Here is a 54,069-nt window from a genome sequence, read left to right on the forward strand (position 1 = left end):
CCACACAGTTTGCTTGATAAATTGTTAAAGAGCGTGACCTTGTTCAGGTCAGGGAGATAAACTATACGCCTCCCTTTTAATTCGTCAAGCTGAAATGAAATTCTTTCTGCTTGTGACCGTGGGCGTATTGCTCCGTGTCAGTGGATGCGCATTATAGGGAGCCGCTGATTTTGCGCAAGGGATTTTTTGATAAAAACGGGCGCTTGGCGACCAACAGCTTAAAAACACAGCAAAAATACACCTTAATCACAGCTTTACCCACAAATGACGTGACTGTTTATGCTATCCGATTAAAAAAACGTTCTTGCATAACCACTGCTACTGTTAGCCTTTCCTTCTTCATATTACCTATACCGATGACCTGCTACAGACTCTGCCTTAATGACTGTAACCGGCTGACGCCCAAGCGCGACTAGCTGGTAACTACTGATCTTACCGCTGGTTAATTTACGCGCATTCAATCCAAAGGTGTCTTGTACTTGGAACAGGATAAAATGTAGTATCTACCCATTATCCGTCCCCATAGTTAAATGGATATAACAAGGTCCTCCTAAGACTTAGTTGCAGGTTCGATTCCTGCTGGGGACGCCAGTATTTCTATTATTACCCCGCGCACAGCGCCATCCAGCCCTTAGCCTCAACATCGGCATTGATGTTCAGATCCCAAAATTAAAACTTAAGTCATTGATTAAAAATGATTTAATGCCACAAGAAAAACATCACCCAAGTGACCGTTCCTGATTCAAGCCCAATGGGTGTCATGACCAGTTTTTTCCTTCTTGTAGCCAACCCGACAACGGGCAAAGTGAGTCTTTCGTAACTCAGGAGCCATTAATGTCCAAAAGCATTCTGATCACCGGTTGCTCTTCCGGTATCGGCCACACGGCAGCCCATTTTCTCAAGGAAAAAGGCTTCCGGGTCATTGCCTCTGCCCGACAATCCAATGATGTTATCTCATTAAAACAACAAGGACTGGATGCGGTTCAGCTGGATCTGGCTGATGAGGCCAGTATCGAGGCCGCGGTAGAGCAGACATTACAACTGACCGGCGGCGGTCTTTATGGCCTGTTCAACAACGGCGCCTATGGTCAGCCCGGCGCCCTCGAAGACCTCCCCACCGCCGCGCTGCGCGAACAGTTCAACACCAACCTGTTCGGCACCCATCACCTCACCCGATTGATCTTGCCTGCCATGCTCGCGGCCGGCGAAGGCCGCATTATTCAGAACAGTTCGGTACTGGGACTGGTAGCCATGCAGTACAGAGGTGCCTATAACGCCTCCAAGTTTGCGCTGGAAGGCTATACCGATACCCTGCGCCTGGAGCTGACCGGCAGCGGAGTACATATCAGTCTGCTGGAGCCCGGCCCTATCGAGACTCGCTTTCGAGCCAATGCCGAAGCCTCCTTTTTACGTCACATTACTGTCGGACAAAGTCGTCACCGGCAAGCTTACCGGCAAACCCTTGCCAGACTGCAACAACCCGGCCCGAGCTCACGTTTCAGCCTGGAGCCGGATGCCTGCATGGCCCCGCTGCTGCATGCGCTGACCAGCACTCGTCCCAAAATACGCTATCCGGTTACCCGGCCCACTGTGATGATGGGCTGGCTACGCCGTTTGCTCAGTGCCCGGGCGCTGGACAGGCTGTTACTCAAGGCCGGGGGTTAAGCCGTTAACCAAAGTGGCTGCCATTTTCGTAATATTGGCGGCCTTCAAGCTTGGTGAAGATGACACAAATGTCCTGTTCGGCGCCGACCCGCGCCCGCAGTGTCGCCGTAATTTCGGCCGCTACCTTGTCCTGGACTTCCAGTGGGCGCTCAAACCAGAGTATTTCCACTATGGGATAACCACTCACTACCTGCCCCCTGGCCATAAATTCGGCGGGAATAAACTCCAGGGTAAAATGATCCAGCGGACTGCCAATCAAAGGCGACAACGTATCGACCAGCGGTTTACTGATCTGTTTGACGGCTTCTCGAGACAGACCACGAAAACGTAAATGGGGCATCACAGATTCCTTATTCTAGAGTGAATAGATACTCCTGCATCATAAGCAAAGCCGGAGCACAAAACAGCGAGGGAAAATGAAAATATTATCTTTGCTACTGGTATGGTTCTGGTGTGGCCACAGCCTGGCGGCACCCGCCCTGTGGTCGGCCATCAAAGGCGAACAGCAGCTATGGCTGTTCGGCTCCATTCATATAGCCGATGAACGTCTGACAGTGCTGCCGGCACCACTGCTGAGAAGCCTTCAACAAAGCGATCGATTGTTTCTGGAAGTGAACCCAGCCGCCATCACGCCGGCCGAACTGGCTCCGTTTTTGACCATGTCAGTCGACGACAGCTGGCATCGCCGTCTGGGTACCTCGCTGGCAAATCAGCTCGAACAACATCTCGATGAACTGGCATTATCTCCCCTGAAATCGCTTCCACCCTGGTTTGCCGCCCTGCAGCTAACCCAGGCCCGGACAAAAGCCCTTGGTTTTACCAGTGCACAAGGCGTCGAAATGCAGGTGATGAGCCTCGCCCAACGGCGACAGCTGCCGATTTCGGGGCTGGAGTCGCCCACCCTGGTATTCAGCCTGCTGGCCTCTCTGCCCGAACGACAACTGGAGGCGGACTTTGTACGCCATACCCTGAATGAACTGGGGCAGATACAAGAACACCTTGAGCAGTTGCTGGGCACCTGGCAAAACGGAGACGAGCAGGCCTTGCTCGCACTGCTGCGTAACGAACAATCCCCGGCACTCGGTCAATTCATCGAGCAGGAACTGCTGCTGTCGCGTAACCGCCTGTGGCTGGATCACCTTGAAAACCAGGCCCCGAAAAAATCCCTGCTGGTAGTTGGCGCTCTGCATCTGTACGGTGAGCATGGCCTGCTCCGGTTACTGGAACAGGACGGTTATGCTCTTAAAAGGGTTGTGGAGTAAACGTTTTATTGATCAGGATCAGCATGGCAACGGACCGTCTCGCTAAGATGCCTCTATAGCGCATACCAAAGGAGACGAACCATGACATTCTGGCTTGATTTGATGTTCGGCAGCGACGTCGGCTTGATGTCCATGCTGGTGATAATCGCAACGGCCTTACTCATCAGTTTTTATGCAGGCTACTTTATCTACAAAGTCAGCAAAGCCGGCCCCAACGAGTAATAGAACGACATCGGATTTCCGTTTGGCATACCTCTTTTAATAACGGCAGGCCCTCACCTCCTCCTCCCCGGGGCCTGTCGTTTCCTCTTGTTGTTCAACTTGCTTATACTGCGGCTATTCAGAACCTGACGCCGTCGGAACCGCTGGTTTGCCATTCCCTTTTTTTCAGCTTGCCACCGGCCCTGTTGCGCCATTCATTCAAGGAAGCTCCCATGTCTTATACCTTTCTGAGCCAGCATTTCGAACAACGCTATCATCTGCAACATCTTGGCGCCATTTGTGGCTGGGATCAGTCTACCATGATGCCGCCCGGCGGCAGCGAAGCCCGGGCCGAGGCGATGAGCACCCTGGCGGTATTGTGCCATCAGCAACTGCAGGATCCTCGGCTGGCCGACTGGTTTGCCGCCGCCGAACAGGAGCCGCTGGCGCCGCAACACACTGTCAGCCTGGCCGAGATGCGCCGCCAGTGGCACGATGCCACCTTGCTGCCGGAAGAACTGGTACGCGCCATGTCACTGGCCGGTTCACGCTGTGAGCATGCCTGGCGCAGTCTGCGTCCGGCGAACGATTGGGCCGGATATCTGCCGTTGTTCGAAGAAGTACTCAACCTGTCCCGCCAGGCAGCCTCCGCCCGCGCCGAGGCGCTGGGTTTGTCCCAATACGACAGCCTGCTGGAACAATACGAGCCGGGCATGCGCAGCGAGCGGCTCGATACCCTGTTTGGCGATATCAAAAGCTGGCTGCCGGGGCTGATCACCCAGGTGCAGGACAAGCAGCGCGACGAAACCCTGCTGCAACCCAAGGGCCCTTTTGCCATAGAGCAACAGCGGGCACTGGGGCTGGAGGTGATGGCGCTGCTCGGCTTCGACTTTGATCATGGCCGGCTCGATGTCAGTGTTCATCCCTTCTGCGGCGGCGTCAGCGAGGATGTCCGACTTACCACCCGCTATAACGAGCAGGATGTGACCCAGGCTCTGATGGGCATCATTCACGAAACCGGACATGCCCGCTATGAACAGGGTCTGCCCGCCCACTGGCGCCGGTTGCCGGTGGGTCAGGCCAGATCCATGGGGATACATGAATCCCAGAGCCTGTTCTTCGAAATGCAGCTGGCCCGCCACCCTGCCTTTATCGCCCGGCTGGCCCCCCTGCTGGAACGTCACTTCGGTGCCCAGCCGGCTTTTTCCCCGGACAACATGGCCAGACTTTATACCCGGGTTACTCCCGGCCTTATCCGGGTTGATGCGGACGAAGTCACCTATCCGGCCCACATCATGCTGCGTTACGAAATAGAGCGGGATCTGATTGAAGGCAAAATGGAAGCCAGAGATCTGCCCGAGCGTTGGGATCAGTTGATGCAGAGCTATCTGGGCCTTGGCACCAAGGGTAATTACAGGGACGGCTGCCTGCAGGACATTCACTGGACCGACGGCAGCTTCGGCTACTTTCCCAGTTACACCCTGGGCGCTATCTATGCGGCCCAACAGGCCGCAGCCATACAGCAGCTCACTCCCCTGGAGCAGCTGATCGAAAACCGGCTGACATCCGTCTTTTCATGGTTGCAAAAGAATATCTGGCAACAGGCCAGCCTGCTGGATACCGACCGACTTATTGAGCAGGCCTGTGGCCAGCCGCTGGATGCCACCGCCTTCCGGCAGCATTTGCAAACGCGTTACCTAGGCTGAGGACGTCTATGCTTAAATCAGGCCCCATGGACGGGGTCCTCATGTCAGGGAGGCATGGTGATGCATAGAAAAAAAAGCTACCACAAGCTGGTGGTGTTTTACGATGGTAGCTGTGAAGGCTGTATCAAGGACAGAGCCCGCTACGAGCACTGGGCGGGAACCGGGGGCCACGATATTTACTGGTTTGATATCACCGGCCGGGAAGAGGTGCTGTTAAGCCTCGGCATCAACCCCTACAAGGCATTGCGAGAATTGCACGTGCAGACGGCCGAAGGTGAAGTTTTTTCCGAGCTCGACGCCTATATTCTGCTGATGCAACGGGTGCCCCGACTCAAGCCGCTGGCCTGGTTGATTGGATTACCGCTGATCCGGCCTTGTCTGTCCTGGCTTTATCGCACCTGGGTTCAGCTACGGCTGGAGCGTCAGGGACGAGGTTGACTCCGTTATTCCGCAGACGGCACCGAATACCAAGGCTGCCGATGTTGCCTGACCATGACTCTTTGAGGTCGCCAAGACAGCATCGGCAGCATTCACCTTAAATTGAAAACAGGGCTTACCATGCGCTATGCCAATATTACCGGTTGGGGGAAATGCCTACCCCCCGCCGCCCTGAGTAACGATGATCTCAGCACTTTTATCGAAACTTCCGACGACTGGATTCATAGCCGTACCGGCATTCGATCGCGCCGAATATCCCATGTTAGTACCTCTGCCCTGGCCGTGGTAGCGGCCCGCCACGCCCTGGCCGCCGCCGGCATGGAAGCGAACCGGCTCGACTGTATCATCATGGCCACCGCCAGTCCGGACAGCATGGTGCCCAGCGCCGCCTCGGCAGTACAACAATCATTGGGCGCGGGCCGTGCAGCGGTATTCGACATCAATGCCGCCTGCACCGGCTTTATTTATGGGCTGAGCGTGGGCAGCGCCCTAATCAAGGCCGGCAGCATGCAACGGGTACTGGTGATTGGCGCCGAGCGTCTGACCCACTATCTGGACTGGACCAAGCGGGATACCGCCGTGCTGTTCGGAGATGGCGCCGGTGCCGTGGTGCTGGAAGCCAACGACCAGCCTCTGGGGCTGCTTGCCGACAAGCTCGGCTGCGACGCCGAGGCCCGAGACATTCTTGCGGTACCTAACTCGGGCACCGACCGCCGCCGCTTCGAGCATGTCGACGGCCTGTTCGAGGTCAACTTCGAGGGCAAGGAGATCTTCAAGCGCGCGGTCAGGGGCATGGGCGATGCGGCTGTTCATGTGCTGGATCAGGCTGGTATCACCGAGCAGGATATCGACTTGCTGCTGCCCCATCAGGCCAATATTCGCATTATCGAAACACTGGCCAAGAAGATGGCCCTGCCGCCGGAAAAGGTAATGGTGAATATAGAGCAATACGGCAATACCTCAGCCGCCACCGTGCCCATCGCCCTGTGCGAGGCGCTGGAGCAAGGCCGAGTCAGACCCGGCTCCCTGCTGCTGACCGCCGCCTTCGGTGCCGGCCTGACCTGGGGCGCCGGCGTGATCCGCTGGGGAGATAGAGTCACTCCGCTGAGCCGATCCGACGCCACGCTCGCGCCCTGCGAGCACAGCGCACTGGAACTGTTGGCACCGGCCATTGCAGGTTGTCGACAGGCACACAACGACTGATATTCTGGTGAGGGCTGAGGCTGATAACGTCAGGCCGTGACCTTGAGCGTGTTCAACACCTCCAGCATACGCTCGGGCTGTACCGGCAGCCCGACACCCAGCTCACCCGACAGACGAGCCAGGATGCGCGGGTTCAGGTTACCAGTCACTTCCGCCGGCAATCGCTCATTGCTGACCCGTAATGGCTCTGCCCGCATCGCCAGTAACAGGCGCAAGCTGTCTTGCTGCAGATCACCGGCCAGGGCCGATAGCTGCGGCGCCCTGATATCGTCCTGAGGATCGGCATAGAGCGGATCTTGTGCCGGCAAGTCGAAGAATGCTCGCCAGTCCGTCTGCCCTTGTTCACTTTTGGGCTCCTCGATGCGCGGCAAGTCTCGCGCATCCTCGGAAATCAACGCCAGCAGCAAACCAAAATCGCTACGACGGCCATCGATGACCGCCCGATTAAGGTGGTCTCCGAGTTGGCTGTCGTTGACGAGCAGGTTAGCGTTAAATTCTGGCAGCATAAAAAGTGCAAATATTAGGCATTTGAATGGTTATCGGCAGCAAGTCCGGTTTTTTTAGCAAAAAATTATCCTTCGGGGGTTCACAAGCGCCATCTTTTTGGTAGTATGCGCCCCACAAAGTGTGGAGGGGTTCCCGAGTGGCCAAAGGGATCAGACTGTAAATCTGACGGCTCAGCCTTCGCTGGTTCGAATCCAGCTCCCTCCACCATCTATTGTTGATTAATGCCTAAGGCATTGATGTAAAAAATAAAATTTAAAACTGTTTAACGTATTTCAGTAAACAGGAACAAGTTAACTCGTGGAGGGGTTCCCGAGTGGCCAAAGGGATCAGACTGTAAATCTGACGGCTCAGCCTTCGCTGGTTCGAATCCAGCTCCCTCCACCATCTTTTGAAAGCCGGTGCTCAGCACCGGCTTTTTTTATGCCTACTGAAAACACAACTGGAAGCGGTAAGCCAGAAGCTGGAAGAAAGACACCAAAAAATACCGAGCTCACAGGCTCGGTATTTTTTCAATTTCGTGCGTCAAGCTTCCCGCTTTCTATCCTTCAGGCTTTTCCTTCAGCGCCTTCGCCAGCAATCGTTGCTGATGCTCCGGCGACTGGGTGTGCCGCGCTATCAAGCGGTACATGGCCGGCACGATAAACAGTGTCAGCAGGGTCGCCAGCGCCACGCCGGCAAACACCACTATGCCCACAGCCTGTCGGCTTTCGGCCCCGGCGCCGCTGGCCAGGATCAGCGGAATAGCCCCCGCCACAGTGGTAAAGGCGGTCATAAGAATCGGCCGCAGACGGCGCACCGAAGCCTCAGCCAGCGCCTCGTCGAAAGCATGGCCTCGATCGCGCAACTGGTTGGCAAATTCCACGATCAGGATACCGTTCTTGGTGACCAGTCCTATCAGCATCACCATGGCTATCTGGCTGTAGGCATTGAGAGTCATCCCCGTCAGATAGAGCCCCAGCAAGCCACCGAGCAGGCCCAGCGGTACCGTCAGCAAAACGATAAAGGGATGCACAAAGCTCTCGAACTGGGCCGCCAGGATCAAAAACACCACCACCAGTGCCAGCCCGAACACAAAGGCCACGTCACCCTGGTTGCTCTTGTACTCCAGCGACTCGCCCTTGTAATCGACGATGGCATAGTCGGGCAGCTGGTCGCGTACCAGACCGTCCAGGTAGTCCAGCGCCTCGCCCAGGCTGTAGTTGCCGACCAGGTTGGCACTGAGGGTAATGGCCTTCTTGCGGTTGTAATGATTCAGCGAGGGCGAGGCCCCCTGCTCGGTCAAGGTGACCAGGTTATCCAGCGACACCAGCTCGCCACCGCCGGTGCGCAGATAGATGCCGCCCAGATCGCTGAGCTGCCTGAAGGCATCCTGCTGCCCCTTGAGATAAACATCGTACTCTTCCCCCTGACGCGCATAGGTGGTGATGGCCTGACCACCGAGCATAACGTTGAGGCTGTCGGCCACTTCTGCCACCGAAATCCCCAGCTTGGCCGCCCGTTGCTGATCCACATCGACCAACAGCTCGGGCTTGGTCTGGGCATAATCCAGATCCAGATCACTCAGGCCCGGGTTGTCTCGCGCCAGCCGCCGCAGCTGCTCGGCCCAGCCATAGAGTTCGTCGTAATCGGCTCCACCCAGCACAAATTCCACCGGCGAACTGGAACCGCCACGAATGGACGAAGGCAGTATCGGGATCACCAGCACATCGGCCACGTCCCGGGTCAAGCCGCGAATACGCCCGACAATGGTCTCGGCCGACAGCTCCCGTTGATCCCAGGTTTCCAGGCTGGCAATAACCATACCGCTGTTCACCCCGCCACCAAAACCCGGGGTACGTACCGTCAGGCTGGTGATGCTGCCGTCTTGCTGCAGGGGCGCCAGTCGCGCTTCTACCTCACCCATAGCCCGGCTCATCCGTTCGAAGCTAGCCCCTTCGGCCCCGCGCACCATCACGAAAATAACGCCTCGGTCCTCTTTCGGGGTCAGGCTCTGAGGCACTTCCCGAAACAGCAGGGTAATGAGGCCCAGCGCCAGCACCATCACCACCGGTGCCCACCAGCGGTGACTCAGTTCACTGCCAAGCAGGCGCCGATAGCCTTGTTCCAGCCGGGAAAAACCCGCATCGAAGCGGCTTGCCAGCCAGCCGGGCGCCTGCCTGGATTTAAGGATCTTGCTGGCCATCACCGGAGTCAGGGTCAGTGCCACCAGCGACGAAAAGACCACGGCCCCGGCCAGCAACACCGCAAATTCGGTAAAGATACGGCCTATGATGCCGCCCATGAACACGATGGGCAAAAACACCGACACCAGGGTCAGGGTGGTAGCTATCACCGCAAAACCCACCTCGCGCGTACCATGATAGGCGGCGGCCAGCGGTGAGCGACCCCGCTCCAGATGATGATGAATATTCTCCAGCACTACTATGGCGTCGTCCACCACCAGGCCGATGGCCATGATCAGCGCCATCAGGGTGATCAGGTTGACCGAGTAACCCAGGGCATAGGCCAATATAAAGGCGCTGATCAGCGATACCGGTACCGTCACCGCCGGGATCAGGGTAGCTCGAACCTGTCCCAGAAAGATATAAATCACCAGTACCACCAGACCCACCGTGATCATCAGTGTCTGGTAGACCTCACTGATGGCGCTGTCGATAAACACCGAGCTGTCGTAAGTCCAGGTCAGCTCGGCCCCTTCGGGCAGAAAAGGCTGCTGGGCAATGATTGCCTGCTTGACCTCGTCCACCACCTCCAGGGTGTTGGCCTGGGTCTGCTTGACGATACCCAGCCCGACCACATTCTGACCGTTGGAGCGAAACAGGGTGTCTTCCGGCTTCTCCCCTTCCCATATCTCGGCCACGTCGCCCAGATAGACCCGAGCACCCGAGTCGATACGGCGAATGCTCAGGGTATTGAAGTTCACCGCCTGATCGTAGCCACGTTGAATACGGGCGGCGAAGTTCTGCTGGCTGTTTTCCAGGGTGCCGGCCGGCAGCTCCACGTTCTGGGCGCGCAGGGCGGCACGGATGTCGGCTACCGTGACGCCACGCGAGGCCATGGCCACCGGATCCAGCCGTACATTCATCACCCGCTCTTTGCGCCCGCCCACCCAAACCGAGCTGACGCCATCGAGCAGGCTGAAGCGATCAGCCAGCACATTCTGGGCGTAGTCACCCAGAGCCAGCGGCGACATGCCGGTAGAGCGCAGCGTTACCCAGAGGATGACATCGTTGCGCCCGGTGTCCTTGGTGACCACGGGGGCATCGGCGTCGTCGGGCAGGCTGCGGGAAGCCCGGGCCACCGCCTCGCGCACATCACTGACGGCATTGTCCAGATCCCGCGCCGGATCGAATTCGATGGTAATACTGGAACGGCCGTCGCTGGTGCTGGAGCTGATGAACTTGACCCCGCTGATACCCGACAGCTCGTCTTCCAGCCGCTTGGTGACCTGCGCCTCCAGCACCCCGGCGCTGGCACCGGTATAGTCGGTGCGTACCGTCACCACCGGCGAGGTGGTGTCGGGCATTTCCCGCAATGGCAACTCGAGAAAGGAAATCAACCCGAACACACAGAGCATCAGGCTTAGTACCGTGGCCAGTACCGGGCGGGAAATGGACAGATCAGAGAGCTTCACTCTGCACCTCCACCCGCATGCCGTCCCGTACCTTGACCGTGCCTTCGCTGACCACCCGCTCTCCGGCCACCAGTCCGTCGGCAATGGTGACCCGCTCGCCCAGATTACGGCCTATGCTCACGTTGCGCCGACTGACATTGCCTTCGTCATCCACCACAAACACGTAACGCTGCTGGCCCGCATACAAGAGGCTCTGGCTCGGGATCACCGTCTGGGTGCCGTTGGCCACGCTCAACTGCACCCGCATCAGCATGCCCGGCACCAGCAGCCCCTCATCGTTGTCAAACAGCAGCCGCACCCGGGCATTGAGGGTATCCTCATCCACGCTGGGGGCAATCACCGCCAGTTCGCCGGTGAACGTCTGCTCACCATAGGCCTTGGTGCGGGCACTCAACTGCTCGCCCACCTTTAGCAGGCGGAAATATTTTTCCGGTACCGCCAAATCCAGCTTGAGGCTGCTCACGTCAAACAGATTCGCCACCGGTTCGTTGGCGCCGAGCAATGTGCCCGGCGCCACATCGCTGAGCCCGATTACACCGGCAAAGGGGGCCTTCAGGGTCAGATAATCCGCCTGCACCCTAGCGGCCTGCAGCTTGGCCTCAGCCATGGCCACCGCCGCCTGCTGGCCATCGAGCTCGGTCTGGGTCACCGCCTTGCGCCGAAACAGAGTCTGAAAATTGTTGAACACCCGGCGGGCGTCCATCAACGCCGCCTCGGCTTCACGCACCGCCGCCTGGGCCGCTCTGTCATCCAGGCTGAGCAACACCTGATCTTTAGTGATCACCTGCCCGGGCACAAAATGTACCCTGGCAACCCGTGCACTGACCTGAGGCGCTATGGCCACCTGCCGGCTGGCCTTGAGAGTACCGATCAACTCGATGCCGGCTGCAACCGACTGCTCCGTGACCCGCACCGTGGACACCACAGGACCGCTCTGGGCCTGTGCCGTCGTCGACACCAGGGCCAAACAGGCGAACCAGCAGCCCAACAGCAGCCCCGAGTAATTTTTCTTATTAAACATGGTATTATTTATTCCTTATCTGACGCTCGCCCCAGTTTACCTCTTTCGCCCTGCCAGACTATGTCAGCACACGCCAAAGATGTAACAAAGTGTGGCGAAATCACACTACGCTTAATCGAAGACATCATGCATTGGGATGATGTGGCCAGGGAGGCGGTATGAGCCAGGGAAAAATTCTGATCACAGGGGTGGCTCGGGGCCTGGGACTGGGCATGAGCCGCTACTTTCTGCAACACGACTACCAGGTACTGGGAGTCGACATCGACAAAAATGCCCTCACCCGACTGGAGGAAACCGGGTTGCCCGGTTTGCAGTTGGTGCACCTTGATGTGAGTGAAGAACCCTCGGTACAGGCGCTGAGTCGCCTTATCGAGCGTCAGTTCGGGCAACTGGACGGCATCATCAACAACGCCGCCATCGGCCAGCCCTGCAACGAGCCCCTATCTCAACTGCCGCTGTCTCACTGGCAGCGGGTACTGGCAGTCAATCTCACCGGCCCCATGCTTATCAGCAAGCACATGGCCCCCCTGCTCACACCGGGAGCCGCCATCATCAATATTGCCTCGACCCGGGCTCATCAATCCGAACCCGACAACGAGGCCTATGTCGCCGCCAAGGGGGGCCTGATTGCCCTGACCCACGCCATGGCGGTCAGCCTGGGCCCGGCAGTACGGGTCAATGTCATCAGCCCGGGCTGGATTGATGTCAGCCGGCTGCAAACGGTGCCAAACAACGAGGCACCCGACGAGCATGATCACCGCCAACACCCGGCCGGACGCGTCGGCAAGGTCGAAGATGTGGCGGCGCTGGCACGCTTCCTGTTATCCGGCGAAGCCGGTTTTATCACCGGTCAGGAGTACGTTATCGACGGCGGCATGAGCAAACGGATGATCTATCCGGAAGGACCGGCTGCCGACTGACTCCGGTTTCTGCTAGCATGGTACCCCCTTTTTAGATCAGGCGCCGTTATGAAAGTTGTTTCCTTCAATATCAATGGGCTCAGGGCGCGTTTGCATCAACTGCAGGCGCTTATCGACAAACACCAGCCGGACATCATAGGTCTGCAGGAAATCAAGGTTCACGACGATGCCTTTCCGCTGGCCGATGTGGAAGCCATGGGGTATCACGTGCACTTTCATGGCCAGAAAGCCCATTACGGCGTGGCCATGCTGAGCAAGCAGGCACCGCTTTCGATCCAGAAGGGCTTTCCCGGTGACGAAGAAGATGCCCAGCGGCGCATGATCATGGGCCACTTCGCCCGCCCCGATGGCACCGAACTGACCGTGCTCAACGGTTATTTTCCTCAGGGAGAAAACCGTAGCCACGAAACCAAGTTTCCGGCCAAGACCCGCTTTTACGCGGATCTTCAGCGCTATCTGACCGAACATCATCGGCCGGACGAGGCGGTTATCGTGATGGGAGACGTGAATATTTCCCATACGGATCTGGATATCGGCATCGGTGAGCCCAATCGCAAGCGCTGGCTGCGCGAGGGGAAATGTTCCTTCCTGCCGGAAGAACGGGAGTGGATGGACCAGCTGATGAGCTGGGGACTGGCCGACACCTGGCGGCTGCAAAACCCCGAAGAAAACGAGCGTTATTCCTGGTTCGACTATCGCAGCAAGGGCTTCAACGACAATCGCGGTCTGCGCATCGACCTGATCCTCGCCACCCAGCCGCTGGTCGGCCAATTACTCGAGACCGGCATTGACTACGAACTACGCGGCATCGAAAAGCCCTCGGATCACGCCCCCATCTGGGCTACCTTTGGCTGAGCTAGATACTACACCGGTTATCAGCAGAAACCCCATCCCTCCCCTTGCACCCCGCTGTTGTTCTGACACATTCGAGGTTAAGGGGAGAGAGCAATTCGACTAAGCGTCCCTACCGCCAGGCTTTGATCTGCGCCAATAACCCATTGGTTGCGCTGTCGTGTCCTGTGGTAACACCATCATCCGCCAAATCATCAATCAATCGGGCGGCGAGTTTTTTACCCAACTCCACGCCCCATTGGTCGAAGCTGTTGATATTCCACAGTACGCCCTGCACAAAGGTCTTGTGCTCATACATGGCAATAAGGGCGCCCAGGTTATGGGGGGTAAACTCGTCGCACAAAATGGTGGTACTGGGACGATTGCCGTCCATCACCTTGTAGGGCGCCAATTTGGCGATGGCCTCTGCACTCAATCCCTCGGTCGCCAGCTCGGCTTCTACCTGCTGCTGGTCTTTACCGAAGGCCAGCGCCTGGGCCTGGGCCAGCATGTTGGCCAACAGCTTTCGATGATGCTCCGGGTAGTCATAACAGGAGCGGACAAAACCGATAAATTCGGCCGGTACTACCTGGCTGCCCTGATGCAACAGCTGAAAAAATGCATGCTGACCATTGGTGCCCACCTCGCCCCATACCACGGGGCCGGTATTATGCGTAATCTTCTCGCCGGCGTTGTTCACACCCTTGCCGTTGGACTCCATGTTCAGCTGTTGCAAATAGGCCGGAAAACGCTTCAGATGATGACTGTAGGGAAAAACGCCTTCGCTCTGCAGCTCCAACACATTGATATTCCAGATGCAGAGCAGCGCCAGCAATACCGGAATGTTTTGTTCAAACGGTGTATGGCGCAGGTGCTTATCCGTCTCGTGGGCGCCCGCCAGCAGTTGCTCGAAGCGCTCGAACCCCAGCGCCAGGGCGATGGGCAGGCCAATGGCAGACCACAACGAAAAGCGCCCCCCCACCCAGTCCCAGAACTCGAACATATGCTCGGGATCGATACCGAACGCCTGCACCGCAGCGGCATTGGTCGACACCGCCACAAAATGCTTTTTAACCTCGGCTTCATCGCCACAGGCCGCCAACAACCAGGCACGGGCGGCGCGGGCGTTGGTCATGGTTTCGTCGGTGGTAAAGGTTTTGGAAGAAATCACAAACAAGGTGCGCCCCGGATCTACAGCCGCCAACACAGAGGCCAACTGGGCACCGTCCATATTCGACACAAAATGCGCCCGAATGCCCTTGTCCTGATACGGCGCCAGCGCCTCGACCACCATGGCCGGCCCCAGATCGGATCCGCCGATGCCGATGTTGACCACATCCGTAATGGACTGGCCGCCAAAGCCGCGCCATTCGCCGGTATGCACCCGCTCGCAAAAGGCCCGTAGCCGTGCCAGCTCCTCATGTACCCGGGGCACCACGTTCACCCCAGCCAGCATCACACTGGCACCTACCGGCATGCGCAACGCCGTGTGCAGCGCCGACCGGCCCTCAGTATGGTTAAACAGGTTATCGCCAAACAACGCCGCTATGGCCGCATCCAGCTTCATGTCTCGCGCCAGTTCACACAAGATGGCCAGCACTTCGGCAGACAAATGCTGCCGAGACAAGTCCACTCGCATGTGACTGCCAAAGGCAAAACAAAAACGCGAAAACCGCTCGGGATCCTCGGCAAAACGCTGGCTCAGACTCATCGCCTGCTCTCGCGGTTTCAACTCCTGCAACGCCACAAACCGTGGCTGCTGATATAAAGACGTCATCCCAATCCCGTTATTTATTATTAAAATTCAATCCGTGCCCGGCCCCGTGAGGCATGAAGCGGCATACAGACCCCTCCTCTTTGACACCGTACTATCAGGATACCTGTAGGTGCAACGCAAGGGATCAGTGAGGGGTTACTGCTACGAAGGAGCTGCCAGCTCAAGCGGCAGTTACGAGCATACGTCACCCCTCACCCGCTATCACTACATCTGTCCCCGGCAACAACTCCTTCAACCAGGCCTGCAACGCCGCCTTGGCCTCGGCCTCCCCGGGTGTCAACCATATCTGCCCGGGTAGCAACGTAATACCGACGGCAAAGTTTATCAGATCCTGTTGCCCGCCATGAGCCGAATATCCGCTTACCTGATGTACCTGGGCGCGAATGGTGAAGCGCTCGCGGTCAAGCGTAACCCCGCCCTCTTGCGGCCCGAGCTCCAGAATATCTCGCCTTGGTTTGCCCTCGGCCTGATAGCCCACGAACAACACATCGTTGCGGGCTTCTCCCAGCATCGCCTTCAGGTAATTAACCACCCGGCCGCCGGTACACATGCCCGAGCCCGCCAATACCACGTAGGGCTTGTGATATCGGGCCAAATAGTTCACCGCATTCAGGTGATCCCGGTGGCTATTCACCACCGTTAGCAGCTCGAACGACAGCGGATGCCGCCCCTCGCTCAGCCGATCTTTCGCCTCATCATTCCAGAACGGATTGAGCTTGCGGTAGAGGCCAGTAAATTTGGCCGCCAGCGGCAAGTCGACCATCACTTACAGCTCGTTCCAGAGCAGGCCGGGGCGGCCGCTGGTTATAAGGCAAGGGCACCAACCGAGACTTGAACATTTTCAGCACTCGGCTAATCAGCTTTTTATCCCGGGTAAAACCAATTTTAAATGCATCTTCCAACATGGCCGGCAACAATAGGGCCGTGGGCTTGCGAGAAAATGATAGGCCCCTTGAAACCCGCCCCTAGCAAATAGGGAGTGCACCCTACATGATCGATATGCACATGAGTGACTACTAGCGCCTTGATATGACTGATATCAAAATCAATGTCCAGATCGTCCCGCTGCTCGGTGCCGTAAAACAGGGCGTAGTCGATCAAAATGCCGGCTCCATTCAGCCGCAGCTCGTGACAAGAGCCGGTCTCCCCCCTTCACCGCCCAGTGATGTAACACCTCCACCTTGCCGCTATTCATGTCACCCCAGCCAAAACAAAATTCATATGAAGCCAACTCTAGTCTGCCGAATACAAAAAGCCCGGTGGAGGTGGAAGCCTCTTGTCGGATCCATTTCAATGGATCAGCCAACGAACACGCAACACCACAGGTCGAATACTCTTGCCTAAGATAAGTCGACCCTACGGAAAACGGCTCCCGTAGTTGGCCATTTATGCGGCGCAAACCGGCAGGCAAACCCAGATTTTCAGTTCGCCAGGAAATCGGATCATGGAAGAAGCAGATAGTTCCCTGATTTAGGAAAAAACGCCTCACCAATGTGTCGTCTGAAGATTATGGTGAAGGCAGCTTTACCAAGGGGTTTTATGTGTCGATTCCGTTCGACTTGCTGACGGTTAACCCCAGCACCAGCAGTGCCACCATCAGTTGGGTCCCCCTTACCCGCGACGGCGGCCAGATGCTGGGCCGACGCTACGGTTTATACGGGTTAACCGATGCTCGTTCGCCTTATTTTGGGTTGTAAATAAGCGCCGAGCCTTAAGCGCCGAGCGTCAAGTAAAACCAAACCCCGAGCCTGCAGGCCCGGGGTTTTTCTTTGCTGTTATGTAGGGCTTGCTGTTTCGTCATAGCGGTGCTGAATCAAGCTCGGTATGACGGACCCGGTATCTTTCTGCAGACAACGCGAGATCCTGGCTTTGGTCAGGATGACCGCCTGATCTTTTTTACATCTGCGTCACTATGTCTTCGGCAAATTCGGAGCAACTGCGCAGGGTGGCACCTTCCATCTGCCGCTCGAAGTCGTAGGTGACTGTCTTGTTGGCAATAGCCCCTTCCACGCCCTTGACGATGAGGTCTGCCGCCTCGGTCCAGCCCAGGTGGCGTAGCATCATCTCGGCGGAGAGGATAAGCGACCCCGGGTTGACCTTGTCTTGCCCCGCGTACTTGGGCGCCGTGCCGTGGGTGGCCTCGAACAGTGCCACACCGTCGCCGATGTTGGCACCGGGGGCAATGCCGATGCCACCCACCTGGGCCGCCAGGGCATCGGAGATGTAGTCGCCATTCAGGTTCATGCAGGCAATCACGTCGTATTCGGCCGGACGCAGCAGTATCTGTTGCAGAAAGGCATCGGCAATCACGTCCTTGACGATGATCTCCTTGCCGGTATTGGGATTCCTGAACGAACACCAGGGGCCGCCGTCGATCAATTCGGCACCGAACTCCTCCCGCGCCAGCTCGTAGCCCCAGTCTTTGAAGGCACCTTCGGTGAACTTCATGATGTTGCCCTTGTGCACCAGGGTCAGGGAATCACGGTCGTTGTCGAGCACATATTGCAGCGCGGCGCGCACCAGGCGCCGGGTACCCTGCCGAGAGGTCGGCTTGATGCCGATGCCGCAGTCTTCGGGGAAGCGGATTTTCTGCACCCCCATGTCGTTGCGCAGAAAGTCGATGACCTTCTGCGCCTCGGCGCTGCCCGCCTGCCATTCGATGCCCGCATAGATGTCTTCGCTGTTCTCGCGAAAGATCACCATATCGGTCAACTCCGGCTGTTTCACCGGACTGGGCACTCCCTGGTAATAGCGCACCGGACGCAGGCACACATACAGATCCAGCTGCTGGCGCAGGGCCACATTAAGCGAACGAATACCGCCGCCCACCGGGGTAGTGAGCGGGCCCTTGATGGCCACGTGATAATCGCGGATAAGCTCCAGGGTTTCTTCCGGCAGCCAGGTGTTTTCACCGTAAACCCGTGTCGATTTTTCTCCGGTGTAGATTTCCATCCAGCTGATCTGTCGCTGTCCCCGATAGGCCTTGGCCACGGCGGCATCCACCACCAGCTTCATTGCCGGGGTCACGTCCACGCCGATGCCATCGCCTTCGATAAAGGGAATAATGGGGTGATTCGGTACCTTCAGTTTGCCGGTGTCGTCCAGGGTGATTTTTTGTCCTTCTGCCGGCACCCTTACCTGTGAAGTCATCGCGTTCTCCTGCTTGCTGTTATTGATGTCCCTACTCTGCGTTTATCGCTCCGCTCCCAGCGTCAACCAGCAGCATAGGACAAAAAATGCACGTTAGATATTGAGCCGGTCAAAGTTCGGTGGTCATGCGGCATTAGGCGTGAACCGAAGATTTTGCTATTCTGAAGTCCCTGTTTATCAAGACTTTTCACTATGAAAGCCAGAAAACCAAGGCCCGCCGCCAGACCAGGTTCCAAACCGGCCAGAGTCAGGTCCACACCGACACCCGCCGGACCGCCGACCACGCTGCTGTTTAACAAGCCTTATATGGTGCTGTGCCAGTTTACCGATGGCGACGGCCGCCAGACTCTGGCCAATTTTGTGAAGGTACCCGGCGTCTATGCCGCCGGACGCCTGGATCGGGACAGCGAAGGCCTGCTTCTGCTGACCAACGACGGCGCCCTCAATGCCCGCCTGACCCAACCCGGGCGAAAAACCACCAAAACCTACTGGGTGCAGGTAGAAGGCGCGCCCACCGAGGCGGACCTGGAGCCTTTGCGCCGGGGCGTGGCGCTGAAAGATGGCCCTACCTTGCCCGCACAGGTACGGCTGATGGACGCGCCGGATGTCTGGCCACGCACGCCGCCCATTCGCGAGCGCCAGAATATTCCAGCCAGCTGGCTGGAAATCAAAATCATCGAGGGGCGCAACCGCCAGGTGCGGCGCATGACCGCCCATATCGGCTTCCCTACCCTGCGGCTGATCCGCTATGCCATCGGTGACTGGACCCTCGATGACCTGCCCTCTGGTCAATGGAGACAAATATGAGCCATCATCCCTTCGCGGTCACCCTGGCTGTCGTCGTCCGTGCCGGTGAACGTTTTTTGATGGTGGAAGAATGGCAGCAGGGCCGGGTGATGTTCAATCAACCCGCCGGCCATCTTGAACCGGGCGAAACCCTGCTAGACGGTGCTCGCCGCGAACTACGGGAAGAAACCGGTCTGACCCTGCCGCTGGAGCAGGCGGTGGCCATCTACCAATATGAAGCGCCGGACAACGGCACCCATTTTGTGCGCTTCACCTTCTGCGCCGAGGTACCCGAGCCACTGACCACCAACCCGCAGGATCCGGACGGCGACATCATCCGTTGCCACTGGCTGACTCTGTCCGAGATTGAAGCCCTGGGCGACCAGTTGCGCAGCCCGTTGATCATGGCCTCGTTTCGCGATTATCAGGCCGGCCTGCGTTTTCCTCTGAGTGCGTTGAAGCAACAGCGGTAGGCGCCCATTTATGCAACGCAAACCTACGGATGGGTAGGGAGGCCTGCCAACTGAGGTGGCATCTACAAAACCTCCATCGGGCCGACTCGCAGAGCCATTTTGGCGAACCACTCCAACGGCTTCCCGCTTATGGCCTTCTTTCCCTCCCGCTGGCGGCTTTTGTCTGGTAAAATGCTGGCCGTTTTACATACAGGTAACGGCGAGTGATGAGCGATAACAGTCAGCTAAAAGTGATTGTCGGCATGTCCGGCGGTGTGGATTCTTCGGTTTCGGCCTATTTGCTGCAACAGCAGGGCTATCAGGTTGAAGGCCTGTTCATGAAAAACTGGGAAGAAGACGACACCGATGAGTTCTGCTCCGCCACCGAGGATCTGCGGGACGCCCAGGCGGTGTGCGACAAGCTCGGCATAACGCTGCACACCATCAACTTTGCCGCCGAATACTGGGACAACGTGTTCGAGCATTTTCTGGCGGAATACAAGGCCGGGCGCACGCCTAACCCCGATATCCTGTGTAACAAGGAAATCAAGTTCAAGGCTTTCCTCGAGTTTGCCGCCGAAGATCTGGGCGCCGACTACATCGCCACCGGCCACTACGTGCGCCGCAGCTTCGACGACCAGCCCCGCATGCTGCGCGGCCTGGATGGCAACAAGGATCAGAGTTACTTCCTCTATACCCTGAGTTCGCAACAGGTCGCCAAAAGCCTGTTCCCGGTGGGTGAGCTGGAAAAACCCGAGGTGCGCCGCATCGCCGAGCAGTTGGAGCTGGTGACCGCCAAGAAAAAAGACTCCACCGGCATCTGTTTTATCGGTGAGCGCAAGTTCACGGATTTTCTGGCCCGCTACCTGCCCGCCCAGCCCGGCAGGATTGAAACCGTGGATGGCGTGGTCATCGGCGAGCACCAGGGACTTATGTATCACACCCTGGGACAGCGCAAGGGCCTCGGCATCGGCGGTCTGAAAAACGCCACCGACGAGCCTTGGTACGTGGTCGACAAAGAGCTGGATCGCAACGTGCTGGTGGTGGCTCAGGGCGATCACCCGCGGCTGTATTCCAACGGACTGATTGCCCGCCAGCTGCACTGGGTGGATCGTTCGCCCATGACGGACGCCTTTCGCTGTACCATCAAGACCCGTTATCGTCAGACCGATGTGCCCTGCCTGGTCGAACCGCTGGATGACGAAACCATCAAGGTCACCTTCGACCAGCCGCAGGCGGCGGTTACGCCGGGCCAGTCCGCCGTCTTCTACCATGGCGATATCTGCCTCGGCGGCGGTATCATCGAAACCCGTTTCAGTCAGGAGCAAGCGTGAGTCACAGCCTCGAAAACCAAACTCTGGCCTTTGCCGGCATCTGCCAGGCCGCCAGTCTGGTACAGCAGGTCGCCCGCGATGGCACCATAGACGATAAAACCCTGCTCTCGTCCACCCTCAACAGCATTCTGGTGACCGACGCCGAGCAGTCGGCGGATATTTACGGTGGCCACGACAAGCTTGGCCTGGGCTATCAGACGCTGATCGATCAGCTCGGCAACAACAGTAACCGCAAAAATGCCGAACTGACCCGCTACCTCGTCGGTATCGTCGCCCTGGAACGCAAGCTGGCCAAACGGCGCGACCTGATGGCCATGCTGGGCGAGCGCATCAACCAGGTACAACGCCAGTTGCACCACTTCGAGCTGCTCGACGAGCAGGTGCTGGCCAATCTGGCCGGTGTTTACAGCGACATCGTCAGCCCCATAGGGCCGCGTATCCAGGTAGCGGGTAACCCGACTTACCTGCAGCAGCCGCTGGTGCAGCACCAGATTAGGGCGCTGTTGCTGGCGGGTATTCGCAGCGCCGTGCTCTGGCGCCAGCTCGGCGGCAAGCGCCGTCATATTCTGTTTTCTCGCAAGCGGTTGGTGGCTCAGGCCCAGGCGGCATTGCGGTATTAACCATCCTATGGTTACCCAGATAAATTGTTACCCCCCAACGTTCAGGAGTCCTTGTTCATGGAATTGTCAGCATTAACGGCTATTTCTCCGGTTGATGGCCGTTACGGCACCAAAACCCAGGAGCTGCGCGCCATTTTTTCCGAATTTGGTTTATTGCGCTTTCGTGTAGAAGTCGAAGTACGCTGGCTACAGGCGCTGGCCGCCCATGCTGAAATTACCGAGGTGCCTACCCTGTCTGCCGAGGCCAACGCCCTGCTGGACGCCATTGTCGCCAACTTCAACGAAGCCGATGGCCAGCGCATCAAGGATATCGAGCGCACCACCAACCACGACGTGAAAGCGGTGGAATACTTCCTGAAGGAAAAGGTCGAAGTGCTGCCCGAGCTGGCGGCCGTCAGCGAGTTCATCCACTTCGCCTGCACCAGCGAAGACATCAACAACAACGCTCATGCGCTGATGCTGAAAGCCGGCCGGGACCAAGTCGTAGTACCTTACTGCCAGCAGTTGGTCGACGAAATCAAACGCCTCGCCGCCTTGTATCGCGACGTGCCCATGCTGAGCCGTACCCATGGTCAGCCTGCCTCGCCTACTACCCTGGGCAAGGAAATGGCCAACGTGGCCTACCGTCTTGAGCGCCAGCTCAAACAAATCAAGTCGGTAGACATGCTGGCCAAGATCAACGGCGCCGTAGGCAACTACAACGCACACCTGTCTGCCTATCCGGAAGTAGAGTGGGCCGGCTTTGCCGAGCGCTTCGTCACCGGTCTGGGACTGACCTTCAACCCCTATACTACCCAGATTGAACCGCACGACTACATTGCCGAGCTGTTCGACGCCATCGCCCGTTTCAACACCATACTGCTCGACTTCGATCGGGACGTGTGGGGCTACATCTCGGTCGGTTACTTCAAGCAGAGAACCGTGGCCGGCGAAATCGGCTCCAGCACCATGCCGCACAAGGTCAACCCGATCGACTTCGAAAACTCCGAAGGCAACCTGGGCCTGGCCAACGCCATCTTCAACCACCTGGCCGCCAAGCTGCCGGTGTCTCGCTGGCAGCGCGATCTGACCGACAGCACGGTACTGCGCAACCTGGGCGTGGCCGTGGGCTACTCGCTGATCGCCTATCAGGCGACCCTGAAGGGCATCAGCAAGCTGGAAGCCAACCCGCAAGCCCTGGCTGCCGATCTGGACCAGAACTGGGAAGTGCTGGCCGAGCCGGTACAGACGGTCATGCGCCGTTACGGCATCGAGAAGCCCTACGAGAAGCTGAAAGAGCTGACCCGTGGCAAGCGCGTGGATGCCGAAGGCATGCGCACCTTCATCGACGGCCTGGAACTGCCCGAATCGGTAAAGGACCAGCTGAAGCTGCTGACCCCGGCCAACTACATAGGCCACGCCATACAGCTGACCGACGAGCTGTAAACCCGGCTCGAAGCGTTAAGCGCCAGTCTGGACGCTTAAGACAAAACACCGGGCCGGTTGGCTCGGTGTTTTTGTTTGGGGGGAGTTGTTTGCCCCTCCTCCTTGGCAACGGCCTCACATACATAACAGCGGGGCTTCGCCAGGGGGAGGCTGGGCGGGGTCACCATCGGCCTCCGTACAGAACCCTCCCCTTACCTTGCACCCCGCTGCCACCCTGCTAATCACGAGTTCAGAGGAGGGAGCAGATCGACGCCATGCCCATTCCCTATTCCCCGTTTACCCCTTACCGCCGACAGCTTGAAATCTATCATTCTCCACGGCGGCTAGGCATAATAGCCCGCTATTCTTAACGCATCAGCCCCATCATTACAGGTCCCCATGCACAGTGCACTGAAACTGGATATCGACGACTTCCTGGCCAGCTACTGGCAACGCAAGCCCCTGCTTATCAAGGCCGGTTTTCCCGGCTTCGAAGATCCGCTCAGCCCGGACGAACTGGCCGGCCTGGCGCTGGAGCCGCACATCGAATCGCGCCGGGTCTGGCGTGCAGACGACCGCTGGAACGCGGAAACCGGCCCCTTCGAGAACTACGATCATCTGGGCGAAGCCGACTGGACCCTGCTGGTGCAGGCCGTCAACCAGTGGCACCCGGCGGTACAGGATGTGGCGGAGGCGTTTCGCTTTATTCCCGGCTGGCGCTTCGATGATGTGATGGTCAGCTTCTCTACCCCGGGTGGTGGCGTGGGCCCTCATATCGATCAGTACGGGGTCTTTATCATTCAGGGCGAAGGTCGCCGTCGCTGGCGTGTGGGCCTACCCCAAACCCTGAGGCAGTTTGCCGCCCACGGTGCCCTGCGCCACTGCGAGGCCTTCGAGGCGGAAATAGACGAAGTGCTGGAGTCCGGCGATGTGCTCTACATTCCGCCCGGTTGCCCGCACGAAGGCTATGCCGAGACGCCGGCGCTCAACTATTCCATCGGCTTTCGGGCACCGGATGCGCGGGATCTGATTTCCGGCTTTGCCGATCACATGCTGGCCCACGAGTCGGATACCCGCCGCTTCGACGATGCCGCCATGGCGCCCTGTACGGCCCATGGTCGCATCGACCACCAGGCGATGATTCAGGTCAAAGCTCTGATGACCGAGCTGCTGGACGACCCGGTACGGCTGGCCGACTGGTTTGGCGAGATGATCTCGGAAGCCAAGCACGATCTGGATCTGGAGCCGGCCGAGCCGCTGTATAGCCTGGAAGAACTGGTGCTGCGCATGGACCACGGTGACCACCTGTATCGACTGGGCGGCGCCCGCTGTTTCTATATGGAAGGCAGCGAAGATGTGTTCTATCTGGACGGCGACCGCTATCAGCTGGCAGAGCCGGATGCCGACGCCATCGCCCTGTTATGCGATCAGGCCCGTATCTGCGGCCCGGAAGTCGCCTGCCTGAAACAGCCCCAGGCGCTGCTGGAAGTGCTGCTGCCGCTGGTGAATCTGGGCTACTGGTACTTCGAAGAAGACGAATAAGCAGCAAGCAGACAAAAAACGGCGCCGTCTGGTACAGCGCCGTTTTTTTGTCTCGACCCTACGTCAGGTTATCAAATGCCGGATGGTAGCTTATCAGGCCTCTGGGGGCAGGTTGCTTGAGTGCCAGTGCCATGAAGGCATCACCGGCGTCGGGATAGGCGCATTCCAGGCCCAGCTCGCTGGCGGGCCGAAAACCGAAGCGACGATAAAAGTCCGGCTCCCCCAGCACCACGACACCGGACCAGTCCAGCTCGTTGGCGCTGTCCAACGCTTCCCGGATCATGGCCGAGGCCACCCCCTGCCGCTGACACTCGGGCCAGACACTGACCGGGGCCAACCCCAGCCAGCCGATATCCTCTCCGTTTACCAATACCGGGCTCATGACCAGGTGACCCATGATGGCACCTTCGTATTCGGCAACCTGGCTCAGGCTGATGGCACCCTGCTCGCGCAAGGCCCACACCAGATCCGCTTCGTCGTCTCGCTCGAAGGCGGCATATACCACCTCGTCGATGTCGTCACCGTCACCGGGACGCTCGGTTCTGCATATCAGCATGATGACGCGCCCTATGGCGCCAGCCGATCGATGGTCCAGCCACCGTCGCCGCGCTGATACAGAAAACGGTCGTGCAGACGGTTGGCACCCCCTTGCCAGAATTCGACGGTCTCGAACTTGACCCTAAAGCCTCCCCAAAAGCTCGGCAGCGGCACCTCGCCATTGGCAAACTTCTGTTTCATTTCCAGAAATTTGGCTTCCAGCAGGCCACGGGCAGAAATACGCGACGACTGCTGCGAGACCCAGGCGCCGATCTGGCTGTCTTTGGGACGACTGTTGAAGTATTTCATCACCTCCAGCGTCGACAATCGCTCTACCTGACCGGTGACGTGCACCTGACGTTCCAGCGTATGCCAGGGAAACAGCAGGCTGATGCGCGGATTGCCGGCCAGCTGGCCGGCCTTGCGGCTGCCCATGTTGGTATAGAACACGAAGCCGCGCTCATCGGTATGTTTGAGCAGCACAATGCGCTGATACGGCTGACCGCGCTCATCCACTGTGCCCACCACCATGGCGGTGGGATCGGCCAGATTGGCGGCAATCGCCTGCTGCATCCAGGTATCAAACAGAGACAAAGGGTTATCCGGCAAATCTTTGCGGCGCAGGCCGCCTTGCAGATATTCCCGCCGGTAGTCGGCCAGTTCCATAGACAGGTCTCTCATCATTCGGGGAGGCTCTATTGTGCGGGGCGCGCCGGGGATTGGCAAGACGGCTGCCGCCAAGCGGGATCACGAAACCTGAGAATACCCGGAAGTGATGGTATGATCCGGCCCCGAACCCTTTTTTGTTTGTCCGTTAACACGAGTATTTTATGGCCCTGCTGATCACAGAGAAATGCATTAATTGCGACATGTAAGAGCTTGCAAAATAATCATATAAAAATCAAAAGTATAAAACAGCGTGTTACCAATAGTGTTGTGTTCGATTGTTTGTGAATTTGTTGTGTTGCACGTCATTGCAACACAAACCGCACACTCCCTGATCCCTCATCTCTCCCCGCTTAATTATCCGTTTTTCCCCGTTGTAACCCGATGTTATTTGTCCTCTGTTTTTCAGTCTCCGCCCCAGTGCTGGCAAGGATCGCGAAGGGATCGCAGATCTCGTTATTTTCATCGGATAAAGCGCGCAGGCGTGGCGGGGTCTCAACGGCGCGCGCTGGGTGTTGAATGCCCTCGCAAACGGTCAGGGCGAGCCGCACAGCGAAAGCAAACGATAAGCGGTTACTTGATGTGGGTTTAACCGTAGCTGCCATGAAGGCGTGATGTGGCGTTCTGGTGGCGTGATCGTTCAGGCAAAAAAAAGACCGGCGCTTTGGCCGGTCTGGTTGCTTGGGGTTTTGGTCAGCTGCCCGGCGCGGGTGTCGCCGCCAGGGTGTAGGGCTTGAACCGAATGATGTCTTCACCGGCCCAGTCGTTGATGGTAGCGAAGGTGGCGCGCAGGCTTTCCATCTCGTTGCAGTCGAATACCTGGGCGGCTTTCTCCGCATCGCCGAAACCACCGACGTTGCCGGGCATCACGCCCATCAGTTGAGGCGGCACTCGATGCGCGGCCAGTTGGTCGTCGCGGCTCACGTTCTTCACTGACAGAAACTCGTCCTTGGCCGCGACTTCGGCCACCGGGATCAGGTTGATACCGTCCTTCTTTCCGCCCGGGGCATACAGCAACAGGTTGCGGAAGTTGCCCGGGCCCTTGCTGTCTTTCAATGCCTTGCGCAGCTTGTTGATGTCGTCTTCTTTCTGCAGCGTGTCGGTCAGGTACATGATGAACCCGGCATGACTGCCATTCTCGTAGTACCGGCGCCGGAACAGGGTGGCCGACTCGTTGAGCAGCGAACTGTTCATGCTGGCCACATAATCGGGAATGCCGTAAATCTCCTGGCTGACATCCGACTCCATCACCTGGAACACGCTGCCCGCTGCAAACTCGGTGGAGGTGTTCCAGTTCGGAATCCACCAGAACTGGCCAGGTTCAACACCACGGCGGCAGAACTTGGCCGGGGTGCGCCGGTACGTCATCGCCCGGCCCAGGCGGTTGTCGATACGCTCCACATAGCAGTTACCGAAAATCAGGTAATCCAGTGCCAGGGCACTGAATTCGGCCAGGCTCAGTTTAGGATGAGGAATGAAGCAGGCCCGCAGAATATTGCGCTTAACCTGAATCGCCGAACCATGATGCACCGCCGCCCGATACACTCGGGCCAGGCCATCCAGTGACAGCGGCGGCTCGTACCACTTGCCGTTGTCCATCGCCTCCAGGTAATCGAAAATCTCGCGCTGATTCAGCACCGGCATGGGATCGCCGAAGGTAAACGCTTCGATGCCGGGTTCGGTGGCGGGCCGCTCGGCGATAGCCGGTTCGTTGCTCATCAATAAATCTCCATAATGCTGGAGCTGGTAGCGCTTACGCCGTCCAGCGGTTCATTTTGTAATGCGTGCATGGTGGCCCAGGCGATATCGGCATGGCTGATTTCGTCCGAACGGCTGGCCTCATAGGTAGGCGACCGGCCACTGGCGGTGATGGTCTTGCGGATGGCCATGAAAGATTGCGCCATGTCGTTCCAGCCGGCATCAAACTCCAGCCGGCCTTTGCTGATCACGTCGTAGGCCTTCATCACCAGCCGGCTCTTGACCAGTGGGGAATATTGGAAGGTGGTCACCTGGGGGAAAAACTTCTTCACCAGCTGATACACCCCCTCGCCGATGCCGGTGATGTCGATGCCGATATAGGTGACGTTGTAGCGCTGGGTCATTTTTTCGATGGCGTTGGCCTGGGCTTCAAAGTCCATGCCCTTCCATTGGTGCTTTTCGATGATGCGGTGCTTGCCGCCCTCAACCAATGACGGCACCACCACCACACAACCGGCACTATCACCCTGGCCACCTTTGGCCGGGTCATAGCCGATCCAGACCTCGCGGTTACCCACCGGGCGCGGGGCAAAAGGTCGGTAGTCGTCCCACACCTCCCAGCTGTCCACCATGCATTTCTGCATCATGGCCATCGGGAAAATAGACGCAGTGTCATCGATAAATTCGCACATCAGCAGGTTCTGATATTCGTGGTCGCTGTACTCCCGGCGCAGTTGGTCCAGGTCGAACAGGTTACAGCCACCGCGCACCGCATCTTCTACAGTCACAATTTGCCGCCACTGACCATCGCCCCCTTCATGGCCGTTCACCAGCAGGCCGTGGGATAAATCCAGCTCGATGCGGTCAGCCTTGCGGCGGCCTCGGTTATACAGGGCGCCCGACCAATACGGGTATGCATCGTGGGTCAGGCTGGAAGGGGTGGAAATATAGGTCTGCCGCCACTTCTTGTGCATGGCCATGCCCGATGCCACCTTGCGCAACTGCTGAAAGCCATGCACCCAGAAATATTCATCGAAATACAGGTTGCCGTGGTAACTCTGGGCCGTGCGGGCGTTGGTACCCAAAAAGTACAGGTGCGCCCCGTTCGGCAACACTATCGGGTCGCCGCGTAACTCAAGGTCGGCAGTGTCTTTGGCGAACTGAATGATGTACTGCTTGAACACATGCGCCTGGGCCTTGGAGGCCGACAGAAAAATCTGATTGCGGCCGGTAACCACCGCATCCACAAAAGCCTCGCGGGCAAAGTAGTAGGTCGCCCCTATCTGGCGGCTCTTAAGAATATTGCGGATTCGGTGGGTAAGCCCGGCCTGATACCAGCCCATCTGGTAATCAAACAACTCGTTGTTGAAGCCATCCACCAGCAGCGACTGCTGCTCTTCGCTGATGGCGTTTTTCTCTACCGGTTTTTTCGGCCCCTTGTTGCGATTGGCCACATTCGGATTCAGGTCACCTTCATGGCCGCCGTTGCTGTATTTGTTAATGCGGGCAATGCGTTCCAGCTGCCGCCCGAGCAGGTCAATCTCCTTGAAGTCTTTGCCATCCTTCGCGTCTTTGTTGATGAGCTGGATCATGCGTGCTTCAAGAGTCGAATCAACTCTGTCTATCGGGCGGGCCTTGTCCCACTGCTCGGTTTTCTTCCAGGTGCCCAGGGTAGACTCGGGCACCTCCAGAATCTCGGATATACGACGCAGCCGAAAACCCTGCCAATACAGGGTGCGGGCGCGAATTTTGGGGTCAATATCAGTCTCTATCATCATGCGGCCAGTTTACGGAGCTGCCCGCCCCCTCTCGCCCTCTTTGCCTTCTCCCACCGCTGCCAGAGTGCCCACGCGTTGACCGGTTGCGCCCAGCTCTTGACCATTGGCCTGTAATTATTCCGACTTCAACAGGAGCCAGCCAGATGGCCAAAAAGAGCAAGTTTTTTCGTGTTGCCACCCAGGGTGATACCACCGACGGCCGCGTCATCGAACGCAGCTGGATAGAGCAGGCCGCCAAAAACTTTAACCAGAAAACCTACGGTGCCCGCGTGTGGCTGGAACACATTCGCGGCCTGTATGCCGACAGCGACTTCAAGGCCTACGGTGACGTAACCGGCCTCAAAGCCGAAGAAGTGGAAGACGGCAAACTGGCCCTGTTCGCCCAGATCGACCCCACCGGTGATCTGGTAAAAATGAACAAAGACCGCCAGAAGATTTACACCTCCATCGAAATCGATCCCAACTTTGCCAAAACCGGCGAGGCCTACATGGTCGGCCTGGCGGTGACCGACTCCCCGGCCAGCCTGGGTACCGAAATGCTGGCGTTTTCTGCCGGCGCCAAACAAAACCCGCTGGCAGACCGCAAGCAACGACCGGAAAACCTGTTTACCGCCGCCATAGAAACCCAGCTCGAATGGGAAGAAGACGACCAGCTAGAAGGCCCCACCCTGTTCAGCCGGGTGAAAGATCTGCTGGGCAAAGCCAAAGAAAAGAACAAGGCCGACTTCTCCGATGTCAACGAAGCGGTGGTAGCTATTGCCGAGCAAACCGCCGACAACGCCGAACAGGTAGGCCAGTTCAACGGCAAGTTGGGCGATATGGAACAAACCATCAAAGACCTGCAAACCAAGCAACAGCAGGCAGAAGCCAAGTTCAACGAACTGGAAACCCAGCTGAGCAAACAGCCGCAAGGCCAGACCCGCCAGCCCGCCACCGGCGGCAACAACGAATCAATCGACTGCCTGTAAGGAACCGACATGCGCAACGAAACCCGTAAAAAATACAACAGCTTCACCCAGCAGGTAGCCACCCTGAACGGCGTGGATGACGCCGCCGCAAAATTCAACGTAGAACCCAGCGTGCAGCAAAAGCTGGAAACCAGAACCCAGGACAGCTCTACCTTTCTGAGCATGATCAACATGGTCGGCGTAGAGGAACAAAGTGGTGAAAAGCTGGGCCTGGGCATCAACTCCACCATTGCCGGTCGCACCGACACCACCACCAAAGACCGTCAGGCCACCGACCCTACTGCGTTTCAAAAAGCGCGCTACGAGTGCAAGCAAACCAACTTCGATACCGCGCTGCGTTATTCCAAGCTGGATATGTGGGCCAAGTTCCCCGACTTTGCCACCCGCGTGCGCGATGCCGTACTAAGCCGCCAGGCGCTGGACCGCATCATGATCGGTTGGAACGGCACCAGTGCCGCCGCCGACACTGACCGCGTTGCCAATCCGCTGCTGCAGGATGTGAATATCGGTTGGATCCAGAAAGTACGCACCGACGCCCCCGAACAGGTACTGAGCGAGGGTGAACTCGCTTCCGGTAAAATCTACATCAGCAAGACCAGTGGCGACTTCGGCAACCTGGACGCTTTGGTCGCCAGCATGGTCGCTGAGCAGTTGCCGCCCTGGTACCAGGACGACACCGAACTGGTGGTGATCATGGGCCGCGACCTGCTCAACGATAAATACCTGCCGATGATTGAAGAGCACGCAGAAAAACCGAGCGAATCCGCTGCGCTGGACGTCATCAAGGCCCGCAAGATGGTCGGTGGCCTGCCGGCCATTCGTGTGCCCTACTTCCCGGCCGGGGCCCTGATGATCACCCGCCTGGATAACCTGTCCATCTACTGGCAGGAAGGCGCCCGCCGCCGTGCCGTTATCGATAACCCCAAGCGCGATCAGGTCGAGAACTACGAGTCCAGCAACGACGCCTACGTGATCGAAGACTACGAAGGTGTGGCCCTGGCCGAAAACATCGTGTTCGAAGACAAGCCTGCCGCGCCGTAAGGGGTAATCAATGACCAACCTGATCCGACAACATCGCCAGCGCGTACTGGCGGCTAAACAAGGGGAAGAGCAAAGCAGCTTCGACCCCAAGGCCGCCAACCTTTACGAACTGATGCTGATGCAACTGGCCGAGCATCGCCGCCGTCTCAAGCAAGTACAAAGCTTGGAGCTAAAGGCTGAAGTTAAAAGGAAGTTTCTGCCCGAATACCAGGCCTATATCGACGGCGTGCTGCAGGGTGACGCCGGACGTCAGGACGACGTGCTGATGACGGTGCTGCTGTGGCAAATCGACGTAGGCAACATGACCGAGGCGCTGCGCCTGGCCGAATACGCCATTGGCCACAATCTGCAAACGCCCGACCGCTACGAGCGCACCACCGCCACCCTGATTGCCGAAGAAGTGGCCGAAGTGGCCATGCGCCGTGCCGGTACCGACCAGCCTATGGCTGCCGAACTCATCCTGAAAACCCACGAGCTCACCCGGGATCAGGACATGTACGACCAGGTGCGCGCCAAGCTGCATAAAGCCATTGGCATGGCCATGGAAACCGCCGACCGGCTGCCCGAAGCCATAGAACACTACGGCCGAGCACTGGAGCTGGACGAGCGCATCGGCGTGAAAAAGCTGATCGAAAAAGCCGAACGAGCCATCAAGAACAACCCCGAGCAGGCCAAGCCTGCCGGTTAACCGAGCGTGACCCGCAACCCTGGGCGGCTCGGGCAAGGCTGCATTTATGCTCCGCCGACACCCGACCACCGCCCACCCATTCAGGAGCCAGAACGTGACCTTTTTTCCTGACAACCCAGAACAACAGCCGGGACAGGACATCACCAGTCACCCGTTCTGGCCCACCATCAATACCGCCGCCGTGCGCGACGTGATGCGCATCGATGGCGATGTTACCGAGCCGCGGCTACAGCATGCGGTGATCACCGCCATCGCCCAGGTGAATCAAGACCTGCTCGGCTATCGGCAGGAACAGGCCGAAACCGCGTTGGCCACCGTGCCCGCCGAACAGATCGGCGGCGAGAGCCAGCTGGTGCATCACTATCTCCGCGCCGTGTACTGCCTGACCCGGGCCAACCTCATTGAGCGGCTGCGCGACTACGACACCACCAAAGATGGCGAAGGCCGGGCCGAATCACTGGAACAAACGGTCACCGACCTGCGCCGGGATGCCCGCTTTGCCGTGCGCGCCATTATCGGCACCACCCACACCACGGTAGAGCTGATATGAAAGTCCGCGCCATGCAGGGCGACACCATCGACGCCATTTGCCAGCGTCACTACGGGCGAACGGCAGCAGTCACCGAGGCCGTGTTACTGGCCAACCCCGGTCTGGCCGAACTGGGCCCGGTGCTGCCTATGGGCACTCTGTTGGAGCTGCCGGACGTCGCCCCACCACCACAACAAAACAACATGATACAGCTATGGGATTAACCGCATGAGCGAACCGACCGGCGCAACCGTCGCCACCCTCACTACCACCGGAGCCGCCATGGCCGCCCCGGTGTTTGGCATAGACCCGCTGCTGGTCATCGGGGCCATTACCGGCGCCGGTATTTTTGTGCTGAGTCACGAAGAACAAAGCGCCCTCAAAAAGCTGGCCCTGTTTGTGGGCTCGGTGGCGTGCGGCTTTCTCGGTGCCCGCCTGGCCGGCGACGTGGCCAGCGTAATGATGCCGGGTGCCATCAAAATCAACGACGGCGTGGGAGCCATTATCGCCAGCTCGGTGTCGGTGCGCATTCTGCAGCGGATCATCCGGATGATAGACAGCCCCGTCCCACTCGCCGACATCCTTAAAGGTAAGCGGCCATGATGATTCTTGCCCTGCACATCACCTGCCTGCTGTTGCTGGCCTTTCGCATCATGCTGTTTGGCGGTCGCGGCCGCCGCCGCCCCGTTATTGCCTCGCTGGCCTACGCACTGATGGTGGCGGCATTTGCCGAGGCCATACAGGCCGGCTTTGGCATGACGCAGCCGCCCGGTTGGACTGGGTTGCTTCTCGAGCTGGCATTTACCCTGGCCGTGTATTGCCACCAGGGCAACGTAGCTGAACTGTTCAAACCCAGAGACCGCGGATCCCGGCTGAGCAGATTGCTCTGCTGGAGCCCGATGAGCAGCTATCAGACGAGCCGGCAGCCCGGGCCAATACCGCCCCCACCATCACCACCAACACCGCCGCAGCCAAGGCAGCGCAACCGCCGCAAATCAGACCGCCAACACAACAACAAGGTGACATCATGAGAATCGGAGACAAGGGCGAACAGGTTCGCCTGCTGCAGCACAAGCTGAATGCCGCCGGTGCCAAGCCCGCACTGGAAACAGACGCCGACTTTGGCAGTAAAACCCGAGACGCCGTCATCGCCTTTCAGCGTCGCCACGGTATTTCCGCCATCGGCGTGGCGGGCCCTCGCACCTTGGCGGCACTCGACGGAATCGCAGATCCAAAACGTATCGGGCAGGCCGACTTTGAGCGCGCAGCCAAGATGCTGGGCGTCAGCGTTGCCGCCGTGGCGGCCGTGGCCGAAGTGGAAAGCGCCGGCCGTGGCTTTCTGCCGGACGGTCGCCCGGTCATTCTGTACGAACGGCATATCTTCTACCGCCAGGCCGAAGCACTGGACTCCGAGCAAGCCAACATCTGGGCCGTGAAATACCCCAACCTGTGCAACACCCGCCGGGGTGGTTACGCCGGCGGTTCAGCCGAGCATCACCGCCTGACTACCGCCAGGCAGTTGGATACCGCCTGGGCCCAAGAGTCCTGCAGCTGGGGCATGTTCCAGATCATGGGCTTTCACTGGCAAATGCTCGGCTATTCCAGTGCCACCGCTATGGCGGAAGACATGAGCCAGAGCGAAGGCGGCCAGCTCGACGCCCTGGTGAAATTCATTCAGGCCGATAGCAAGCTGCACCAGGCCATGAAGGCGCGCCAATGGGCCGCGTTCGCCCGCATCTACAACGGCCCCGCCTACAAAGAGAACCTGTACGACATCAAACTGGCTCGCACCTACGCCCACTTTGCCGGTGTGTACGGCGCAGACGAGCAGGAAGCCGCATGACGTTTAAGCTGCTCGTCGCCTCGGTGGCCACGGCTTTGGCGCTGCTTATGGTGACATGGAGTCAGCATCAAACGCTGACAGCAACACGGCACCAGCTAATGGCAGCCCAGGCCACAACAAAAGGCCAGGCAGCCGTAATACAAACAATCGAGCTGCGTGCCGAACGTAATGCACTGGCCAGCGCCGAACTGATCAGAACCCTGCAACAGACACAAACGCAGCTCGGGATGAGTCGCCAAAGATGGGAGACATTAAAACGTGAAAACGAAGAACTTAAAGCCTGGGCTGACTCTGCTGTGCCTGAGCCTGTTGGCCGGCTGCACCGGCGGCCCGCCCTTACCGGTGCCGCCGGTTATCACACTTGGCTGCAACAGGGTAACGGCCTGCAGCCTGCCCCCGAGCAACCCGCAGAGTAACGAAGACCTGCTCAAAGACATCAGGGCCATCGAACTTGCCTGGGCAAACTGCGCCGCCCAGGTAGACATGATCATCCAGTGCCAGGAACAACCCCATGAATAAACCCGAACAAGTACGCACCCTGCTGCTATCTGCCGTGCCTCACCTCAAACGCAACCCCAACGAGTTGCATGTTTTTGTGAAAAACGGTCGTGTGGTAGCAAGTGCCGCCAAGCAGAATCTGAGCTTCGAATATCAGTTTGATCTGGTGGTTGTCGTCACCGACTACGCCGACCATGCGGATAGGATTATGGTGCCACTGCTGGCCTGGGTGGCCGAGCACCAACCCGAACTGATCACCAACCCGGATAAGCGGGAGAGTGGAGTTCGCTTCACTGTGGAGATGATCAACAAAAAATTGGTCGATATAGAAATATCGCTCTCCCTCACCGAGCGGGTCAAGGTCACCCCGGTCGAAGGTGGCCGCACCGTCGAACATCTGCCCGAACCCACCGATCCTTACAACGGTTTCGACTGGTCGCTGTTTGCGGTCGGCGAGCAGTTACCGCCAGGAGATGAATAATGGAAAGCAACTTCCAAGAGTTGCCAGATTACATCGATGCCCTCATCGCCAAGATGGAGCCCGCCCAGCGCAAAGAACTGACCCGTAAAATCGCCAAATCGTTAAGGGCGAGTCAGGCCAAAAGAATACGACAGCAAAAAGCGCCAGATGACAGCGCCTTCGAGAAGCGAAAACCTCAAAAGGCGAAGCGGGAAATAAAGTTTATCTACCAAACTGGCGACGAAGTGCGCCACCTGCGCAGCTGGAGAGAGACCAAGCATTACATTATTGGCTTCGACCGATATCGCGGGAATATTCGGACCTTCAAGAAAAGCCGAATCATCAGGACTCTGTTTGTGAACCGAGGCGAGACCACCGCCCTGCTTGACAGGAATCGCGGCGATATTCGCCGCCGGATGTTCACAGGTCTCATCAAGAGCCGATGGCTGAAAAGTAAGGGGGATGCCAGTGAGGCTAGTGTGGGTTTTCAGGGCGTGGCCAGCCGTGTAGCCCGGGTTCACCACTACGGATTGAAAGATAAGGTTAACGAGCGAGGCGGCGAGGTCGATTACCCGGAACGCCAACTGCTGGGGATAACCAGAGAAGAGCTGGAACTCATAGAAGAGATGACTATAGCCCATCTGGCCAGAGGCATGTAACCCCGTGCCGGGCCAGCCCGGCACAATGCCTTTGCCTTCTCCCGCCGCCATAGCCCAGGCTCGGCAAACTGGACGGGCATGAACGACCAAATAGCGGATCAGTTCAGTACCAACAACATCGATAAGGTACACATCAGCAACTGAATGGAGTGGAAAACATGCTGACTTCATATCTGTCCAAATAACAAAAAGCCCCGTAAAAACGGGGCTTTTTCAAACGGCCAGCATGTATTTAGGAGAGAGCCTCAAGCACGTGCTTGGGGTCACGCTCAATGGCGCGCAGCAATGCCTTTGCAGGCCCGGTAGGTTCGCGTCGCCCCTGCTCCCAGTTACGCAACGTCCCCACATTCACATCGATCAGCTTGGCGAAACGCTGCTGGGTCAAACCGGTATGTTTACGGATAGCCTTGACCTTAACGGCGTCCACCAACATTTCACGGGAAGGCTGACGCTCCCCTTTAACAATTTCATCCATCTGGGTCATGCTTTCGACCAGACGGCCAAACAGTTCGTTATCCATGACTCCATCCCTCATTGATAGTACGCAGAACCTTCTTCTGCTCTGGTTTTAAATCGTCTTGTATGCCTTTCTTGTAGATAAAAATCATCCTTATTTGGCTATCGGCGCTAACGTGATAGTAGATCACTCTTACCCCACCTCGCTTACCCTTGCCCTGTGTGCTCCAGCGCACCTTCCTGAGCCCGCCTGTATCCTGGATAACCGGCCCAGCTTGTGGGTGGTTGGCCAAGTATTCCTGCAAAGCACGATACTCATCATCGTGTAGCAGTTCCTTCACATCGACGGTAAAAATCGGAGTTTCAATAAAAATCATTAGCTACGTCACTGGCGTACTTTAATGCTTATTGTGCAAGCTAACCTTGCATAAAACAAGGTACAGACAAACGATAGTTTACTGACCTCACATCAATTCACTGAGTTTCAAACCATTTTAGTGGCTTCTGGAGCTACACGGATACTGCAGTAGGTTCGCCGGAGTTCAGATCCTAAACCAATAACCCAACCGCTAGCCCTTCTCCTTCTCCCACCGCTGCCAGAGCGGCCCTTACTCGCCGCCATAACCCTGCCTCGGCAAACTGGCGGCATGAACGAACACATAGCCGAACTACGCCGCCGCATCGACAACCTGCTGCGCCTGGGCACCGTTACCGAGGTGCGTGCAGGCAGCTGCAGAGTGAAAACCGGCGACATCACCACAAACTGGCGGCCTTACTTCACACGTAGGGCTGGCAGCGCTCGCACGTCCTGGCGGCCCACCGAGGGCGAGCAGGTCATGCTGTTGTCGTTGTCCGGCGATCTGGCCTGCGCTTACGTGCTGCCGGCCCTGAACCAGGACGACTACCCCGAGCCGGACGATCACCCGACCCGTAACCGCACCCTCTACCCAGACGGTGCCGTTATCGAATACGACCCCGAAGCCGGCGCGCTCAATGTCACCGGTATCAAAACCGCCACCGTGCAGGCCAGCGAACTGGTCACCATCGACTGCCCGGAGGTGGTTTGCACCGGTAATACCACCACCAAGGGAAATCACCTGGTCGAAGGCGTACTCACCTACAAAGGCGGCCTGAACAACAAAGGATCCACCAGTGGTGCAAGCATCAAGGGACCAGTCAGCATTAACGGCACCCTGACCAACAACGGCATCAACGTCACCACACACGATCACGAAGAGACCGGCAGCGTGACCAAGGAGATGAAATGATCTGGGCAGGCATGAACAAAGACACCGGTCGCCAACTGACCGAGCTGGATCACATTCGCCAATCTGTGGCCGACATACTCACCACTCCGGTGGGCACCCGTATCATGCGCCGCGACTACGGAAGCCAGATTTTCGAACTGCTCGACCAACCCCAGAGCGGCGCCACCCGCCTCAAGCTGATGGCCGCCACCGTCATGGCCCTGCTGCGCTGGGAGCCTCGCATTGCGGTCAGGCAGGTTCATATCAATGGCGATAATCAAGGGCGGCAAATTATCACGCTTTACTGTGAGCGTGTCGGCGGAGCCGATACCGGACAGAGCATCAGCATGGAGATCACCCCGTGAGCACCTTCACCGCCATCGACCTGAGCCGATTGCCCCCGCCCAATGTGGTCGAACCGCTGGACTTCGAATCTATTCTTGCCGAGCGTAAAGCCGCACTGGTGGCACTTCACCCGCCCGAGCAACAGGCCGCTATTGCCAGCACCCTGGCCCTGGAGTCCGAACCGCTCACCAAACACCTGCAGGAAAACGCCTATCGCGAACTGTTGTTGCGTCAACGCATTAACAGCGCGGCCAAAGCGGTGATGCTGAGCTACGCGCAAAAAGAAGACCTCGATCAACTGGGCGCCCTGTTTGGCGTGCTTAGGCTGCAAATCGCTCCTGGCGATCCTATGTATGGCATTGCACCGACCATGGAGCCCGACGAGGACTACCGCCGACGCATCCAGCTATCGCTGGAAGGATTCAGCACCGCCGGGCCAGAAGGTGCCTACATCTTTCATGCCTTGAGTGCCGACGGCCAGGTACTGGATGCCAGTGCCACATCACCGGTAGAGGGCAAGGTGCTGGTCAGCGTGTTGTCACGCACCGGCGACGGTACCGCCAGCCAGCCGTTACTGGACAAGGTGGACGCCGTAGTCAGTGCCGATGACACCCGCCCGCTCACCGATTGGGTAGTAGTGCAGTCTGCCCAGATATTGCCATATCAGATTGATGCCACCCTGTTCATGTTTTCCGGGCCATCCAGTGACGTGGTGATGGCCAACGCGCGGGCGGCGGTAGAGGAATACGTGGCCGAGAGTCACCGTCTGGGCCGAGATATTACCCTGTCCGGTATTTATGCCGCCTTGCACCAGCCCGGTGTGCAGCGCGTGCTGCTGACCGGCCCGGTCGCCGACATCGTGGTGACTCGCACTCAGGCCGCCTACTGCACAGGCATCAACCTGACGATGGGAGGTCTGGGTGAATAAGCAGACTCTCATGCCCCCCAACAGCAGCGGGCTGGATCACAAGTTGAGCCAGGTATGCAGCCGAATAGAAGACATTCCCGTGACGCTGCGAGACTTGTGGAACCCGGACACCTGCCCTGCTGAGTTATTACCCTGGCTGGCCTGGACACTCTCGCTGGATTCATGGAAAGAATATTGGCCGGAGTCCATCAAACGGGCCCGCTGCAGGGAGGCCATCACCATTCAGCGGCGCAAGGGAACGCTGCGGTCGGTAAAAGACGTCGTCGCCTCGTTCGGTGGCGATATCGTGATCCGCGAATGGTGGCAAAAGACCCCGCAAGGACGGCCCCACACTTTCGATGTGCTGATCAACGTCAACAACATGGGCGGGCAAGCCGTCAGTGCCGAGTTTGTGCAGGACATCATCAACGAAATAGCCCGTACCAAGCCGGTTCGTTCGCACTTTGAAGTGCAGCAAGGGGTTTCTGCCTCTGGCCGACTCGTGCTGGCAGGGGCCGCCCGTGCAGCCGTATTCAACAGACTAACCCTGGTGGAAGCATGACAGCGCTAACCTTTACCATTACCAATGCCGGCCGGGCCGAGATCATCAATGCCGAAAACACCGGCACCGGCCCGGTCACCATTACCCACATCGCCCTGGGCGATGCTCTCTATACACCGGCCAAGACTCAGACCACGCTGCAGCATGAAATAAAACGGCTGGATGCTTTCGGTGGTTCGGTAGTGGCCGACGACGTCATTCATGTCACCATTACCGATGACAGTGCCGAACAATACATTCTCGGCGAATTCGGTTTAATCAGCGATAAAGGCACTTTGGTCGGGGTGTATGCACAGACGACCCCGATACTGGAGAAAAACCCCGAAGGCATCATGCTGCTGTCGGCAGACATGACCCTGACCAGTATCGACGCCACCAGTATCACCTTTGGTCCGGCCGAGTTTGTCTATCCGCCGGCCAGCCTGAGCCGGGCCGGTGTGGTGATCCTGTCCAACGCCACTAACTCAAGCCGGCAGGATCAGGCCTCTACGCCCAAGGCCGTGAAAACGGTCAACGACGCGTTGACCGCACACAAAGATGCAATCAACGCACACACCAAGGAGCAGGTGGGCCTGGATAAACTGGAAAACTGGAGCTGGTCACACAGCTACACCGACGCCACCGGAGGGGCCGGAAAGTACGCCAGCGGCAAGGCCGTGGCAGACGCCTACAACGCGCTGAACAGCGCCAAGCTGGATAAAACCGGCACCGCTACTAACTCGGCCAAGCTCGATAACCAGTTGCCAAGTTTTTATCTGGATTGGAGCAACTTCACCGGCGTGCCCACCCAAGCCAAACGCTGGCCCAGCTTCGCGGAAGTGACCGACAAGCCCGCCACCTATCCGCCGGACAACCATGCCCATTCATGGAACAGCATCACCGGCAAACCCGTCGGCATAGACGAACCCGGACTGGTAGCAGCTTTCGCTATGGCTACACCACCAGAAGGCTGGCTCAAAGCTAACGGTGCCGCTGTCAGCCGCACCGCATACGCCGCGCTGTTCGCTGCCATTGGCACTACCTTTGGGACCGGCGACGGCTCAACTACCTTCAACCTGCCTGATATGCGCGGTGAATTCCCCCGTGGTTGGGATGACGGGCGAGGCGTCGATGTAGGGCGGGAGTTTGGCAGCCAACAGGGTGACGCAATCAGGAACATTACCGGCACGTTTAACGGTGGATACAGAAACGCAGGAAGTGTCGGGGCGTTTGAGTTCATAGGTGATCAGGTTTACCACCAGGATATTGGATGGGCGGGTGGTGGATGGACGAATTTTGGATCAGGTGGCGATAAGTATGATGCCTATAAATTAGATGCTTCTAGGCAAGTGCCGACAGCAGATGAAAACCGCCCCCGCAACATTGCCCTTCTTTACTGCATCAAATATTAGAGGTATCCACTGTGGACATTTACCACTATCACCCCACCACCGGCGAGTATTTAGGCTCAGGGAAAGCAGATCTTGACCCTCTGCAGCATGACAACTGGCTGGTTCCAGCCTTCGCCACGAATTCAACACCACCTGCGGTCACCGACAATCACGCCCCTGTGTACGCGAATGGTACCTGGTCACTGATCGAAGATCACAGAGGCAAGACGGTCTACGACAAGCAGACCCGACAACAACAGGACGTCACCGAACTCGGCCCCTTAGCTGATTCGGTAACCGAACTCGCTCCAGGCCACGACGATGTATGGGGCATCGACGGCTGGCAGCTCGACCCGGCTGCCATCACTCTCCACCAAAAATCCAAACACGCCGAAATCAACACCTGGCGAAACCAGCAAGAACTGGCCACCGTAGAGCACAACGGCCAACACTGGGACGCCGATCCTACCAGCCGGGCACGCATCGAGTCGGTACTGTTGGCCGGAGTCATGCCGCTCGACTACTGGACCGATGCAAGCAACCAGGATCAACCCATGACGCTGGAACAGCTACGCGAACTGTATGCAGCCATCGTGCAGCAAGGTGGGCGCATTCACGACCGGCAACGCACCATGAAAGCCGAGGTCAATGCCCTCACCACTATCGAAGCCGTGCAGGCCTATCCCGTCGGCTGGCCTTGATAAAAGGCAGGCGCTTACCCGCCTGCCACCGCTTTAGCTTCTCCCGCCGCTGCCAGAGCCTCCCTCACTCGCCGCCCCCGCCCCGCCTCGGCAAACTGGCCCGGATATCAATCCATCCGGACTGGAGAAAATCATGGAATATCATCACGGCGTTCGCGTCGTAGAAATCAACGAGGGCACGCGCACTATTCGCACCGTGGCCACCTCGATCATCGGCATGGTGTGTACCGCCACCGATGCCGACGCTACCGCCTTCCCACTTAACAAGCCGGTGCTGCTCACCAACCCGCAGGCGGCCATCGGCAAGGCCGGTGTGCAGGGCACGCTGGCCAAATCGCTCGACGCCATTACCGACCAGGTCAACACCATGGTGGTAGTGGTGCGGGTAGAAGAAGGACTGGACGAAGCTGCCACCACCGCCAACATCATCGGCACAGTAACGGCCGGCGGCCAATACACCGGCCTCAAGGCGCTGCTGGCGGCCCAGGTGCAGCTGGGCGTTAAACCGCGCATCCTTGGCGTGCCGGGGCTGGACTCACTGCCTGTGGCCACCGAACTGGCCGTTATCGCCAAGAAGCTGCGCGCCTTTACCTATATCTCTGCCTTTGGTGCTTCCACCAAAGAAGAGGTCAATACCTACCGCATGAACTTCGGTGACCGGGAAGTGATGATCATCTGGCCCGACTTCACCAGCTTTAATACCACCACCCAAGCTGCAGACACCACCTGGGCCACCGCCCGGGCGTTGGGCCTGCGTGCCCGAATCGACAAAGAAGTGGGCTGGCATAAAACCCTGTCCAACATTCCGGTCAACGGCGTTGAAGGCATTACCCACGATGTGTACTGGGATCTGCAAGACCCCAGCACCGATGCCGGCTATCTCAACAGCAACGACATCACCACGCTGATCCGCGCCCAGGGCTTTCGCTTCTGGGGCTCGCGCACCTGCTCGGCAGACCCCTTGTTCCAGTTCGAGAACTACACCCGCACCGCCCAGGTCATTGCAGACACCATCGCCGATGCCCACATGTGGGCCGTAGACAAGCCGATCACCCCCACCCTGGTTAAAGACATTCTGGAAGGCATCAATGCCAAGTTCCGAGAGCTGACCTCGCTAGGCTACATCGTCGGCGGTGAAGCCTGGTTCGATGTAGACATCAACGACAAAGACACCCTCAAGGCGGGCAAGTTGTATATCGATTACGACTACACCCCGGTGCCGCCGCTGGAAGATCTCACCTTCCGCCAGCGCATTACCGACCGCTACCTCATCGACTTTGCCGCCGCCGTTGCGGCCGCATAAGGGGATAACACATGGCACTGCCACGCAAACTGAAACACCTGAACATGTTTGTAGACGGGGATAACTGGGTCGGCCTGGCCGAATCGTTCACCCCTGCCAAGCTCACCCGCAAGTTTGAAAAATACCGGGGTGGCGGCATGGCCGGCGCCGCCGACATCGACATGGGGCTGGACGACGAAGCTCTGGCCACCTCCTTTGTGGTGGGCGGCTACGAAGCCAACCTGGTGCGCAAAATGTCCGCCGCCAAGGCCGACGCAATCATGATCCGCTTTGCCGGCTCATACCAACGCGACGACACCGGCGAGATCTTTTCAGTCGAAATCGTTTGCCGGGGCCGCTTTACCGAACGCGACGGCGGCGAGCAAAAAACCGGTGAGAACACCCAGACCACCATGAACATGACCAACGTCTACTACAAAGAAACCCTGGACGGTGAAGACCTCTACGAAGTGGACGTCATTAACATGGTCGAAAAGGTCAATGGCGAAGACCGTATGGCAGCGCACCGCGCCGCCATTGGCCTGTAATCCCTACCCAACCACCACAACGCCCGGCCAGCCGCCGGGCATTATCCGAATTTAAGGAAACACCATGAGCCAGACCAACGCCGTATTTACCAAGAAAATCGAACTCGATACCCCCGTTACCCGCAAGAGCGGCGACGTTGCCACCATAACCCTGCGCAAACCCAGAGCGGGCGAACTGCGCGGCCTGAGCCTGACCGACCTGCTGCAGATGGACGTTAACGCCCTGGGCAAACTGCTGCCGCGCATCAGTGATCCCATGCTTACCGAAGCCGAAGTGCAAGCCATGGACCCCGCAGACCTGGTGCAGCTGGGTGGCGAGGTGGCCGGTTTTTTGGTGCCCAAACGCATGAAGGAAACCCAGGATCAACCGACCGAAGCCTTCCTGAATGCGTAGACAACCAGATGGCGGAAATTGCCGCCATCTTCCACTGGCCGCTAAGCGAATTGGCGGCCATGGATCTGGACGAACTGAGCGCCTGGCACACCCAAGCGCTCAACTGCTTTAAACGGATGAATAGAGAATAGTCATGGCCAATCAGCTCAAATTGCAGGTGCTGCTGGCAGCCGTCGATAAAATCACTCGGCCGCTCAAGTCCATTCAGGGGGCGGCGGGGCAGACCAGCCAGGAAATGCGCGATACCCAGGCCCGCATCAAAGAGCTGAATCAGGTGTCCGGCAAGGTAGACGGCTACCGCAAGGTCAGCCGTCAGGTAGGCATTACCGGCAACGAGCTTAAAAAGCTCAAGCAGACCTATCGCGAGCTGGGCGGCCAGCTAAAGCAAACCGAAAATCCCTCCAAGCAACTGACCCAAGAATTCGCCCGAGCCAAAAGCGAATACCAGAAAGTCGTGCGGCAGCAGCGGCAAAATATCGAAGTGCAAAACAGGCACAAAGAGGCACTGGCCGCCGCCGGAATTAGTACCAAAACGCTCAAAAGCCAGCAGCAGGGCCTGACCAATCAGTTGGGCGAAGCCAACCGCGCACTGGAACAGCAACGCGCCAAGCTGGAGCGCATTAACGCCCAGCAAAAGCGCATGGCTCAGGCCCGGCAAAACTACAACAGCACCAAACAACTGCAAGGCCAGCTTGCCGGACAAGGCGCCAAATACGCCGCCGCCGGTGGCGCTGCGCTTTATGGTGCCTCGCAGGTACTGGCACCCGGCCTGCAGTTTGGTGCAGAGATTTCAAAGCTGCAGGCACTGACCCGGCTCGATAAAGACGACAGCCAGCTGGCCGAACTGCGCAAGCAGGCCCGCGACCTGGGCGCAACCACCAGCTTCTCGGCTAACGATGTGGCACAAGGTCAGGGCTTTATGGCCATGGCCGGTTTTGACCCCAAAGCCATCAAGGCCGCCATGCCCGGCGTGCTGGACATGGCCAAGGCCGGCGGCGTAGAAATAGCCGAAGCCGCCGACATAGGCTCAAACATTCTTTCGGGCTTCAAGCTGCCCGCCGACCAGATGGGTCGCCTCGGTGATGTGCTGGTGGGCGCCTTCACTCGGGCAAACGTAGACCTCGCCATGCTCGGTGAAACCATGAAATACGCCGGCCCGGTAGCTGCCGAAATGGGCGTAAGCATGGAAACCGCCGCCGCCATGGCGGGCAAGCTGGGTGACGCAGGTATTCAGGGCAGCCAGGGCGGTACCGCCTTGCGAGCCATCATGGGCCGCCTGGCCAAGCCACCAAAAGCCGCCGCTGATGCATTGGCCGAATTAGGCATACAGGCCGCTGATGCCCAGGGCAACCTGCGCAACATGCCCGACATACTTAAAGAGCTGAGCGACAAAACCAAAGGCATGGGCGACACCGTCAAAGCCGGTTATCTCAAGGCGCTGGCCGGTGAAGAAGCCTTTGCTGCTCTGGCGGTACTGACCAACCAGGCGGGCAGCGGCGAACTGCAAAAGCTCATCAATGAACTTGTTCAGGCCCAGGGCACTGCCGCCCGGGTATCCAGCACCATGGCCGACAACGCGATGGGCGATTTGCAATCCCTCGGCTCTGCCTGGCAAGACATTGGCATCGAACTGTTCGACAACAACAGCGGCGGTATTCGCGACCTGATCCAAAGCGTTACCGACATTACCCGAGCCGTGGGGGTATGGATAAAAGAAAACCCTGAGCTGGTGGCCACCTTGTCGAAGGTGTTTGCCGTTATTGCGGGGTTAGCGGTGGTCGGCGGTACCCTTGCCCTCATCATTGCCGGTCTGCTTGGGCCGTTCGCTGCCATCAACTTTGCCATGGCCACTTTCGGGATCACCTCTGGCGTCGCGCTTGGCCCTGTGCTGCTGGTGATTGCCGCCGTGGCCGCGCTGGCCGGTGTTGTATATCTGGTTTACAAAAACTGGGACGCAATAGGTGCCTATTTCGCGGGGCTATGGAACGAAGTGAAGGCCGGATTCTCCGGCGGCCTGACCGGCATCTTGGGCTTGCTCGTCAACTTCTCCCCCATAGGGCTGTTCTACCGTGCCTTTGCGGCGGTAATGAGTTATTTCGGTACTGAACTGCCCGCCACCTTTACCGGTTTTGGCGGCATGATCCTTGATGGCTTGCTGAACGGCATCAGCGCCAAACTGGGCGCCGCAAAAGACAAGATCGTCGGCGTGGGACAATCCGTTAAAGGCTGGTTTAAAGAAACGCTCGGCATCAATTCGCCCTCCAAGATGTTCACCCAATACGGCGACGACACCATGGCAGGATTAGCCAACGGCCTCGCCAAAAACCACGACCCAGAACAGCAGGTAACCGGCATGGCCAACAAGCTCAAGGCCGCCGGCGCCGCCATTGCCATTGGTGCGACCGCCCTGCCCGCTGCGGCGCTTCCTGCCGCCGCAGCAATACCCGACACCTCCGCCGCCGTGGCTCGCATTCAAACCCAACAGCATGAGCAGGCACAACACCGCCCTGCCCGTGCTGCAGCTACGCCGGCCGTGCAGGAGTTCAAAACCGTATTTGAGCCCGGCGCCATCGTGATTCACGCGGCACCGGGCATGGATGCGCAAGACTTGGCCATGCAGGTGCAGCGCCAAATAGAAGCGCACGAGCGCCGCAAGGCAGCACAAAACCGCGCCAAGCTCACCGACCTGGAATAAGGAGCAACCAATATGATGATGACCCTGGGCTACTTCGTGTTCAGCCGCCAGACCCTGCCCTACCAAAGCGAACAAGACGAAAAGGCATGGCGGCATCCGTCCGTCAGCCGCATTGGTGCCCGCCCGTCCAGCCAGTTTCTGGGGCCAGACAACCAAACCAAAACCCTGGGCGGCGTGCTGCTGCCCGAAATAACCGGCGGCACCCCCAGCCTGAAACAGCTGGAAGAAATGGGCGACACCGGCAAAGCCTATCCGTTGATCGACGGCCTGGGCCAAATGCACGGCATGTTTGTCATAGAGGGCATCAGCACCACCAAAACCGAGTTCTTTAAAGACGGCGCCGCCCGCCGCATTGAGTTCAGCATCAAGCTCAAGCGCGTAGACGACCGCGACCGCGCCCTGCTGGGCTGGGAGCAGTCCGTTAACATGATCACCGGTATGCTGGCATGATATTCCCCGTCAACGGCGTTGCCGCCGCCAACCAGCCCCCAACCCGCCAGCAGGCAGGCGAACACCCGGCCCCCACGTATCGCATTACCATTGACGGCGAAGACATAAGCCGCCGCATACGCCCACGGCTGATTAACCTCACCATCACAGACAACCGCGGCTTTGAGGCCGACACCGTTGACCTGACGCTGGATGACAGCGACGGCAAACTGGCCCTGCCCCGCAAAGGGGCCACCATGCAGGTATGGCTGGGCTGGCGAGGTGAACCCATGGTGAACAAAGGCACCTACACCATTGACGAACTGGAGCACAGCGGCGCACCCGACCAGCTCAGCATTCGCGGCAAGGCCGCCGACCTGCGCGGCAGCCTCAACAAAAGCCGCGAGCAGAGCTACCACAGCCAGACCCTGGGCGACATTCTCACCGCCATTGCCGCCCGCAACGGCGTAACGCTAACCGCCAATCCTGAATGGGCCGGCGAGCTGCTGCCCCACACCGACCAGCAAAACGAAAGCGACGCCGCCTTTCTCAGTCGCCTGGCCAAAGATTTTGATGCCATTGCCACCATCAAGCAGGGCACGCTGCTGTTCGTAAAAGCCGGGCTTGGCCAGTCGGCCAGCGGCAAGCTCCTGCCCCCGGTCACCATTACCCGCCAAGACGGCGACAGCCATCGCTTTGCCATTGCCGACCGCGATGCCTACACCGGTGTGGTGGCCTACTGGCAAGACAATAATGGCGGTAAAAAGCAAACCGTAGAAGTAAACGCCAGCGAGCAAGGCAAAAACGACAACAGCGAAAAAGACGACCTGCTGGCCGGCAGCGGCGACAACGTAAAAACTCTGCGCCATGTGTACGCCACCAAGGCCAACGCCGTGCGCGCCGCCCGGGCTGAATGGGACAAGCTGCAGCGTGGCGTGGCCAAGTTCAGCATCACCCTGGCCAAAGGCAGGCCAGAGCTGTTCCCCGAACTACCCACCTGCGTGCAAGGGTTCAAACCCCAGATAGACGCCCTGCCGTGGATACTGACCCAGGTAACCCACTCCTTAAGCGATAGCGGCTATACCAATGGGCTGGAGCTGGAGGTGAAAAGTACTGAGCTTCTGAGAATATAGGGTTTGTATAAACCTTTGATTTATGGAAGTGTAGCCTTGGGCTTACATCTACATTGGGTGTGAGGGACCATAAAAATAAAAAGGGATACACATGGCTATTCGGTCAAAAAAAGAACACCTTCAAGAAAGTGAATATGTTTACACTTGGAGAAGAGATCAAGGTGATGGCACATATGCCGGAAAGCTAGATAAGATAAAAGTAGATAAAGATGAAGGTTATGAAGTACTTTACTTTATCCAAACATTAATGAATAAACACCAGATGACAAAACTCAAAGATGTTCACAATATAGAAGATGCGCTTCATAGCCCAAGCTTAAGCAGTGTTGTCATGCGAGATGATTTGATTAAAAAAATTGAACAAAAGCTAAGCCTGACAACTAGTTAGAAAGTTACTTTTATGTATGCGGGCGATATAGCCCGCTTTTTCATCTAGCAATCAGAAAGCAGCACTAGTTAAGCTCCAAAAAACAGCAGTACCAAAAGCAAAAGAAGCCCAGCAAATTATCATAACCATCCAAAGCCCGCCCCTGTGCAAACAAGAGCGATCAGTCAGCTTTGTAAAAATAGGCTCCAATCTATCTTTTATATCTGCATATTCATTTTCCAATGAGATTTTGTGCCTTTTTATTTCTTCATCAATAACATCTAAAGTATGTTTTTGGTTCAACACGGACAGGGTAAAAAACAAACAAAATATAAAAGCACCGACTAACACTGCTATGTTGATCCATGCTTGGCCAGTTCTTAGAGTACCAGTAAGCGCTTCTACATCTTTAAATTGCGTAGCTATGATAATAGTCGAAACAGGTATACCTAGCAGTTGCCCCTGAATATCAGAAAATGTTTTATGAATCTTACCTAAATATTCAATCCTGATGGCCTCAGCCTGGTCACGAATTTTCTTAAAGGAGAAAGAAGAAGCAAACAACTTATAACCATCAACAAAGCGTTGCTTGAAGTCATCTAATGATGACAACAATGAAGAAAAGCGTAGTTCTTTCGGTATATTAGATAGCATTTCACAGATTGCAGTCGCACAAATTTCATGGCGCTGCTCGATATGACCATCTTGAAGTGATAGCTGCTGAATCACTTCTTCAGCAATACTTTCATTAAAGCCAAGCAATGTAGCTGAATCAAATTGAAGTGGCACTTCACACTGACCATCTCGTAGAAAAACGAGGCGATTATTACGCGTGTCCAGTATAGACGCTGTTCCTTCAAAAGCTTGAACTAAGCGTTCGATAAGATTAAGACGTTTAGAAACGCCCTTATCTTCCCAACTGGCTTCATCCAGATCAACCAAATACCAAGATAAGTTAGCAGTACCAGAGGTAATACCCGAATGCTGTAACAGTGAAGCAAGATCCGGGAATAGAATGCCAACCCCGGTACGAACTCGGCCAAACTTAAGAAAGAGCTGGTCGCCCAGCTGAATATTCTCCTCATCCCCTTGCTCGACGATACAAGGGTAATTGTCTGCATTATCCTCATGGAGGAGCTCACTCAAGAGCTCGACGGTTGCCTGATCAGAAACATGCAAAGCACCACAAAGTCGATTATCAGACCATGTACGGTCTGTCATCTGACGGTATAGTGGCACAAGCTCAGTGAGCGGGATCGTCGTCCGTGGCTGCATTTTGTACAAACTCTTCTCTTAAGCTAGCCAGAATCTCATCTGGCAGGTTCTGAATAGTAACTGTTCCTTCCTCTGGATTGAACAAAATCGTTCCATCCTGAACAGCCTCTCGTTCAAACTCTAGCTTCCATTTCTTTGTTTTAGCCTTAAACCTAACCAAGCCCTCAAGCCCTCTTTTTCGAGGGATAAACCCGTCAGAGATAGGCGGATCAGACTCATTAAAAGCATTTTTAAGAGCTTCTGGTTCATTAGACCATACTTTGTTAGCAAGCTCATCCAAGCTAAGCGGTTGTTTATCTTCTGCTTTTTCACGAGCAAAGCGATCAACTTCAGCAAGTAAAGCCTCTTTAGCCTCATCGGCCAACTGCTGATCACTAGCGAATTGCTTTACAGCAGCAACAAGGTTTTTTGTATCGTTTAGATCTTGAGCAACAGTAGTACAACCGATGAAGTTCTGAAAATACAGTGACACATCTGAGCTCTTCCCCCTAAGAAAACTAATGTATCGCTCAGTGCCTGCTTGCCAGTCTGTAAAGTTGACTCGGCCGGCAAAACGTAGCCCATTAGTATCCAGGTAAGGGGCATCTACTACTTGGAAATTTTCATCAACCATAGTACCAGCAGCACTGTTGACGATGGCAACCACAAACCATCTTTTATCGTTAGCATTGTAATCAAAAATTAAAACATGACCGCCAGTAGCAAAGTTCTGGCTATCAACCTTACTCTTTAATATCTTCATCAAATCAAGCGTAATAGCTAAAAAATCAGCATCAGCTTCATCTTTTAGTTTCAGCAGGTGAGGTTCAGATGATACAGGGGTCAATGCAGGATCAAACTTTCCATAACTTTTACCAGCTCTATCCCCATACACCTTATGAACATCATTCACTAGCGTAAATAATGAGGCATCATTGGCATCAAGAGAGGCTGGTGCAGGATGAATCACGCTTGGTTCTGAATCCTCGCGAGTTAGCTTGTGTATGACTGCATTATTAATTTTTAATGTCATGCCGTTGGCCTTTAATAACTGATGATTAATAATTGATTTTAATAAAAAATCCCCGCACCCAGCCTTACCATGAGGATTTAGTTTTTAGTTGAAGTGTGGTTTACACAGCAAAACGTCTTATATATTGAAAATCCGGCTCTATTTTTACATGCAAAACCAAAGACAACATCATCGATGAAAGTATCCATAAATATGAAATACTAAATGCCCATGGTTGTAACGCCGTATGACTAATGCTAGTGCACACAAGCGGTACGCTAGCTAAAATAAACGAACAAGCGATCAGCTTCCAAAGCATCCTTCTCCAATGGCACTTATTCTCATCATTGATAGTGCAGCTACCAAGCAGCGTCATAAAATGATAAGTCCACCAGCTCCCTGCACCCATAAAAATAAAATAAGATATCGAATTCACCACATCAAAAAGGTCAGAATTTTTAGGTAGTCCTCCGGGTGAAGATAAGCTGTAAAGCCACATAAAAATACTCGCTGATAAAACCCAAAAAGCAATAGATAATCTTTTCTCCATCACACCCTCACTTTATCGACTTACAATCCAAGCCATCAACATCAACATCAACATCAACATCAACAAAAAGAGATTAAATTTTCATGAATTATCTAAAAGACCCATTCAGTAGGTTATTTTTTTTGGCTGTTGTATCTTTTTATTCTTTCGCCGCTCATTTACCTAATATTCACTATCCTAATCATCCCCATCTGGAACGCGTTTCAGGTGTAAGCTGCTTACTGACTGCCTTTGTCATTTAAAAATCAAATCGGTACGGATATATACCAAACGCCAAGCTCCGGGCTGTGGGTAACACTAAGCTTTGCTGGGCCTATTAGCTTGTCTTCTCCTTTCATCATGTCAGCAGCAGAAAGAATTATATCGTCGAGGTAATCAACACCTGCAGCTGCTGCTTGCGAGGCAGCACCCGTAAACATAATTTCATAGCCAGAAGCCTCACTGCCATCACCAGCGCCAATGAGAGTAACGCTCTCAACTCTGCCGGAGTTTTTATTCAAGGTAAGACTAATCGCTGTAAATTGTCCCAATGTTGCAGAAACACTATCAGCGTGTGAGCCGGATACATGTTCGCGCTTGCCCAAGGCATAACTAAGCCCTTTGGACTTGAAGGCGGCCTCAAGGCGCTGAAAATATTCGTCTGGTGTTAAATCAAACTGGTTAGAGGGTGACGTAGCGTTTTGCTCTGAATCAGAAAGAAGTTTTCCGTTAAAACTGAACTCGACAACCTGCCAAAGCTCGCCTTCATCATCTAGCCCTTCGGTAGAGGCGTACTCATCAAAAAGCGGAAGCAACATCATAAAACTGGTATTGTCGCCGTGCTGGTTAACCAGTTTTAGCAAATAGCGACCGTCGTAAAGGCCGCCCTGCTGCTGGATGAAGTCAACCTGGACACTATTCCCGATAAACACTGCGCTGGGATTGTTTTCTGCTGCGTAGGCATCTGCTGTTCTTTGGGCGTTGTTAACAACAAACTCCCACATCTCCCCCTTGGTGCTTTCAGGAGCGCTATGTTGCGTTTGAGGTGGTTGAGAGCTTTGAATTTCCGTGATGGTAGCAGATCTTACTGCCTGCTCTGGTTCATCAGTAGAAATGCCAATCGCTGCCACTACAATAAAAGCAATGCTCGCCCCGCTGCCTGCAATCACGTTACGAGAAAACCAACCACGACCATTCTTTTTTAGTTGCTTGGCAATGCCAAACCAAAAAAATATAAAAACAGCAAGAGCAATCCATTCAATCATGACTATGTCCTTTGGTTATTTTTATCGAGCGCATTTCTTTTTTGAGCGGCTAATGGTGCCGTCTTTACAAACAAATTTGCCATCACTAGTGCAGTGCGACACACCGCCTTTGCCTTTTGAACAGGGGTAGTTTCGGGCTTCTGCTGGCTGACTAAAACCAAGAGTAATACATAGCGTTAAAGCGGCACTGATGGCCGCCAGGTTGGTTTTCATGTTTTAGCTCTCCGTGCTTTTTATTTTGTTTGTGTAGATTCTAACGTGTAGTGAAATTGCTCGTCATGCTCAGGTACTTCGCCAGTTTCTAGCATGGATAAGAATTGCAGCTCACTTAAGACCAAAGCCCCCGCAGCTCTTGCATTTTCCAGTTTCACTGGACCAGCATTCGGGCCGCAGCATAGATAAGATAGGCTGCCAGACACCCCTGTTCTCACGCCAATGTCTGCTGCTTCCGCTTGATTGCACAGCTGTGCTTTAAGATCCTTTTTAAAGCCGGTGAAGCAAATAGTAGGTAGCGACTGTTTTTTAGGTTTGATGATTTCAGGCGGAGAATAACTTTCAGGGATGCCCGCTTGAGCGGCTTTAAGGTTATCGAAGTATTCAATAACCCGGTCTTTTCTGAACGTGCGAATGCCGCCGCCGTCCGTTAAAAAGCCTTGGTAGTGCTCGGCAGACTCGGAAAAATTAGCTATCTCATAAGCGCCAAGGTGACCCTTGGCGTTGCAGTAAGTAAAAACTTTAAGCATCCCTTGCTCCTGATTTTATTGTTTTATTTTCGTTTTCTTCGGTACTTCCTGTGCTCGACCATGGTGCCGATGATCATCACCTGGCACATATCCGAGCGGATGGGAGCGTAGTCGTCGTTCAGTGGGATCAGCTCAAAATACTCGACCCCGTCCGGGTTAAAACCACGCGGGCGGTACTTCTTGAACGTCGCTTCCCGGCTGCCGTTCTTGGCCGCCACGTAATCGCCGGGCACCGGCTCAATGTCCGGGTCGATGATCACCAGGTCATTCTCATCAAACAGCGGCGTCATAGAATCACCACTGATGCGCATCGCGAAGGCACGCTCGCCAATGTCTTCATCCGCCTGAACATACTCAACGCCGCCATCCACTTCCCGGATTTCCTGCACCTCGGTCAGCTGTCCAGCCTGAACATAGCTCAGCACTGGAACCTGATGTGCGCTTAGGGTTGCAGGTTCGACATTCTGAAATGAAGAGGCTTCAGGATTTCCTTTCCCATCAATTAACCATTCAGGGCGTGATTTCAAAGCAGCAGCAAGCCGGTGGAGGTTTTCACCTTTCGGTGAAGTGTCCCCTCTCTCCCATTGGCTGACGGAAACCCGGCTCACGCCGACTTTCTTTGCTAGGTCTTCTTGAGTCACGCCAAGCGCTGCCCGACGGGACCTGATCCGGTCACTCATAGTCATGTAGGGCAGCTTACATAAAACTTTCGAAAGATTTGTTTGCATTGACATGTAAGACTTCCTACACTCAGGCCATCTAAACGTAAGTGGATGTAAGTTGATGAAAAAAAAAGCAGCGATAGAGCATTTCGGAGGGGTTGTAAAGCTAGCAGAGGCTCTGGGAATTAAGCCTCAGTCCGTCTCTCAGTGGCCAGATGAAATCCCTCAGGGCAGAGCATTTCAAATAGAGCTGATAACCAAGGGCTCCATGAAGGCCTTACAACCCGCTAAGCAACAATCCTAAGAAAAACCAAAAACAACAACACGCATGCTTTTTTGCAGGGGAATGC

Annotated in this window: 61 protein-coding genes, 3 tRNA genes and 1 pseudogene; 44 read left to right on the forward strand and 21 right to left on the reverse strand. The window is 56.6% G+C overall.

The features are described from left to right. The first annotated feature begins 516 nt into the window (after positions 1 to 516). Together ACLEIV_RS02555 and ACLEIV_RS02560 are read left to right on the forward strand one after the other, a co-directional pair. Positions 517 to 591, forward strand: a tRNA-Arg gene (locus tag ACLEIV_RS02555). 243 nt (positions 592 to 834) lie between these two features. Beyond that, on the forward strand, positions 835 to 1,665 hold the full coding sequence (locus ACLEIV_RS02560) for an SDR family oxidoreductase (protein ID WP_410455098.1): 831 nt from the start codon (positions 835 to 837) through the stop codon (positions 1,663 to 1,665). Positions 1,666 to 1,669: 4 nt separating this feature from the next. Here the strand turns inward: ACLEIV_RS02560 and ACLEIV_RS02565 are convergent, their stop codons facing one another. Continuing rightward, positions 1,670 to 2,005 (reverse strand): DUF1904 family protein, encoded by a 336-nt coding sequence (locus ACLEIV_RS02565; protein ID WP_410455099.1) that lies wholly within the window; start codon positions 2,003 to 2,005, stop codon positions 1,670 to 1,672. A gap of 76 nt (positions 2,006 to 2,081) precedes the next feature. Here ACLEIV_RS02565 and ACLEIV_RS02570 point away from each other — a divergent pair, with 76 nt between their 5' ends. The 5 genes from ACLEIV_RS02570 to ACLEIV_RS02590 all read left to right on the forward strand — a co-directional run bounded on the left by ACLEIV_RS02570 (position 2,082) and on the right by ACLEIV_RS02590 (position 6,475). Next, on the forward strand, positions 2,082 to 2,927 hold the full coding sequence (locus ACLEIV_RS02570) for a TraB/GumN family protein (RefSeq protein WP_410455100.1): 846 nt from the start codon (positions 2,082 to 2,084) through the stop codon (positions 2,925 to 2,927). Between the two features lie 81 nt (positions 2,928 to 3,008). Continuing rightward, a complete protein-coding gene (locus ACLEIV_RS02575) occupies positions 3,009 to 3,149 on the forward strand; it encodes a DUF3149 domain-containing protein (RefSeq protein WP_410455101.1) in 141 nt (46 codons plus the stop codon). A 212-nt stretch (positions 3,150 to 3,361) separates the two neighbouring features. Further along, the gene (locus ACLEIV_RS02580; RefSeq protein ID WP_410455102.1) at positions 3,362 to 4,834 is read left to right on the forward strand and encodes a carboxypeptidase M32; all 1,473 of its coding nucleotides are present in this window, start codon (positions 3,362 to 3,364) and stop codon (positions 4,832 to 4,834) included. A 60-nt stretch (positions 4,835 to 4,894) separates the two neighbouring features. Beyond that, positions 4,895 to 5,272, forward strand: a complete 378-nt coding sequence (locus ACLEIV_RS02585; protein ID WP_410455103.1) for a thiol-disulfide oxidoreductase DCC family protein — start codon at positions 4,895 to 4,897, stop codon at positions 5,270 to 5,272. A 120-nt stretch (positions 5,273 to 5,392) separates the two neighbouring features. Continuing rightward, positions 5,393 to 6,475, forward strand: a complete 1,083-nt coding sequence (locus ACLEIV_RS02590; RefSeq protein WP_410455104.1) for a ketoacyl-ACP synthase III — start codon at positions 5,393 to 5,395, stop codon at positions 6,473 to 6,475. Positions 6,476 to 6,504: 29 nt separating this feature from the next. On the opposite strand, the gene ACLEIV_RS02595 is transcribed toward ACLEIV_RS02590, so the two are convergent. Next, positions 6,505 to 6,981, reverse strand: a complete 477-nt coding sequence (locus tag ACLEIV_RS02595) for a VC2046/SO_2500 family protein (RefSeq protein ID WP_410455105.1) — start codon at positions 6,979 to 6,981, stop codon at positions 6,505 to 6,507. A 123-nt stretch (positions 6,982 to 7,104) separates the two neighbouring features. Here ACLEIV_RS02595 and ACLEIV_RS02600 point away from each other — a divergent pair. Further along, positions 7,105 to 7,189: transfer RNA gene (locus ACLEIV_RS02600), tRNA-Tyr, on the forward strand. 92 nt (positions 7,190 to 7,281) lie between these two features. Then, positions 7,282 to 7,366, forward strand: a tRNA-Tyr gene (locus tag ACLEIV_RS02605). A 154-nt stretch (positions 7,367 to 7,520) separates the two neighbouring features. Here ACLEIV_RS02605 and ACLEIV_RS02610 read toward each other — a convergent pair. Then, positions 7,521 to 10,616 (reverse strand): efflux RND transporter permease subunit, encoded by a 3,096-nt coding sequence (locus ACLEIV_RS02610; RefSeq protein WP_410455106.1) that lies wholly within the window; start codon positions 10,614 to 10,616, stop codon positions 7,521 to 7,523. Then, a complete protein-coding gene (locus ACLEIV_RS02615) occupies positions 10,603 to 11,637 on the reverse strand; it encodes an efflux RND transporter periplasmic adaptor subunit (RefSeq protein WP_410455107.1) in 1,035 nt (344 codons plus the stop codon). Before ACLEIV_RS02615 ends, ACLEIV_RS02610 begins: the two co-directional genes overlap by 14 nt. 158 nt (positions 11,638 to 11,795) lie before the next feature. Between ACLEIV_RS02615 and ACLEIV_RS02620 the strand changes: the two genes are divergently transcribed. Beyond that, positions 11,796 to 12,557: an SDR family oxidoreductase gene (locus ACLEIV_RS02620; RefSeq protein WP_410455108.1), complete on the forward strand. Its 762-nt coding sequence runs from the start codon at positions 11,796 to 11,798 to the stop codon at positions 12,555 to 12,557. A gap of 48 nt (positions 12,558 to 12,605) precedes the next feature. After that, positions 12,606 to 13,412, forward strand: a complete 807-nt coding sequence (gene xthA / locus ACLEIV_RS02625; RefSeq protein WP_410455109.1) for an exodeoxyribonuclease III — start codon at positions 12,606 to 12,608, stop codon at positions 13,410 to 13,412. A gap of 109 nt (positions 13,413 to 13,521) precedes the next feature. Here the strand turns inward: xthA and pgi are convergent, their stop codons facing one another. The 3 genes from pgi to ACLEIV_RS02640 all read right to left on the reverse strand — a co-directional run bounded on the left by pgi (position 13,522) and on the right by ACLEIV_RS02640 (position 16,266). Beyond that, a complete protein-coding gene (gene pgi / locus ACLEIV_RS02630; protein WP_410455110.1) occupies positions 13,522 to 15,165 on the reverse strand; it encodes a glucose-6-phosphate isomerase in 1,644 nt (547 codons plus the stop codon). A gap of 184 nt (positions 15,166 to 15,349) precedes the next feature. Further along, positions 15,350 to 15,928 (reverse strand): MBL fold metallo-hydrolase RNA specificity domain-containing protein, encoded by a 579-nt coding sequence (locus tag ACLEIV_RS02635; protein ID WP_410455382.1) that lies wholly within the window; start codon positions 15,926 to 15,928, stop codon positions 15,350 to 15,352. A gap of 122 nt (positions 15,929 to 16,050) precedes the next feature. Further along, on the reverse strand, positions 16,051 to 16,266 hold the full coding sequence (locus tag ACLEIV_RS02640) for an MBL fold metallo-hydrolase (protein WP_410455111.1): 216 nt from the start codon (positions 16,264 to 16,266) through the stop codon (positions 16,051 to 16,053). A 392-nt stretch (positions 16,267 to 16,658) separates the two neighbouring features. Here ACLEIV_RS02640 and ACLEIV_RS02645 point away from each other — a divergent pair, with 392 nt between their 5' ends. Further along, entirely contained in the window at positions 16,659 to 16,862 is a 204-nt protein-coding gene (locus ACLEIV_RS02645; protein ID WP_410455112.1) for a YjbH domain-containing protein, read from the forward strand. A 199-nt stretch (positions 16,863 to 17,061) separates the two neighbouring features. Here ACLEIV_RS02645 and icd read toward each other — a convergent pair whose 3' ends face one another. Beyond that, a complete protein-coding gene (gene icd / locus ACLEIV_RS02650; RefSeq protein WP_410455113.1) occupies positions 17,062 to 18,315 on the reverse strand; it encodes an NADP-dependent isocitrate dehydrogenase in 1,254 nt (417 codons plus the stop codon). Between the two features lie 192 nt (positions 18,316 to 18,507). On the opposite strand from icd, the pseudogene ACLEIV_RS02655 reads away from it, so the two are divergent. The 6 genes and pseudogenes from ACLEIV_RS02655 to ACLEIV_RS02680 all read left to right on the forward strand — a co-directional run. Next, positions 18,508 to 19,119: pseudogene (locus ACLEIV_RS02655) on the forward strand (pseudouridine synthase); the annotation flags it as partial. Then, the gene (locus tag ACLEIV_RS02660) at positions 19,119 to 19,574 is read left to right on the forward strand and encodes an NUDIX hydrolase (RefSeq protein ID WP_410455114.1); all 456 of its coding nucleotides are present in this window, start codon (positions 19,119 to 19,121) and stop codon (positions 19,572 to 19,574) included. The pseudogene ACLEIV_RS02655 and the gene ACLEIV_RS02660, both read left to right, overlap by 1 nt. Positions 19,575 to 19,780: 206 nt before the next feature. Continuing rightward, positions 19,781 to 20,887, forward strand: a complete 1,107-nt coding sequence (gene mnmA / locus ACLEIV_RS02665) for a tRNA 2-thiouridine(34) synthase MnmA (RefSeq protein ID WP_410455115.1) — start codon at positions 19,781 to 19,783, stop codon at positions 20,885 to 20,887. Next, complete coding sequence (gene hflD, locus ACLEIV_RS02670) at positions 20,884 to 21,507, forward strand: high frequency lysogenization protein HflD (protein ID WP_410455116.1); 624 nt, start codon at positions 20,884 to 20,886, stop codon at positions 21,505 to 21,507. The genes mnmA and hflD overlap by 4 nt, the downstream gene beginning before the upstream one ends. 57 nt (positions 21,508 to 21,564) lie before the next feature. After that, the gene (gene purB, locus ACLEIV_RS02675; protein WP_410455117.1) at positions 21,565 to 22,932 is read left to right on the forward strand and encodes an adenylosuccinate lyase; all 1,368 of its coding nucleotides are present in this window, start codon (positions 21,565 to 21,567) and stop codon (positions 22,930 to 22,932) included. A gap of 378 nt (positions 22,933 to 23,310) precedes the next feature. Beyond that, positions 23,311 to 24,453 (forward strand): ribosomal protein uL16 3-hydroxylase, encoded by a 1,143-nt coding sequence (locus ACLEIV_RS02680; RefSeq protein WP_410455118.1) that lies wholly within the window; start codon positions 23,311 to 23,313, stop codon positions 24,451 to 24,453. Between the two features lie 58 nt (positions 24,454 to 24,511). Here ACLEIV_RS02680 and ACLEIV_RS02685 read toward each other — a convergent pair whose 3' ends face one another. The 4 genes from ACLEIV_RS02685 to ACLEIV_RS02700 all read right to left on the reverse strand — a co-directional run bounded on the left by ACLEIV_RS02685 (position 24,512) and on the right by ACLEIV_RS02700 (position 29,132). Then, positions 24,512 to 25,009 (reverse strand): GNAT family N-acetyltransferase, encoded by a 498-nt coding sequence (locus tag ACLEIV_RS02685; protein WP_410455119.1) that lies wholly within the window; start codon positions 25,007 to 25,009, stop codon positions 24,512 to 24,514. Positions 25,010 to 25,020: 11 nt separating this feature from the next. Next, positions 25,021 to 25,656 (reverse strand): pyridoxamine 5'-phosphate oxidase, encoded by a 636-nt coding sequence (gene pdxH, locus ACLEIV_RS02690; protein ID WP_410455383.1) that lies wholly within the window; start codon positions 25,654 to 25,656, stop codon positions 25,021 to 25,023. A 693-nt stretch (positions 25,657 to 26,349) separates the two neighbouring features. Continuing rightward, the gene (locus ACLEIV_RS02695) at positions 26,350 to 27,375 is read right to left on the reverse strand and encodes a phage portal protein (RefSeq protein ID WP_410455120.1); all 1,026 of its coding nucleotides are present in this window, start codon (positions 27,373 to 27,375) and stop codon (positions 26,350 to 26,352) included. Beyond that, on the reverse strand, positions 27,375 to 29,132 hold the full coding sequence (locus tag ACLEIV_RS02700; protein WP_410455121.1) for a terminase ATPase subunit family protein: 1,758 nt from the start codon (positions 29,130 to 29,132) through the stop codon (positions 27,375 to 27,377). Before ACLEIV_RS02700 ends, ACLEIV_RS02695 begins: the two co-directional genes overlap by 1 nt. A 143-nt stretch (positions 29,133 to 29,275) precedes the next feature. On the opposite strand from ACLEIV_RS02700, the gene ACLEIV_RS02705 reads away from it, so the two are divergent. The 11 genes from ACLEIV_RS02705 to ACLEIV_RS02755 all read left to right on the forward strand — a co-directional run bounded on the left by ACLEIV_RS02705 (position 29,276) and on the right by ACLEIV_RS02755 (position 35,818). Next, on the forward strand, positions 29,276 to 30,100 hold the full coding sequence (locus tag ACLEIV_RS02705) for a GPO family capsid scaffolding protein (protein ID WP_410455122.1): 825 nt from the start codon (positions 29,276 to 29,278) through the stop codon (positions 30,098 to 30,100). 9 nt (positions 30,101 to 30,109) lie between these two features. Next, a complete protein-coding gene (locus ACLEIV_RS02710; protein ID WP_410455123.1) occupies positions 30,110 to 31,141 on the forward strand; it encodes a phage major capsid protein, P2 family in 1,032 nt (343 codons plus the stop codon). Positions 31,142 to 31,151: 10 nt separating this feature from the next. Then, entirely contained in the window at positions 31,152 to 31,829 is a 678-nt protein-coding gene (gene gpM, locus ACLEIV_RS02715; protein ID WP_410455124.1) for a phage terminase small subunit, read from the forward strand. A 94-nt stretch (positions 31,830 to 31,923) separates the two neighbouring features. Next, entirely contained in the window at positions 31,924 to 32,379 is a 456-nt protein-coding gene (locus tag ACLEIV_RS02720) for a head completion/stabilization protein (protein WP_410455125.1), read from the forward strand. After that, positions 32,376 to 32,582 (forward strand): tail protein X, encoded by a 207-nt coding sequence (locus tag ACLEIV_RS02725; protein ID WP_410455126.1) that lies wholly within the window; start codon positions 32,376 to 32,378, stop codon positions 32,580 to 32,582. The genes ACLEIV_RS02720 and ACLEIV_RS02725 overlap by 4 nt, the downstream gene beginning before the upstream one ends. A gap of 4 nt (positions 32,583 to 32,586) precedes the next feature. After that, complete coding sequence (locus tag ACLEIV_RS02730; protein WP_410455127.1) at positions 32,587 to 32,961, forward strand: putative holin; 375 nt, start codon at positions 32,587 to 32,589, stop codon at positions 32,959 to 32,961. Next, positions 32,958 to 33,389, forward strand: a complete 432-nt coding sequence (locus ACLEIV_RS02735) for a phage holin family protein (RefSeq protein WP_410455128.1) — start codon at positions 32,958 to 32,960, stop codon at positions 33,387 to 33,389. The genes ACLEIV_RS02730 and ACLEIV_RS02735 overlap by 4 nt, the downstream gene beginning before the upstream one ends. After that, positions 33,386 to 34,201, forward strand: a complete 816-nt coding sequence (locus ACLEIV_RS02740; RefSeq protein WP_410455129.1) for an N-acetylmuramidase domain-containing protein — start codon at positions 33,386 to 33,388, stop codon at positions 34,199 to 34,201. Before ACLEIV_RS02735 ends, ACLEIV_RS02740 begins: the two co-directional genes overlap by 4 nt. A 258-nt stretch (positions 34,202 to 34,459) precedes the next feature. Next, on the forward strand, positions 34,460 to 34,720 hold the full coding sequence (gene lysC / locus ACLEIV_RS02745) for an Rz1-like lysis system protein LysC (protein ID WP_410455130.1): 261 nt from the start codon (positions 34,460 to 34,462) through the stop codon (positions 34,718 to 34,720). Beyond that, the gene (locus ACLEIV_RS02750; RefSeq protein WP_410455131.1) at positions 34,713 to 35,180 is read left to right on the forward strand and encodes a phage tail protein; all 468 of its coding nucleotides are present in this window, start codon (positions 34,713 to 34,715) and stop codon (positions 35,178 to 35,180) included. The genes lysC and ACLEIV_RS02750 overlap by 8 nt, the downstream gene beginning before the upstream one ends. Then, positions 35,180 to 35,818: a phage virion morphogenesis protein gene (locus ACLEIV_RS02755; protein WP_410455132.1), complete on the forward strand. Its 639-nt coding sequence runs from the start codon at positions 35,180 to 35,182 to the stop codon at positions 35,816 to 35,818. Before ACLEIV_RS02750 ends, ACLEIV_RS02755 begins: the two co-directional genes overlap by 1 nt. A gap of 232 nt (positions 35,819 to 36,050) precedes the next feature. Here ACLEIV_RS02755 and ACLEIV_RS02760 read toward each other — a convergent pair whose 3' ends face one another. Continuing rightward, positions 36,051 to 36,338 carry a helix-turn-helix domain-containing protein gene (locus ACLEIV_RS02760; RefSeq protein ID WP_410455133.1) on the reverse strand — a complete coding sequence of 96 codons (288 nt, stop codon included), beginning with the start codon at positions 36,336 to 36,338 and terminating at the stop codon, positions 36,051 to 36,053. Then, positions 36,331 to 36,651, reverse strand: a complete 321-nt coding sequence (locus ACLEIV_RS02765) for a hypothetical protein (RefSeq protein ID WP_410455134.1) — start codon at positions 36,649 to 36,651, stop codon at positions 36,331 to 36,333. Before ACLEIV_RS02765 ends, ACLEIV_RS02760 begins: the two co-directional genes overlap by 8 nt. Before the next feature lie 270 nt (positions 36,652 to 36,921). On the opposite strand from ACLEIV_RS02765, the gene ACLEIV_RS02770 reads away from it, so the two are divergent. The 14 genes from ACLEIV_RS02770 (at position 36,922) to ACLEIV_RS02835 (ending at position 48,275) form a co-directional block, all read left to right on the forward strand. Next, entirely contained in the window at positions 36,922 to 37,542 is a 621-nt protein-coding gene (locus ACLEIV_RS02770) for a phage baseplate assembly protein V (RefSeq protein ID WP_410455135.1), read from the forward strand. Beyond that, entirely contained in the window at positions 37,539 to 37,886 is a 348-nt protein-coding gene (locus ACLEIV_RS02775; protein WP_410455136.1) for a GPW/gp25 family protein, read from the forward strand. Before ACLEIV_RS02770 ends, ACLEIV_RS02775 begins: the two co-directional genes overlap by 4 nt. Continuing rightward, a complete protein-coding gene (locus ACLEIV_RS02780; RefSeq protein ID WP_410455137.1) occupies positions 37,883 to 38,794 on the forward strand; it encodes a baseplate assembly protein in 912 nt (303 codons plus the stop codon). The genes ACLEIV_RS02775 and ACLEIV_RS02780 overlap by 4 nt, the downstream gene beginning before the upstream one ends. A gap of 10 nt (positions 38,795 to 38,804) precedes the next feature. Next, on the forward strand, positions 38,805 to 39,335 hold the full coding sequence (locus ACLEIV_RS02785; RefSeq protein WP_410455138.1) for a phage tail protein I: 531 nt from the start codon (positions 38,805 to 38,807) through the stop codon (positions 39,333 to 39,335). After that, positions 39,332 to 40,726 (forward strand): phage tail protein, encoded by a 1,395-nt coding sequence (locus ACLEIV_RS02790; RefSeq protein WP_410455139.1) that lies wholly within the window; start codon positions 39,332 to 39,334, stop codon positions 40,724 to 40,726. Before ACLEIV_RS02785 ends, ACLEIV_RS02790 begins: the two co-directional genes overlap by 4 nt. An 11-nt stretch (positions 40,727 to 40,737) precedes the next feature. After that, positions 40,738 to 41,406: a DUF4376 domain-containing protein gene (locus tag ACLEIV_RS02795; protein ID WP_410455140.1), complete on the forward strand. Its 669-nt coding sequence runs from the start codon at positions 40,738 to 40,740 to the stop codon at positions 41,404 to 41,406. A gap of 133 nt (positions 41,407 to 41,539) precedes the next feature. Continuing rightward, positions 41,540 to 42,709 carry a phage tail sheath protein gene (locus ACLEIV_RS02800; protein ID WP_477529380.1) on the forward strand — a complete coding sequence of 390 codons (1,170 nt, stop codon included), beginning with the start codon at positions 41,540 to 41,542 and terminating at the stop codon, positions 42,707 to 42,709. Positions 42,710 to 42,720: 11 nt separating this feature from the next. Then, positions 42,721 to 43,236: a phage major tail tube protein gene (locus tag ACLEIV_RS02805; RefSeq protein ID WP_410455141.1), complete on the forward strand. Its 516-nt coding sequence runs from the start codon at positions 42,721 to 42,723 to the stop codon at positions 43,234 to 43,236. Positions 43,237 to 43,300: 64 nt separating this feature from the next. Further along, positions 43,301 to 43,630 carry a phage tail assembly protein gene (locus ACLEIV_RS02810; protein WP_410455142.1) on the forward strand — a complete coding sequence of 110 codons (330 nt, stop codon included), beginning with the start codon at positions 43,301 to 43,303 and terminating at the stop codon, positions 43,628 to 43,630. Between the two features lie 8 nt (positions 43,631 to 43,638). Further along, entirely contained in the window at positions 43,639 to 43,761 is a 123-nt protein-coding gene (locus tag ACLEIV_RS02815; RefSeq protein WP_410455143.1) for a GpE family phage tail protein, read from the forward strand. A 2-nt stretch (positions 43,762 to 43,763) separates the two neighbouring features. Continuing rightward, positions 43,764 to 46,325 (forward strand): phage tail tape measure protein, encoded by a 2,562-nt coding sequence (locus ACLEIV_RS02820; protein WP_410455144.1) that lies wholly within the window; start codon positions 43,764 to 43,766, stop codon positions 46,323 to 46,325. Positions 46,326 to 46,337: 12 nt separating this feature from the next. Continuing rightward, positions 46,338 to 46,775, forward strand: a complete 438-nt coding sequence (locus ACLEIV_RS02825; RefSeq protein ID WP_410455145.1) for a phage tail protein — start codon at positions 46,338 to 46,340, stop codon at positions 46,773 to 46,775. Beyond that, a complete protein-coding gene (locus ACLEIV_RS02830) occupies positions 46,772 to 47,887 on the forward strand; it encodes a phage late control D family protein (RefSeq protein ID WP_410455146.1) in 1,116 nt (371 codons plus the stop codon). The genes ACLEIV_RS02825 and ACLEIV_RS02830 overlap by 4 nt, the downstream gene beginning before the upstream one ends. A 91-nt stretch (positions 47,888 to 47,978) precedes the next feature. Then, positions 47,979 to 48,275: a hypothetical protein gene (locus ACLEIV_RS02835; RefSeq protein ID WP_410455147.1), complete on the forward strand. Its 297-nt coding sequence runs from the start codon at positions 47,979 to 47,981 to the stop codon at positions 48,273 to 48,275. A gap of 51 nt (positions 48,276 to 48,326) precedes the next feature. On the opposite strand, the gene ACLEIV_RS02840 is transcribed toward ACLEIV_RS02835, so the two are convergent. The 7 genes from ACLEIV_RS02840 to ACLEIV_RS02870 form a co-directional block, all read right to left on the reverse strand. Then, on the reverse strand, positions 48,327 to 49,529 hold the full coding sequence (locus ACLEIV_RS02840; RefSeq protein ID WP_410455148.1) for a hypothetical protein: 1,203 nt from the start codon (positions 49,527 to 49,529) through the stop codon (positions 48,327 to 48,329). Beyond that, positions 49,498 to 50,541, reverse strand: coding sequence for a nucleoid-associated protein (locus ACLEIV_RS02845; RefSeq protein ID WP_410455149.1), 1,044 nt, complete (start codon positions 50,539 to 50,541; stop codon positions 49,498 to 49,500). The genes ACLEIV_RS02840 and ACLEIV_RS02845 overlap by 32 nt, the downstream gene beginning before the upstream one ends. 100 nt (positions 50,542 to 50,641) lie before the next feature. After that, positions 50,642 to 51,070: a hypothetical protein gene (locus ACLEIV_RS02850; protein ID WP_410455150.1), complete on the reverse strand. Its 429-nt coding sequence runs from the start codon at positions 51,068 to 51,070 to the stop codon at positions 50,642 to 50,644. Positions 51,071 to 51,315: 245 nt separating this feature from the next. Then, positions 51,316 to 52,314 (reverse strand): hypothetical protein, encoded by a 999-nt coding sequence (locus tag ACLEIV_RS02855; protein WP_410455151.1) that lies wholly within the window; start codon positions 52,312 to 52,314, stop codon positions 51,316 to 51,318. Between the two features lie 21 nt (positions 52,315 to 52,335). Then, entirely contained in the window at positions 52,336 to 52,527 is a 192-nt protein-coding gene (locus tag ACLEIV_RS02860; protein ID WP_410455152.1) for a YdcA family protein, read from the reverse strand. A gap of 20 nt (positions 52,528 to 52,547) precedes the next feature. Next, positions 52,548 to 53,057: a hypothetical protein gene (locus tag ACLEIV_RS02865; protein WP_410455153.1), complete on the reverse strand. Its 510-nt coding sequence runs from the start codon at positions 53,055 to 53,057 to the stop codon at positions 52,548 to 52,550. A gap of 23 nt (positions 53,058 to 53,080) precedes the next feature. Then, positions 53,081 to 53,791, reverse strand: a complete 711-nt coding sequence (locus ACLEIV_RS02870; protein WP_410455154.1) for a LexA family protein — start codon at positions 53,789 to 53,791, stop codon at positions 53,081 to 53,083. A 49-nt stretch (positions 53,792 to 53,840) separates the two neighbouring features. On the opposite strand from ACLEIV_RS02870, the gene ACLEIV_RS02875 reads away from it, so the two are divergent. Then, the gene (locus ACLEIV_RS02875) at positions 53,841 to 54,023 is read left to right on the forward strand and encodes a Cro/CI family transcriptional regulator (RefSeq protein ID WP_410455155.1); all 183 of its coding nucleotides are present in this window, start codon (positions 53,841 to 53,843) and stop codon (positions 54,021 to 54,023) included. Positions 54,024 to 54,069: the final 46 nt, after the last annotated feature.

Source organism: Oceanisphaera submarina (assembly GCF_046521305.1).
Lineage (GTDB): Bacteria > Pseudomonadota > Gammaproteobacteria > Enterobacterales > Aeromonadaceae > Oceanimonas > Oceanimonas submarina.

Bases quoted from the DNA above. Each gene is read 5' to 3' on its own strand.
- ACLEIV_RS02560 (WP_410455098.1), top strand. From the start codon at position 835: ATGTCCAAAAGCATTCTGATCACCGGTTGCTCTTCCGGTATCGGCCAC.
- ACLEIV_RS02565 (WP_410455099.1), bottom strand. From the start codon at position 2,005: ATGCCCCATTTACGTTTTCGTGGTCTGTCTCGAGAAGCCGTCAAACAG.
- ACLEIV_RS02570 (WP_410455100.1), top strand. From the start codon at position 2,082: ATGAAAATATTATCTTTGCTACTGGTATGGTTCTGGTGTGGCCACAGC.
- ACLEIV_RS02575 (WP_410455101.1), top strand. From the start codon at position 3,009: ATGACATTCTGGCTTGATTTGATGTTCGGCAGCGACGTCGGCTTGATG.
- ACLEIV_RS02580 (WP_410455102.1), top strand. From the start codon at position 3,362: ATGTCTTATACCTTTCTGAGCCAGCATTTCGAACAACGCTATCATCTG.
- ACLEIV_RS02585 (WP_410455103.1), top strand. From the start codon at position 4,895: ATGCATAGAAAAAAAAGCTACCACAAGCTGGTGGTGTTTTACGATGGT.
- ACLEIV_RS02590 (WP_410455104.1), top strand. From the start codon at position 5,393: ATGCGCTATGCCAATATTACCGGTTGGGGGAAATGCCTACCCCCCGCC.
- ACLEIV_RS02595 (WP_410455105.1), bottom strand. From the start codon at position 6,981: ATGCTGCCAGAATTTAACGCTAACCTGCTCGTCAACGACAGCCAACTC.
- ACLEIV_RS02615 (WP_410455107.1), bottom strand. From the start codon at position 11,637: ATGTTTAATAAGAAAAATTACTCGGGGCTGCTGTTGGGCTGCTGGTTC.
- ACLEIV_RS02620 (WP_410455108.1), top strand. From the start codon at position 11,796: ATGAGCCAGGGAAAAATTCTGATCACAGGGGTGGCTCGGGGCCTGGGA.
- xthA (WP_410455109.1), top strand. From the start codon at position 12,606: ATGAAAGTTGTTTCCTTCAATATCAATGGGCTCAGGGCGCGTTTGCAT.
- pgi (WP_410455110.1), bottom strand. From the start codon at position 15,165: ATGACGTCTTTATATCAGCAGCCACGGTTTGTGGCGTTGCAGGAGTTG.
- ACLEIV_RS02635 (WP_410455382.1), bottom strand. From the start codon at position 15,928: ATGGTCGACTTGCCGCTGGCGGCCAAATTTACTGGCCTCTACCGCAAG.
- icd (WP_410455113.1), bottom strand. From the start codon at position 18,315: ATGACTTCACAGGTAAGGGTGCCGGCAGAAGGACAAAAAATCACCCTG.
- ACLEIV_RS02660 (WP_410455114.1), top strand. From the start codon at position 19,119: ATGAGCCATCATCCCTTCGCGGTCACCCTGGCTGTCGTCGTCCGTGCC.
- mnmA (WP_410455115.1), top strand. From the start codon at position 19,781: ATGAGCGATAACAGTCAGCTAAAAGTGATTGTCGGCATGTCCGGCGGT.
- purB (WP_410455117.1), top strand. From the start codon at position 21,565: ATGGAATTGTCAGCATTAACGGCTATTTCTCCGGTTGATGGCCGTTAC.
- ACLEIV_RS02680 (WP_410455118.1), top strand. From the start codon at position 23,311: ATGCACAGTGCACTGAAACTGGATATCGACGACTTCCTGGCCAGCTAC.
- ACLEIV_RS02685 (WP_410455119.1), bottom strand. From the start codon at position 25,009: ATGCTGATATGCAGAACCGAGCGTCCCGGTGACGGTGACGACATCGAC.
- pdxH (WP_410455383.1), bottom strand. From the start codon at position 25,656: ATGGAACTGGCCGACTACCGGCGGGAATATCTGCAAGGCGGCCTGCGC.
- ACLEIV_RS02695 (WP_410455120.1), bottom strand. From the start codon at position 27,375: ATGAGCAACGAACCGGCTATCGCCGAGCGGCCCGCCACCGAACCCGGC.
- ACLEIV_RS02700 (WP_410455121.1), bottom strand. From the start codon at position 29,132: ATGATGATAGAGACTGATATTGACCCCAAAATTCGCGCCCGCACCCTG.
- ACLEIV_RS02705 (WP_410455122.1), top strand. From the start codon at position 29,276: ATGGCCAAAAAGAGCAAGTTTTTTCGTGTTGCCACCCAGGGTGATACC.
- ACLEIV_RS02710 (WP_410455123.1), top strand. From the start codon at position 30,110: ATGCGCAACGAAACCCGTAAAAAATACAACAGCTTCACCCAGCAGGTA.
- gpM (WP_410455124.1), top strand. From the start codon at position 31,152: ATGACCAACCTGATCCGACAACATCGCCAGCGCGTACTGGCGGCTAAA.
- ACLEIV_RS02725 (WP_410455126.1), top strand. From the start codon at position 32,376: ATGAAAGTCCGCGCCATGCAGGGCGACACCATCGACGCCATTTGCCAG.
- ACLEIV_RS02730 (WP_410455127.1), top strand. From the start codon at position 32,587: ATGAGCGAACCGACCGGCGCAACCGTCGCCACCCTCACTACCACCGGA.
- ACLEIV_RS02735 (WP_410455128.1), top strand. From the start codon at position 32,958: ATGATGATTCTTGCCCTGCACATCACCTGCCTGCTGTTGCTGGCCTTT.
- ACLEIV_RS02740 (WP_410455129.1), top strand. From the start codon at position 33,386: ATGAGAATCGGAGACAAGGGCGAACAGGTTCGCCTGCTGCAGCACAAG.
- ACLEIV_RS02750 (WP_410455131.1), top strand. From the start codon at position 34,713: ATGAATAAACCCGAACAAGTACGCACCCTGCTGCTATCTGCCGTGCCT.
- ACLEIV_RS02755 (WP_410455132.1), top strand. From the start codon at position 35,180: ATGGAAAGCAACTTCCAAGAGTTGCCAGATTACATCGATGCCCTCATC.
- ACLEIV_RS02760 (WP_410455133.1), bottom strand. From the start codon at position 36,338: ATGGATAACGAACTGTTTGGCCGTCTGGTCGAAAGCATGACCCAGATG.
- ACLEIV_RS02765 (WP_410455134.1), bottom strand. From the start codon at position 36,651: ATGATTTTTATTGAAACTCCGATTTTTACCGTCGATGTGAAGGAACTG.
- ACLEIV_RS02770 (WP_410455135.1), top strand. From the start codon at position 36,922: ATGAACGAACACATAGCCGAACTACGCCGCCGCATCGACAACCTGCTG.
- ACLEIV_RS02775 (WP_410455136.1), top strand. From the start codon at position 37,539: ATGATCTGGGCAGGCATGAACAAAGACACCGGTCGCCAACTGACCGAG.
- ACLEIV_RS02785 (WP_410455138.1), top strand. From the start codon at position 38,805: ATGCCCCCCAACAGCAGCGGGCTGGATCACAAGTTGAGCCAGGTATGC.
- ACLEIV_RS02790 (WP_410455139.1), top strand. From the start codon at position 39,332: ATGACAGCGCTAACCTTTACCATTACCAATGCCGGCCGGGCCGAGATC.
- ACLEIV_RS02800 (WP_477529380.1), top strand. From the start codon at position 41,540: ATGGAATATCATCACGGCGTTCGCGTCGTAGAAATCAACGAGGGCACG.
- ACLEIV_RS02805 (WP_410455141.1), top strand. From the start codon at position 42,721: ATGGCACTGCCACGCAAACTGAAACACCTGAACATGTTTGTAGACGGG.
- ACLEIV_RS02810 (WP_410455142.1), top strand. From the start codon at position 43,301: ATGAGCCAGACCAACGCCGTATTTACCAAGAAAATCGAACTCGATACC.
- ACLEIV_RS02815 (WP_410455143.1), top strand. From the start codon at position 43,639: ATGGCGGAAATTGCCGCCATCTTCCACTGGCCGCTAAGCGAATTGGCG.
- ACLEIV_RS02820 (WP_410455144.1), top strand. From the start codon at position 43,764: ATGGCCAATCAGCTCAAATTGCAGGTGCTGCTGGCAGCCGTCGATAAA.
- ACLEIV_RS02825 (WP_410455145.1), top strand. From the start codon at position 46,338: ATGATGATGACCCTGGGCTACTTCGTGTTCAGCCGCCAGACCCTGCCC.
- ACLEIV_RS02830 (WP_410455146.1), top strand. From the start codon at position 46,772: ATGATATTCCCCGTCAACGGCGTTGCCGCCGCCAACCAGCCCCCAACC.
- ACLEIV_RS02835 (WP_410455147.1), top strand. From the start codon at position 47,979: ATGGCTATTCGGTCAAAAAAAGAACACCTTCAAGAAAGTGAATATGTT.
- ACLEIV_RS02840 (WP_410455148.1), bottom strand. From the start codon at position 49,529: ATGCAGCCACGGACGACGATCCCGCTCACTGAGCTTGTGCCACTATAC.
- ACLEIV_RS02845 (WP_410455149.1), bottom strand. From the start codon at position 50,541: ATGACATTAAAAATTAATAATGCAGTCATACACAAGCTAACTCGCGAG.
- ACLEIV_RS02850 (WP_410455150.1), bottom strand. From the start codon at position 51,070: ATGGAGAAAAGATTATCTATTGCTTTTTGGGTTTTATCAGCGAGTATT.
- ACLEIV_RS02855 (WP_410455151.1), bottom strand. From the start codon at position 52,314: ATGATTGAATGGATTGCTCTTGCTGTTTTTATATTTTTTTGGTTTGGC.
- ACLEIV_RS02860 (WP_410455152.1), bottom strand. From the start codon at position 52,527: ATGAAAACCAACCTGGCGGCCATCAGTGCCGCTTTAACGCTATGTATT.
- ACLEIV_RS02865 (WP_410455153.1), bottom strand. From the start codon at position 53,057: ATGCTTAAAGTTTTTACTTACTGCAACGCCAAGGGTCACCTTGGCGCT.
- ACLEIV_RS02870 (WP_410455154.1), bottom strand. From the start codon at position 53,791: ATGTCAATGCAAACAAATCTTTCGAAAGTTTTATGTAAGCTGCCCTAC.
- ACLEIV_RS02875 (WP_410455155.1), top strand. From the start codon at position 53,841: ATGAAAAAAAAAGCAGCGATAGAGCATTTCGGAGGGGTTGTAAAGCTA.